The sequence below is a fragment of the Paraburkholderia sp. TE9906 genome, from assembly GCF_056279605.1.
This window is the reverse complement of record NZ_JBWCCT010000014.1, coordinates 113,573-171,243: the sequence shown is the minus strand read 5'-3', so window position 1 is coordinate 171,243 and position 57,671 is coordinate 113,573. Positions and strand designations below refer to the sequence as shown.

The window sequence follows — 57,671 nt, the reverse complement described above, 5'->3', positions numbered from 1 at the left end:
ATTTGCATTACCACGGCTTACACTTACCCACTTCAGAGCCGTTGAATTCGCTATATGCAAGCGCTTTGCTACCCTAGAAAGCTTCTCTCCCTTAGAAATTAACGCTTTGAAACACGCTCTATAACGGCAGCCATATGAGAATGGAGTGAGCTTTCCAACCTCTCCTTTCTCAGTAATCAACATTCGATAGGAAACGCCGCAAGTGCAAACAAGCTTAATAACTCCAGACCGTCTCAAAGACCCCGTGACCTTGACAAAATCAGAGCTCCGATGCAAAAGACCCTTGCAAATATCGGCTTTAGAGATGATGGTGGCTACATCCATATTGCCTGCGGAGCGAGGCGAATTCTCTCGCCCTCCCGGAAAAAACGACCCCGGCAGCGATGCATGATAGTTGAGAGTGCACTCCGCTGCGATATACATAAACGGATGAGGAAATTCTCGTTGGACTGCGCGATCGGTTACGCTTGAAATCCATCCGTGGATCCTCGACGCGCTTATCCCCGTCATATGACAATATCGCGCACCGAAGAAATCGAGCCAAGCTCGTACCACATTATCTTTCTTCAACGTCGAATCGCCCCGAGTGAAACCAGCGTCTCGAAATAGATCGCGATAAGACTCTATTGACCCAAATGCGCTACCACTTACCCTTTGATTAACACTCAACCTAGCAACACTCTCAATCGCCGACCTTTCAGAAGGCGCTTCTCCACCAACAACCTCCTCATCACCAGACCCAATCAATTGCTCAACCGTAAAATCGTTATTATATTCAGAATAATGCTTCCCGACCACCTTCAAAACACAAAAGTGTTTAGTACAAAAGTAAACTCCAGCCAATTGGTGATCAATTTTCCAATATAACAACTCCCCATTACTTCTCCACTCCTGCATACATTCCGGGCAATATCTCAGTTTCTTGGTGCGTTCGCTATCAGACTTTGTAAGTCTAAGCGGAGGGCCTCCACGGGACGGGCAGTCCAGCATTCTTCTCATCAGTCTTTCCCGTGTCGACCGAGAACACATCATTGTCACATATTGAAATTCCGTAAAATTTCGAACAATTTCCTCGCCAGTCAAATTCCAGTAATCGCGAGTCTGATCGGCAAGATAATCAATTGCACTGGGGAGACGAGTATTAGGAAAGCAAAAATAGCCGAAAAGCATTTTCCTCAGCTTAGCCGTACTCGAAAAACCCATTAAATTCGCGTATCGTGCGAAATTACTTCCAAGTCTTTCCCCTTCCCTCAAGGGAAGTAGCGCAATAGCCATGGTCTTACTCCTTTGCAACGTAAATCCGGACTTCATTTACCCCATTGACAACCAATATAGTTTCATTTATCTCCCGGCTTAGCCGCCAAATGACGTGTGCGGTTCCTATTGTTGAATTCCGCAAGCCAATCTCTGTCACACCTATATAGCGTTCGATATAGCTTGGAATCGATCTGATAGGACGACGTGATGCGTCTGTCCGGCCGAGCATTCTTGACGACGGAACACCACCGGTCGCGCAAGCCCTCAATGAGCTCAGCAGGTAGGTCGTTGCTCCTCGAAAAACCACAGAAGCGCGCCCAACGCAGGAGCTGGGCATTTACGGTAGGAACCCGTGAAGCCCGATCGACGATAAAGTTGTCGGCGAATCTATTAGAGACCAAATTTCGGTGACGCTCGCCATAACTCTTCGCGGCATCTAGCATCTCTACCGACTGCAAATCTGCATAACCCGTATAAGCCAGGCCGCATGAGCAGACAAGCCTCCACCCACCCTCATTTTCAATACATTCTTGCCACGTATCACTAGCTCGATGGATATACCCTTTACATCGAATCTTATTTAAGATTAAATACAAATTATCGGAAATGTTGTTTTTCGAATTTTCTTTTTTTGGCGCATCCCACTTTCTACATTGAGGAATGAACGATCCGGGCGAGGCACAGAGATTGTTCAAGAACGATTCTGCCGCGACAAAAATAAATGGATGTGCCGGCTGTTTGGTCGTTCCCTCTTTACTAATGGTTCTCAGCCAGATGCTCAGGCGTTTCAGGCTCAATCCAGCCAGTTTGCAATATTCCCGCCCGAAGTGGTTAATCATCGAAGCAATAAACAATCGAATATCAACCCCACCGGTTGGCCAAACGAAGCCCGCGGCTTCAAGCAACTCACAATACGTCGCCATTGATGGCAGACTTCGCCCCGTCTGCCTGTACTGTGCACTTAGTGTTGCCATGTCCGCGATAGCGGCCAGCTCGGACGATGATGCTAGCTCAAATACAGCTTCATCGTCCGACGACTTCAACGCCGCTACGGTCGCATCAGTCCAATTTTGTGCAAGCCCCCGCTTCGCGACCTTCATCACGCTCGAATGTGCAGGACAAACATACACTCCTGGAAGTTGGTGATCCACCATCCAATGTGCGAGTATCCCCATTGCCGGCCACTCTAACAGACAGTCTTCACAATATCGAAACTTGGACGCACGCTCTCCTGTCCAGCCGCTGGCGCTTCTTCTCAAGCATCTGGTTCCAGGCATCTCGAGCATACTTGCGAACATCGACTCCCTCTGCTTCACCGGAACAGTTGCGGTTGCATAGTAAAACTCAGTGTTGCGCCGAATAATTTCCGCCGGCTCCAGATTCCAGTAGTCTCGAGTTTGCTCAGCAAGATAGTTCAAGCCGCTCGGGAGCCTTGTATCCGGCTTACACGGATACCCGAAGAGACGACGCCTCAGAGGCAACGTACTCTCAGCTCCAATGAATTCGCAATAGCGCGCTAGATTGCTGCCAATCGTTTCACCATCCAAAAGAGGAAACAGCGCGACAGCCATAGCATCTCTCCCTACTTTCGCAGCTCGGATTAGAAGAATTCCAACACGAAGGCTGCTCGGCAGCCTTCGTGTTTTCCGTCGCTCTCAGACCACGGAGTCCTTAACGCCTCTCTTCAACGAATCCGCAGGCGCCTTCTTCTGGTAGAACCGTCGCGCACCTTCGTTACTCAGATCCTGCGAGGATGCTTTCGGATATTCCTTTTGCACTGCGTTCACGAGCGACGAGGCCAGATCTTGCGGGACACCCAAAAGCAACAACCTGGACACCGCGCTGATCGCCGACTCGTTCTTGTCGTGCTCCATCGCCAATTGTTGAAAACCATGGCGCTTCGCTTGGGACTCCATCGAGTCAACGATGTCGCCCAGCGTATCGCCCAACAAATCGTCATATGCGACCATCCGTGCTTTGTTTCCTGACCGGATAGCGCTCATCATTGGCCTCAATGACGCCATCTTTTCATCAAACACATCCCTAAATATCTGTTTGGAAAGTCTTTCGGCACCGGAGGAGATTGCTGCGTACTGTGCTAGCTGGAAAAGCGGTACCGCGACACCAGGCAGGCCTTGGGTCAAGAACGAGAAATAGTTCCGCAAACTGTCAGAGAGAGGGGCCGGGTCAGCAAGCCATTGATACTTCTGCAGCTGATTACAGAATCGCCTCCAGTCATCTTCATTTCTCATCGCATCCCAGGTGATGACACCTTGACTACTGAGACGTCTCGCCGATCGCAGCGTTTTCCGAAAAAGCTGAGCCGCTTTTGGTGTGCCGCTGACAATGACCGGAATGCCAACCACGTTGGTGAGGTTGACGAAGAAGTCAAATAGGGGATCGTTCTTCGCAACCGCGTGCAGTGCGTTCTGCATTTCGTCGATCACGATGAGGCCAGTTTGATGTCGCTTGGAAATACGGTGCAGCTTATTTGCATAATCGGCCAGCGTCGCCCGCGACCCAATTTCGGCCGTGTAATCGGTCCCGAGCAAACGATCGAACTCCAGTATCAGAAGCTTGAGCGTGTCCTTCAAACTGGCACTCTTAGGGCAATCCACCTTTATCCAGACAACCTGATTCAATCCGTATTCCTCGTGATGAATCACCTGCGGCAGTAGCCGGAGCCCCGACTCAATAGCAGTTGTCTTACCGCCGCCCGAAAGTCCAAAGATGCCAGCGCAATATGCGTGCGAACGCTCGTGCGGATAGATAGGCGTGAGCTCCCCATCTTGATTCGCACGATAGCGGTCCTTGATGCCTTGCACGTAATCATCTCCGACATTTACTCCGACGTAGTGCTGCCGCACGATGACCTGCAGCGTGCTCACCACGTCGAGATGCGCAGGGAGCGCCATCACGAATCGTGATAGTCTGCCTATGGCATGCATGCGATACTCTTCGGATCTCGATCGTTCATCCTCAGAAAATGCGATAGGCACGTCGAGCGCTTTGAGGATTGCCCGTTTATCCCAAATGCGCCCCAACGCGGAAATCAGCGGATTTTTACGATACTCGGGCAACAAGTCATTTCCATCGTAGTATCGCGCTTCCACTGACACGATGCATTGCTTAACGGCGTCTGGGTGGTCCGACTTCTTACTCGCGATCATCTTCGCAATCGCTTCCTTGATGTTCATCATATGCTCCTATTCGTCCAGTTCCGCGAGCAACTCTCTTGCACGCTTCTCGCGGAGCTCTTTGGCAGTCATTTGACTCGCTTCACTTGATGGCGCCTTCGCAATATTCACAGATTCCTCATAAGCGTCTCCTTCTTCGTCATAGTTCGGTTCCGGATCTCCAGTTGCCTCCGTGCGAGAGCCTTGCAGAATCTTCTCGATGATCTTCTTGAAGGACCTACCGGCTTTGCACTTCCGCCTATTTTTATTGGTGTCTTTTGATGCATCTTCTGCCGGCAAACTTTCGCTCGCTGACCGCTCGACGTTGCGCGTTTCCTCCATATCCTTGATGTCAGGCCGCGTCATGCCTGCCTCCCGCAAGGCCTTTGCAGTCTTGGATGTCGCATCCTTCGCAATCTTCGAGATGTTGTAGTCCGTCATAGCGCGCTCAGGTTCGCCAGCTTCTTCAGCCATCCCCCGATTGGTCGCGTCAAGATCTTTCGCAAGACTCTGTTCCTGGTATGTCACACCGTGCAAGGCTCCGACGTCATGTTCTGACATCGGGCACGTCATTGGCTCACCCAAACCAAGTATCTGAATACTGCTGTTGTCGGTAGAGTCGAATGTGATTTCGACGTTCGTTTCAGTTCCCTCTGCGCGGAACATCGTTTGGCGCTCAACCAGGTCAAACGTCGGACATGCATAGTGCACATCGTTGTGCAGTATTCCCCCAGCATCGATCGAAGCCATCGTTCTGGGCATAACCTTGGCCCGAAACTCGTCTACATCGACATGCCGTCCGCACCCGTTCACCTCCGTTCCATACTTCCAGAGGTTGAGCGGCGTCGGCGCAAGCTCCCGTTCGATCATTTCTGGAGGTGTGGGATATCCGCGGATGATGCGAGTGTTATAGCTCAGCAATGAGTAGCAAATGACTCGCCGAAGTTGTTTCAGATCGAGCGCGGCGTGGTAGGCAGGATGTGCAACTCCACGGTCGAATGAGCTCTTCTCTACGATCCCCGGAACAAGCGACGTCCAAATTGCTGGGATAACGCCAAATCGCCGCTCCATCACGCTGCGAAGGTCTGGGCGATAAGCTGGCGTATTCGACACGTCCATCCGGTAGTGGGAAATCAACGGATGCGCTTTGTGAACGCTGCTAACTTCGCCCTGGTCGGCGTACACGCCCTCGGAGAGACGACAAGCAGGCCACTGGTCTTCCCGAATATGAATGTCCAACGACCTACAGAACTCGACCTTTGGACTGATCGCGTTGACAAGCGCCATCATTGCCCCATCCCAACACGGTGGATCGAACGTAAGATGAAATCCGACGGCCATTCCCGAGTAATCATCGATCACCAGATACAGAACTGGCCGGCCGATAACTTTCGTTCGCAAAATCTCGCCAACGAGATAGATATCAAGGACCGTTGCGTCGATATGAAACCGCTCTCCGGGTCCCTTTGTTGTCCGCAACCGACCTTTTAGAGGTCGCTCATGGAGTAAGAATCGCCTGAGACCAACCCTACGAATACGACGTTCCTCGTATGTGAAATTTCTCAGTATGTAATATTGAAGCTGCCTGACCGTTATGACGATTCGTTCACTCAACCTAAGCTCGACCATTTCCCCTTTTTCGTTATACAGAGCCCTATCCCGTAGGAAGGTTGCGCGTAGCCAGCTCAAGGCTTGTTCGAGCGTCTTTTGGGATCTCTTCCCCTTTACGTACTGGAATGAGAAGTAGCAGTCTGCAGCCAATGCAATCAGTCGTCGAACCTCTTGATCGCATGCGGATGCACCGAGTTTCCTGCGCCAAGGGGCCTTTCCCGGAGGGCGTTTCCATTCGCGCTGCTGATTTCTCCCCCCGCTTAGATCATAGTCATCGGCCGCAGCTGCAGGAGTCATTCCTCGCTGGCAATAACGACGGAACGTTCGATATACTGTGTCTTCAGAAATCTTTGAAACTTCGCAATAGCGCAAAACTCGTTTTCGACGCGTCTCGGAGTGAAGCAGCGCTTCGAATTCGTCTCCGTAATACGACGGCTCGGGCGCTTTACCCTTTTCATCCAAAGGGAGGTCGAAGGTCAATAGACCCTTGATGAGTTCCCATCCTTTTGACTTAGTCGGATCAAGGACTATCTCCTTATACCTCTCTGACCTGTTCGATAATGCGAAAGGATGTATGCTTCGCCTATCGGATACGTCGGTCGGCAGTTTATTCAATCTTTCAAGCGCATCTTCGTCTTCGTATTCCTCAGAAAGACGATCCATTAGCTCATCCGTTTTCTGCTTTATCGGTAACGCCTTGTGATTTCTGTTCGATTTCTTCTCATGCTCAATATCGATGAGGTGAGTCCAACGCGAGCCCCTCCCCGTCTTCAGAACGATGTAAATTGTCTTTCCGAAACGCTTTTTCAAAACGTCACACACGGCAAGCTGTGTCGGGTATGAGGATTTCATTGACATGACACCCTCCGCATCGCTTCATCGATCGTTAAACAGTTCTTTTCGGCCGCCAAAGTTCACCAAGCGGCAATTGAATAGGATCAGAAACGTCTAGATCGAATGCTAGATGTTTTGCCCCAGCGAGTTGGCGAAAGGCCTGAACACCTGAGCCCGAAGCCAGTTCGAAATTGCTGTCGACGCACCGGCACGCGTCGACAACCCGTATGTCTTTTCGCTTTCTGAAAAGACGAAGAATTTCCCGTCGAGCTATCAACTCGGATTCCGATAGCTGTCTTCCAACGGTATCGTTGTGAGCCCGAAAAATCCAAGCCAGATTTTTCGACCGGCTTGCATGCATGCCGTTAGCCGTCACCAATCGGTAGATCGCTCCTTCGTCCTGCCACATCCGACGTTCAATTAGCTGAGCGCGCGTGAGCGTCTTCTCCCCATTTGAACGTGCCGACTTGACTGAGTTGGGCTCCCGGATGTACGTGCTACCGCGCCGAACGTTGAGTACTAAATCCGTGCTTAGCACCGCGGGCTCTGTTCGACCATCGTATCTGGGATGGTCGATGTTAAGCGCCAGTGCCGCGCGTTGGGTTTTCTCCCTGTCAAGAGGGTACTGGTCAAAAATGGTCACGACATCGTCCCGGTACCATGCCTCCAGAAATACGGCGTGTTCCGCCTCGGACATAAGGTGCAGTTCGTCAGCAGCCGCTTTTTCGCATACCAAGCGGGTCTTTGTCCCTGATCCGGGCATATCCCGCGTGTGGAACCAACGCAGATATATGCCGGCCTTTCTCGCTAGCTCCTGCTCTTTAAGCTTCCGAGCGAGCGTAGTTTTGCGCATCCTCAATGTTCGCGTAGTCATTCGAGACCTCCATTCTTATCAGTTCAGTTCAATCCTTCCATTATCAGAATTTTTGTTTATGTAGTACTACTACATTTAAGTCCGAATCATTTCACTTTTGCACCACACCCGGATGACTATTGGACTGCCTTAATTTTTCGAGTCCTACGAACAGCCACTAGGCATCCTATCCACGTCGAGGCCTGCCCTCAAGAAGCTTGCTCCGACAAGCGTTTCGCTGTATCGCAAGGTAGCCTCCCAGGCCACCAAGGCTCCGGCCTCTGAAAGGCGGAGCCACCCCGGCGACCTCTCGTTCATAATTGTTTCCCCTCACCCAGAAGACGATTCATCGCAAACTCGTTCCGATATGCGCGTGCATATTCCTGTCGTTCGAGTTCGGTGGACGTGAAATGGACGGCATCTTCGCTTCGCCAGCACTGCCTGGCTTCCGACCTCTTCTCAGACTCTTCGCGAGGGGCAAAGCTATTCGTTTCGGTTGGGGCACTGTGTTGTCGAAATTTGGATCCACATGCGGCTAGAGATGGAGTGTGGACCTCGGGAAAGTGCCCAACCGTTACACTCCGCGTCGCGTGGGAGTTGCGCGGATTCTTATGAGCAGCGGACTCTTTCGCGCACCCTTCCGTCGCAAGTTTCTCGAGAATCACCTTGATCCCAAGAGCGCGCAAATGAAACGCCAACAAATTCGAATCACTGTATCTTCCGTCGACCGTGCATATGACTGTCGCGCCGACGTTGATCAACATTTTCAGCTGGAATGCGCGACGACTCGGCGATTCTAGACATTGGTCGATTCCATCGATGCCAACAACGACCGCCCGCCGGGGAGACCGTACGGATCGCGCGGCAGCCTGAACTGCGACGCGGTCGAGCCGCACACTGAGTTCGCCTTGCCTGCTCTGATTCAGAAATATTCGCCCGCGCTTCCCGCATTGTTGGCCAACACGTTCGTGCAGCGCCATTTTTCGCGTAGCTGAGTCCGCCCCATCCACGAATCGGACCAATTCCGGCTCGTGATCGTCGCACGCCACAGGCACCCCCAGTGGCGGTAAGCCCTGATGGCCTGGCTCTTCGGTGGGGGAAGCCGCCGGCTGCACAAAATTCGTCGAATGCGGAGCGTCTTCCCATGAAATCCGCGGTCGAGATGGTGGCCGATGAACGTAAAGCAGATCTATCACCATTTTCGAGCCGAAGTCGGGTCCGCTATCGACGTAGATGGTCTGAATTCCTGCTGGCTTCCCTGAGTACATAGAATGCGTGGACGAGTTCATACCTGCCTCCGTTCATCGGCACTTGACAAGCGGCTCGATCGGGCAGAGTATGAGGCTACGTAACACTCACTCTCTGTCAATCAGGCCGAGATGAAAGGGGCGCCCGGTCTGCAAACTGGGTGTCCCTTTTTCCTTTCTCCTAAGGTCCTTGGCTCATAGCTCAGTCTCCAACCGGAAGGCTCCAAGCGAACGGAAACCAATATCCGCGGGTCGAGTGTATGTCCCGCGACGCGCCGTTCAAAGGTAAACATATGTTGCACGAGCATATGAGAAAGCGCCCCTCGACGTGCCCCTTATATTGCTCGGCCATGACCTTTCGATGCGAGCGAGTATCGAACTGTTAGCCTTCTAGTTGTTCGCGCAACGTTTTTCCGGAACTAGTTAATTTGTACTTTCGCCAAAGGCTAACGGTCGTCTCTCGCAGGTGCAGTTACACAAAAAGTGGCCTATTTCAAATGAACATGTTGGTACCCGACGGTGGTATAACATGGAATAGCTGAGTTCCTTGTGATCGATTCCAGGCAAGGCCTATCGGGAAGCCAACCCACAACTCGACAGTTGACGAACATGGTATTGCGCAATGCAATCGCACGTGCTTCGAAATGTGATTGACGTCTTGCGCCACGTGTGAAGTCGCGGAGAATCTGCATCGTGTGAAGACTTGCGGACGTTCGATTTCATGGTAAATGATCAGGACTTCATAGCTTATTCAGGTGAGGACCTGCCTAAGGCCTGACGATATGTTGGCCGAGCACTGTTCATCGCCAGAAAGGACTTGTCAGATGATCGTTGTTGCGATGCGGAAAGTTCTATTAAAATTTCCTATGGCAGCACTCTCCTTTTCGTTAGTCGCTGAACAATTGCGTTTGGAATCACCTCCAGATGAGCGACGCTCTGCTGCTGAATGGCATTGCCGGCTGACCGGAGAAGGACGAGAACCGCATCGTGAAAGCCACTGTGTTGGTGAGGACAGACAAGATGGAAGGCGGTTGACTGCTTCGGGACGTAGCATTGATGCTAATGGAACGGTGCTGCGAAGGCGTTGTGTAGTTGCCGCCTATTGAGCATCGCTATCGGGGGTACATTGACGTCGTATGAACCCATGGGCCCAAGCTGTCGCGGGTTGTCCGTCCGTTTTACTGCATTCGCCAACGCACAACTGCTTCCCCAACAATGCGAAATGCCGCCACTTTACTGTGAGCGCGGACTGCTCAGGTTAGCGCTGCGTTTCAGTCACTGGTTTCAGCGGGAGGATGGTTGTCGAGCGAGTTCGAGACCGCAATTTGCCCTCCACTGGCGAGCACATGATGATTTGGCGTGCGGCACGGCGACACAGCCGGCATTTGAAGCGTTGGTTCGCTGGAGCGCCGGACGGCACCGCCACGCCCTCAGCGCCGACACGATGGCAAGATCGCGGTGGCGAAGAGCAATCAGCGTTGGTGCTCTGACGGCTTCGAGTTTCGTTGCGACAACGGCGAACCGCTGCGCCTCACGTTCGCTCTGGATTGCTGCGACCGTGAAGCGATGAGCTGGGTGGCGACGACCGGTGGCTACAGTGGCGACGTGGTGCGCGACGTCATGCTGACCGCCGTTGAGGACCGGTTCGGTGACGTCCTGAAGGCGCCGTCGGAAATTGAATGGCTGACCGACAATGGCTCGGGTTACACGGCAGAGAAAACAAGTACCTTTGCTTCAGACATTGGCCTGGAGCCATTGACCACACCCGTGTGCAGCCCGGAAAGTAACGGCATGGCGGAAAGCTTCGTAAAGACGATGAAGCGCGACTATATTGCCTTCATGCCAAAACCCGATGCAGTGACCGCAGCGCGCAATCTCGCCGTCGCGTTCGAGCATTACAACCAGCAGCACCCTCATAGCGCGCAGAAGTGCCGCTCGCCACGCGAGTTCAGGCGCACGACCGATTCATCAACTCAAGTGGGAGGCGGTGTCCGGAGGCGCAGGGGCAAATCCAAGCGCCTTCCGTCCACCCAACCCTCACATGCCTGATGGCTTAATGCGCTAGGTGGTCAGACAGCTTCCGCGGATGCCGTGACGATATCGCTTTATTCAGCTTGCGCGTTGTGGTTTCGTGGACCGACTATGCCTTCGCGAGAGTGGATCATTAAAGGCGTAACCGCGGCCCTGCTTGACCAGGTCGGTGACATCGAATGCACATTCGGTGCAACGGTCCAAAACCGCCAGCATCGCTACCGCGAATGATCCCAGGCTCGTGCAAGGAAATCCAATCCCGTTATGCTGAGGAAGGGCCGGCAACCAGTGCGCCGGCCGAGAGAGGTCGACCTCGGTGATGCACTCTACCAGGCGATGGACGTCAATGAACGGATCTGACCGGGATAGCAGAAACGTGACTCGTAACGCCCAGTTTCTGGCTGCGGAAGAAATTCGGCTATCGCATCAGCACACATACTGCCGCTCCGCTCCAGTTCATCGGCGAGCGCTACGACTCGCGACCAGATTTCCGGCCGGCGCATCGCGTCGCATGTCACACCACACGCATGCTCGAATTCTCTGCGGTACGGTAGAAGCTGAGCCGGTCCCGTAGCCTTCTTGACGTCGCTTTCGGGATCAACCCATCCTTCTACGTTCCAGACGTTGAGCTCCCGATTTTCGTAGTGCGCCTCCGCGAGAGGTCCTACGAGAGCGCCACAAACACGCTGCCGCACCCAACGCCTTACTCGGCGAGGAACCGCCGACCTCGCGCCGCGCCAAGCGACCTCGCCATAGAGCTATGCACGTGATTGAAGTCCCCGGGGAGCATCTCAACGCGGCAAAAGGGAGCGCACCAGCAATCTCTCACCGCGTCGGTAATTCACCACGACTGAAGCCAACACGCGCCGCCTTCAGCAGCCATCTCGAACATGTCACGGACCATCCCGTAATAGAAGTAAAAGTCCTCATCACCGAGAGCCCGCGCCCGTTCGTCCCAAAGAGCGAAGTCTTCAGCGAGCTTCTTCGACACAACAGGACCAAACGTTCCGGAGTCGTTGCGGCCGTACCTGAAGATGTCGCGGAACGCGACTGTGCTGTCTTCCTCTGGCACGTCATCAAGGCCGACCAGTTTCAAAAGCTTGACGACCCAGTCCACGTACGCCCACCACCTATCAGCAACGCGGTACCAATTCGAGTTGTCGAATCGGTACATGGCGCCCTCTTCCATGCCCGCAGTAATGCCCGGGCAGTCCCGATTCGGCTCTGTCACTACATGCATCGTCTCGTCATACTTCGGGTCCGCTTCCGCCACCTCGCGGTCGACCTTCTTCATGTTCTTACACGCGACAAAATAAACGGGACCACTCATGAAAACACCCCTTTAAATAAGACAGATTTTAGAAACACCCTAAAGGTTCATTTGCCGCCACCATTGCCCAATAACGCAAATTCTCGCGCATTCTTCCCATATCGTGCAGCAGACGTCTGGGCAGATTTATATCACTCAGGTTTTCGGATAGACAAGCAATAAAACAACGGTTTTTCTAATTCAAACTTCTGTTTTTAAAGACAGTCTTATTTTCATCACAGATTTTGAGCCATCGAAAAATTCGTCCTCGCGACTATTGTGGCCCCGTTTTATTTGGACGGCTTCCTGGAGTCAACACGCGCCTCCGGCGCCGCTAGCCAAGACGCGAGAACACCGTCGCAGGCGTGCAAGCCCCGATGCTTGCCACGGGTGCGGGGGAGACCCACCGCCCCAAGGTCAGCCGGTCTGCGTGGCAAGCCCGAACAGCGCCCCCGGCGTCAAAACAATTCATGCCAGAAACAGCGCTTATTTATTAAGAGATTTTAATCAGATCGACTGTAAATCGAAAAATAACCGCTTCAGCCTCACAAACTTCGTAATTCTCATGCTATCGTTTATTCAACGAATGAACGGATCTATACTGCTTTGTCGAAACTCAATCTCGGACTCCGGTCCGAAATAACTTACGAAAATCTACTATGGGCTTTCCCTGCGCATTCATCACGATTAACGGCTATGGCCTAAAGACCACGCGGTTTCGTTACCGCAGATGGCGATTCAGGCGCGAAGACCGAGCTATCCGGCCAATGGACCGCCGGGAATACGTGTACGTCACTTCCGCTGCCGTCATGCGCAAACGCCTTGCAGAAGCAGGCTATAACCGCACGGCGTTGGAGTTGGAGTACCTGAGGACGTTACAGAAGATTTCCGTAGAGGGTGCAGAGTCCTACTTCCGCACTCGTTGCTGCATAGGACGGTACACCTCCGCCCAACGGGCTGAGGCCTGCAGGCGCGCGTCGCTTAACGATTGGCTGTTCGCTTTGAAGGAAAACATCACCAATGGCAGGGCGCGCTTTCTCAACCCGACTGAGTTTGTCGATCAGTCGGGTCGGCCTGCCGAAGTCGACGTTCTGATCGACACCGTGGCGTGCAGTGAATCGACCATCTACCCTATCAAAACCGAGCATTTGCAGAACGCATTTCCCTGCGCCAGTTTGGAGTGCATGGCAGTCGCGATGCTCGAAGTTGTGCCGGACAGTGCCGAATGCATTCTCGACGTTACGGACCTCGTCAACCATGAGCTCGTGTATTGCTTCGACGATCTCACATCGGTAGACGAAACGGCCGGCGATGACAGCTGCGATATTTGACCGGTCCTTTCGCACAACAGACCTAAAATTCGACAAGTAAAAAGATCGTTTACTCAACGGTGCAGGTTCTGTCCCGTCTCCCCGATCCCTATAACCTATACGCCCCCGAAAATGACTTTTCGCGCCTACTTCACGTTCGATGGCTATCCGGCTCACTGGGAAGCAGAAAGCTATTCCCGTTGGCTCTTCACTCAAAAAGACCGAGTGATTAGACACCGGACCAAGGGAGAACGCAACGTTCTCATCCACGATCTGCCGGAGCATCGTGCGGAATGGGATGAGCCGGAAACGGACTATCTGTATGTCGTAACCGCCGAGGAGCTCCGACGGCGCCTTAGTCTTATCCCTTGCCTCTGCCCAGTGAGTTCGATCACGTACATCGACGAAGACACAAGTATGGTCAAGACATGGCATCGCTCAGAAGCGAATTTGAGCGTTATAGACGCGCGATGATCGCCGACAAAGCACCCACGTTCTACGCGAGCGTGTCGGACTATTACGCGAACGAAACCGTGCGCGGGGTTAAAAGTCTGATGCGAGCCATAGAAGAGGTGCTGGAAATCAACGCTTTCGACGAAGCTAACGCGGAAATGCTCGGATCCCTGCCGACGCATAAGCGCCCTCCAGACCGGACCTCCGCAACTGATTGGATTTGCGCAGAATATCGTCGCAAAGGAGAAACTACCAGATTGCTGCTCGCGCAAATGGACGGTAAACGATGCGGTGAGGCCGCGCTCGAGGTCCTCAGATGCATAGAAGACGCCCGCGCCGGGAAGCCGTATGAGCGAATGGGAACCACCGTAGCTCGCTGGTATCGCGAATCGGTGGTGAAAGAGCGGACGGAAAGGCCCATCCCCTGATGCATGAAAAATACGACTGTAGCTACCGCGCTGTATCCCGGCTCAGGGTGAACACGGTTCGCTTGCTGCGAGCAGGATGGACGCACCCTGCTCGCCAGGCCGGCGATCGCTCGCCATTGCCAGAGCAATCAAGCGGTAGTCGATTCAGCCGCTGCAGCGTTTGTCGACGCGGACGCTTGCGCCGGTGCTTCAGGCGTCGCGACCGATTTATTCGCGGCCGCCTTCTTCGCCGTCACTTTCTTCGCTGTCACTTTCTTCGTCGCAACTTTCTTCGCAGGCGCCTTCTTGGCCGATGCGACGGTCTTTGTCGCGGCGACCTTCTTCGCAGCAACCTTCTTGGCTACGCCCTGTCTGGCAGCCGCTTTCTTCGCGCCCACTTTCCTAACTGCAGCTTTCTTGGCAGGTGCTTTTGTTGTCGCCTTCGGCTTCGCACCGCCCTCGCCCGCACCGCCCTCAATCAGAAATGCCGTCCGGTCCTTGACGCCGGCAAGCCACGCCGGGGTCCGACCACGCCCGCTCCACGTTGCCCCGGTCTTCGGATCGCGATACCTCGGTGCCTGCGGCCCACGAACGTAATTTCCGGCCTTGGCTGCCGGCTTTGCAGCCCTCGCCGGGGCTTGCAAATCGCCATCTGTCAGAAACTTACTACGGTCCTTTGCATTGGCGATCCACGCGGGCGCACGGCCATGACCGGTCCAGGTAGCGCCAGTCTTCGGATCGCGGTACTTTGCCGCCGACGCAGCCGATTTGGCGGCGACTTTAGGGCTCGGCTTGCGACCACGTTTTTTTGGACCGCCGATGTGCGCTTCGATGTCAGCGGTGGTCAAACCGTGCCTTTCCATGATGTCGCGAATCTTTGCAATTGCACCGGACGACTGTTTTGCAACCAAGGCTTCGGCCTGTGCCTGAAGCTTCGCAATCTGCGCCTGGACCTTCTCGAGTGTTGCCATTTATATCTCTCCCCGTGGTTAGCAATGGCCGCACTATGCCATATAACGCTGCGAATAAGCATGCAGAGGCAACCCTTATCAGCTACATCGAAACCAAAGTCGTATTCTCAACGCACGGCGTTCGCTTAGTTCAGCAGATCGCCTGAATGGCTGGCGTAAATCGTAAGACAAAGAAATTTCATGGATGAGAGAAAGCGCGACAGTATGGTCGCCTATCTGCGTCGCAGAATCGCCGAAGTCGGCATTGAGCTGGATGATCTTGCATCTGCGATTGCAGAAGACCAGATGAGGCAGAAAACTGCCCGACACCGAAGTGCGACCGGAGAAATATGGTCGAGCGAGGAAGAGATCCCTCAATGTGTCAAGCAGCCCATCACAGCAGGGCAATCGATGGAACACTTCGCTGTCAAGCCTGCACCGCTGGGGATGACCGAAGCGCGCCCGAAGGCGCCGGAGTCGAGATCCGTTTTAGGGCAGCTTACTTGCAGCCGTGCATCCTTCGCACCGCGAGATATGAAGGCGCCATTTATCTGACCGAGCAAAACAGCTACGGAAACCTCCGCAACTGGCCTTTATATACTCGGGCGAAAATATACATCAAACACTCTATTCGGTGATGCCCGCAAAGACGCCAAGGCTGTCACTCTTGACGAATTACTTAGCAAACAAAGATTCTACTTATCCGGGTTCAGTTCAACGCATCGCCCCGGCGACGCGATTCGCTCGTCCGCAACGTCGTTGTCTAACCCGACAAGCGTCGGCCTTTCCTCCGCCGTGTTCAAGCGCCCAGCCCTCACCTGCTTGCCGGGGACTAGCACTGCCATACCCAGTCGGCACGTCCCGGCTTCGTGTAGTGACTTGGCGGCAACTGCTGAGCTCCAATATATTTGAAGAAATCTTCATATTTTGCATCGTCGTAGCGCGTGCTGTTCTCGGAAAAAATAATCTGCTTTACACCATAGCGCCACGCTAGTTCGGCACGCAGGGCCATCGCCAATCTCCATCCTACGCCTTTTCGTTCGAGGCCTCGCTCCACAGCAAAGTGGCCGATCGTGGCATCACCTGTGGCTCGATCAATCGCAATCTGGTGGGTATAAGCGATCGATTTGCCATGCGATTTCACGTAAATATCAACACAGCCGTCATCCCGCCATGGGCTGCGGCCGTCGTATCCCTTCAAACATGAAAGTGGGTCACGCAGAAACGCATCAAGAGGACTCTCACCTTTTTCGCGTTTGCTCTGTCTCTCGAGGATCAACGCACGCCCGAACCCCACTCCGACCCAGAACACAGATACCAAACCCGCCGCCCACCACGCATGGACATGGGACTCTGTGACCTTGAGAATAGCCAGGAAGAGGAACGGCGCATGCAGAATCCCCGAAATTACCTCCGTCAGGAATGCTGCTCCGGCTTCCGAGATCCACCGCTTAAGCAAATCCCGAATCTTTGCGAACCCTCTGGTGGGTCCCCACCAATCCTGTTTCCGTTCCGCGCGCTTCGGAATGAACCAACTGAGCAGAAATGCGCACGCATCGATAACAATAACGCAAACCGCGATGCGAAAGGATAGATCCGTATAGTCTGTGATGAGTGTCATTCTTTCTGTTAATCAAAAGATCCGATGTGCTCCCGGCGGGCCCGCCGAGGGCACATAGCGCGCTGTCAGAGAGTCGGAGCGCGGGATACATCGAGCCACATCAGGTGCGGCACGTAAATGATGCTCCACGCGGTCAGTTGGGGAAGCAATCTTTCGTTGCATTAAGACTGACGCTTTACGTCGCCGTACCCGTCGAAAAAAGGGTGCCATCCAGAAGCTGCACCCTTTTCCAATATCAGAGCGGACGTTGCCAATCGCCAGCTTTAACGCACCGTTCTCGTGTTATCGAATTTGAGGTTGTCAGGTCAATCCACCCACGTACGAGCGCGCCGCGAAAAGGAAAGTCCGCAGGTCCACCGAACTTACGAACTGAAGAGATACCGAATAATGAGGATACTCACCGGCATGTGCCGCAGCGTTCATAAGTTGATAGGATTGGTAAAACGCAAGCAAAATGGCGTGCCAGTTCGCGGTCTCCGCATTCATCTTTGCTGCGGGCCTTGACATGACAGCGAATAACGTTGGCTTTAGCGTCACATGGCTTGAATCCTCGAAACAATCTGCCAGTTGGCTCGCCACAAGGCCAAGCTGTTTTGGTGGACTGTGCAGCACGAGCTTGAGCAACCGCGATATGAGTGATTTTGCATCTTTCGCGGCATTCGGACGATACGCGCGAGGATCGACTGTCTTCCTCAGTTCTTGCTGATAATCGTTCACGCTTGCGAGCGCGTCGGGCTCCGCCCCGCCCCCGTGCGCGGCAGCGACGAACTGACGTACTCGCGCAGGTTCTGACGACTGCAGCGAAGCCAGTCGCGCAACCAACTCGGCTTCGAGCTTATACGCGAACTCTGCAATCTGCTCGATCCGCGCTTCCGGACAATCAAGAAGCCCTGCTTCCGCAGTCATGGCGAGGTCCGAGATCTCAAAGAACGTTTCATGCCCCGCTTTCACAGGGAACCACTGCGGCAAGATGACCGGTGAGGCACCTTGTGGCAGTTTGAAATCCTCCTTGGCTAGCAAAACAACGGACACACGATCAACGTGCTTTCCGATGCAGCAATCGAACGCCGTTCGGTTCCCGGCAAATGCCTTTTGTACATCCGACATCACTGCATTGGCGTTCTCAAAACCTTCTCGCACGATAAGCGGAACGATAGCTTCTGTCCCGACCATACGGGAAAGCTCAGCGGCTAGAGCCTGCCGGCTTTCGAGAGAATGCCGAACCCAAAATATCCGTAGCACACGTCCTGGATGCCACGCGATGCTCTCTACCAACTCAACAACTCTGTTTGCAGTGTATTCCATGTTCAGTTGATCTTTGCAGTGACGGATGCAGCAAGCCGCGCCATCAGACGGACCCCCGGTTTCACCTGGCCGCCCTTATCCTGAAGGAAGTTCGACATCGAACCACTTGCCAGGAAGCGTTCTGGTGTCATGCGTATTCCCTGACCATATGGCGCAGCAATCTGATGGAAGGTATTCACAGAGCAGGCAAACGCCTTGGGATGCTTCGTTGCGATCTCCTGAAGTACGTTTGTTATCGCCGAAAGCCAAGGCTCGGAGGTGCGTCCGCGCTCGCTCGAATATTCCGCGAGCATCCCGTGGAAGAACACGTAGTGAGGACTCCGCTGCAGCGCCGCGATGGTGAGTCGATCTTTATTGAACTTGACGAACTGTTCCGAACCGAGAGGCGCCGTACCATGTTTAAATTCCTTGTCGATCAGCCATTCGCAAAAATCAACCATCAGGTTAACCGTCAGATACGGGTGCCCGTTGGTTTCCTCGTAAACTGCATCTGAAAAGGACGTATCGAACGGCAGATGCTCCTGGAGAACTCTGCGTAGAAACTGGGTGAATTCTGTGTCGGTGGCGCCAGCGTAGTGTTCAAAAAGCGGAAAGTTGTATTGCCGGACGAGTGGACTCAACTGATTTTGCGCAGACAGGATGAGGTGCGCATCCGGCCGCTGCCCCATAAAAATTAGCAGGTTCTTTGCAGCAAAAGCTACCATCTGGCTGAGAAGGGGCAACGCGACCGTGAACCGCAACCCCGGATCCCGACTCACGAAAGTATCAATCAGGCCGAACAGCGTCTCATACTCGTCAATAATAAAGACGACCTTCTTACCTTTGGTGTCAACGGCCGTGGTGGCCAAGATGCATTCATCCACGACAGATTTGAAAAAGTCGGGCGCAAGTACATCCTGAGACGATAGTGCTTCCCCTATCTTCCGCGCAAAGATATTCTGTTCAATCTGGTGAGGTTGGTGGTCCATCGTTTGCACGACCACTACCAGCTTCCCGTTCTGGTCTGCGAGACTGCTTGCTGCTGTCGTCTTACCGGAACGGCGCACGCTGCACCACAAATGAACCCCCGTTCCACTTTCAAGGCCTTCCAGCAAGCGCTTGACGCTATATCTCTGCACGAGAAATTGCTTACGAAAATCGGGATCTTCCAGAGGAAACTCGCGAGCGTAGTTTCGATTGAGCAAGCTCGGATCATGCGTTTCCGCATCGTTCGAGATATGACTCTGCAGCACCGATTCGATCATTTCGGCAAAATTGCGCACCTGCTCCGATTTCGCTTTTACTTCGCCAGCGTTGAGCACTCTCGATGACTGGTCCTGCTCGGCAAGCTGGGAGTCAAGTCGCCCGATGACCACCGCAGCGCGCAACGCCAACGCCTCGCCTAGGTGGTACGCCTGTTGAATGGTCCCGCTGTAGTAACTGGAAACAAGCAGCTCACGACTCGCCGCACGTTGGCGTATCGTAAGTGTGATATCAAGCCGTTCCGCGTGACCGACCGCCAAGCGGCTGAGCCGCGGCAGAAAGACGTCTTCGTCGTGAAACCGATGTGCCAAGCGTTCAATGCCCAGCAACGCCGGAATGATCGTTACGTATACGTCGTCATTCCGGTACTCGGCGGGGAACTCTTCTATGAAACTCAACGCCTCTGAACCGCGCGCAAATCCCAATGCCGGTAACCAGGTTTTCTGGTTTCGGGTCAATACGGACCAACCAGACTCTTCGCCATACGTCACCTTGCCGAACCCAGTAAGAATTCCTGTCAACAACGACGAAGTCAAGTTCCATGTGACCTCGGCATCCTTCGCGTTCGTGACACTCTCTCTTTGATCCATGAAGATCAAGATGACGAGGTAAAGGAACTTGAGAAGTCCGCTTACCGACTTGATCTCTGCTACTTCTGCGGAAAGACCGTTCTCAGTCTGAAAGCGAAAACCTCGATCGAAAATGTCCGTAGCGTGGGCCGCAGCAACACGTCCCACGTCTTCAACCTCCTGGTGCCATTCCGTGGATGGCGTCAGTTTTTGCCGGGTATCGCCAAAGATGAACATCAGAGTGTCGCGATAGTAGGTCGCCCACTGGAAGATGTGCCTATCCCGCAACTCGTCAAAGCGCGTTGCGTATAGCTTTGCGAGCATTGGCGGCTGCTTCGCTGAAGTTGGCATACCGTTCGAGACAGCGTCCACGCCTGAGGACTCATTTGGCTGCTCAATGATGCCCAGTTTCGCGTCCAGTATGCCTAGCAGCGCCTTGCGACGCTTTTTCTGAAACCGTAGAGCCAATGCGCTCAAATCGGGTTTCAGAAGCGCCAAGGTGTCTTTTGTCGTCTCCTTGACCAAACTCGAAAACTCGTCCGACGCCTTTGCGACCCGATTGTTATCCACCATCGCTGAAATCTCAGCGATCTTCTGGCGAGTGCTCGCGCCAACTGTTGCCATAACCTTTCTTACCTCCTCGGTAGGCTGTTTTTATTTCTTCGTCGCCGCTACGTCCGTAGACGAATCTCTAGCGCAATAGCCGTCGGCGACCATTGGCCTCCATCGTGACTGTGCGCTTCCATCATGGGATTCAACGCAAGTTCAGTCGCTTCAACTCCTGTACAACCAACGGTGAAAGCCTACTCAACCTCCAATCAGGAAGATTGCGCAATCTCAGACGGACCACGACGGAATTGAGCTCCCGGCCAACGAGCAGGTCCATTACCTCGCGAGCCGCAATTCTGGAGAGACCCAAATCCATGCATGAAACCATTGTTCTTGAACAGGCACCTAATTCAAGGAACAGTGGAATAGGCAGAAATTCGCTTGCTTCTCCCCCTTCCACCACCATCGCGTGCTTCAGCAAATCAAGGTAGCAGGATACGAACTTCACATACTTGAATCGCAACTTTTCTTCGATTTCCTGCAGTACACGCTTGATTACGTCTCCAGCCGATACCGAACGTTTCTGTCCAGCCTTCGCTGCCCGTTCACGGGCATAGCGCAATTGCACGTCAATCATGTCCTTTAGCGAAGTACCCTCCATCCACGATAGCGCAAACCAACCATAGAAACGGTGTGCCTCGTTCCGCCGCCCCTCGAAATGCTCATGAATGAGTTGTAAGATGAATTCAAGCCGGTTTTTGGCTTCGTCGCCACCCATTGGATGCAACGGAATGTAGGCCTCGTGACGCCCCTCTGAAACTGCCGCTCGAAGAACGGTGAACATCTCCTGCTGACGCAGAGGGGAGATCATGCCATGCCGTTTTAGTAGGCTAACAGGCAGCGTCACACTATTGAGATGCTGTTCAACGGCGCGAATCAGTCGAGACATCGACTCCAATTCATGGCCTGGGGCCGCCTGCTTGATCGTCTGCAGAAGCGTTCCACTTTTCGCGTCGATAAACAACCTCGCGAACACGCTTTCCGCAAACGCCGTTCTCTTGTTTCCGGACGCATGTTTTGCGTTCTCTGCGAAAGTGACTATTGGCCGCTGCTCCGAAGTTAGCGCCTTCGCCAGCGCCGGTACAACCCCTAGAGCCGGCGCCTCATTCACAGGTTGGGATTTCCACTGGTCGTAGCTAACCAAGAAGACATTTCCGTGCGTATCTTTACTTAGGCGCCCGGCCCGACCGGCCAAATTCCAGAAGTCGTCCACACTCATGGGCGTATTCCTGCCCTTGTGCGGGTTGAAGATGAAGATGTTGCGCGCCGGGAGGTTCACACCCTGTAACAGAGTGGAGGTGCATACAAGCGTGTCGATCGCTCCCTCCGCGAAACTGTCTTCAAGAGCCTTCGTGATGTTGGTCGGCATGTTTCCGTAGTGGAAGCCAACGCCTCTTTCCACACAGTCGGCAAGGACGAATTCCGGGTGAACGTGGTGTCGAATGAACCTCGCCAGTTCCCGTAGGTCGGCGTCTCCCCCTTCTAGCGGGTCGTCTATCCCCGCGAGCGCCGTTGCCGTGGCTTCCGCCGGCGCTTTCGACGACGCGTAAACCAAGCTCTTGGAGCCGCTACCTACCAGCCTGATAGTTTCTATCAGCCGCTCAAAGTTGTTGAAGCACGGCCTTGCCACGATCCGTCCAAGCTCAAGCCTTCCGCCATCTGGCAACTGAAGCGAGAGCTGAAGATCATCGTCTTTCCTCGCCTGTACGAAGTCCGCATAAATGAGGTTTTGTCGAACAGGACGGAGATGGGTCTGCAAATCGGCAAGTCCATTAAGCTGCAGGAGTTCACCTATTGGCGCTCCACTTTGCCGTCCAGGGGTGATAAACAACACCTTGGTAGATGGTATGCGCCGGATAGCATCTTCCAGGCAACTATGCAAAAGGATCCCTCGCGCGCCATCTCCAATCTGTTGCGCCTCATCTACAATGAGGATATCCAGGTCGAAGTCCTCTTGATCCAGCGCAGTACGCAACCGCTCCTGCGTGAACACAAATACGCGAGTCTGATTGAACGCGTTCTCGATGCGAGCGCGCGGCGTACTCATAACCACAACTTCCGGCAAGGCGTCCGTTAACTTCGTTTGAACCTCGTGGATGAGCGACCTCGACGGGACGATGTAGACGACGTCGAGATTTCGGTCGGATCTGGTGATGAAGTCCTTGAGAAACGTTTGAATGATGAACGACTTGCCAGACGACGTCGGAGCGCTAACGCTGACAAACTGACGCTCGTGCAGTTCACGCCACACCATGAGCTGAAAATCCGTAAGCAAAACCGGTTCATCCCGAACGCTGATTGAGTTCGCGTCGCGTCGGGCTGTTTCGGAACCCGCAAGTTGCCACGGAAGAAAACGTATGGATCCAGATTCACCGGCTATGAAATCGCTTGCGGGGAAGTTTCCAAGCGTCGCCATAACGTGACCACACGCCGCTTTCGCCTCTTCGGAGATCCGCAATGCAGCTAGGCAATACGCGATGTCCTGAGCAACTATATGAAGTTGTTTATCAGTGCTCTGAGCAAAAATGAGCGCCGACTGCAACAGCTTTTGCGCCTTCGTACCGTCGATTTTGCGTCTTTGACGAAGCAACGAAGACAGGCTATGCCATTGCAGCTCGCGGTATGCAGCCTTGAATTCCCTGTCTTTCGCGACCGCCCTTGCGAGCTGTAACCGAAACTCAGACACGAAGAGCGTCCTTAAACATATCGCGAAAGTCCTGAGCGTCCGGCAGCGGGAATACAAACAGATCGACGAACCGAAGGGAAACTTTGTTGCCCTTCAGGTGCTGACGAGCCAGTCTCAGGACTCTCTCGAGATCTTCACGATAGAACTTGACAAATGCGTCTTCTGCGCTATCCACGTCATCAGGGTCTACGTAACCAGAGCTATCATAGGCGATGAGAATCGCAAATCGGTCTTCCCGGTTATTTGCTTCTTCAGTTGCGAAAGGGTGTAGATAACGCAGCAGCGCATCTTTGCTTTCTTCTGGGAAACCATCGAGATCGATATGGTCAGTGGTCAACTGAAGCTCGTAGCTCTTCCGGTCGCCGATGTTGTTGGCGAATTCCCCAACAGACTTTGCTGCTGCCTTGACGGCCGCGGCACAGGATGCATGCACCTTCGACTCGCCAAAAATGATGATGAGCCGGTTCTTTTGGGTGTCCCACCGCGCATGGACGCCATCAGAGCCATGCACGGGCATTTGCGCGCTCGTTTTCAACCGCATTTTGGAAAGAATGATCGGAGCCTGTAGAAAATGCTCGATCAAGGCATACAGCAACAGTTCGCCACCCTCTCCCGACTTCGACATCTCTTTCGCTTTGATAAAGCGACGCTTTGCCTTCGAAATCAGCCTTTGGATTGCAGGACTGCCGTGTCGAATTTTGGCGTCGGCGAACTTTGCCTCGGCAATCTCCGCTTTGGTTATACAGAATCCGAGGATTGAATCGGTCAGCGCCTCGACAAGCGGAGCAACCGCAGGCCTTTCGTTCTGGAAGGCGGGGTAAAGGAAATGAGCGTTGACCTCGGGAGTCCCGCTATCAGCACTCGCCAGCTTCCGGACTCGGGTCTCGATCGAATGAAACCCAAGGAGTGGTTCAAAATATCGCTCGATATCGTCAGGCTGTGCACTTCCGTCTTCCATTTGACGCTTCAGCTCCCGTTCCAATATGCCGGGGTCGTAGTTTTCAAGCACGCCGCCGCCGTGATGATCCCACACCACTGCCATCTGTGCCGTCACGACGGAAAAGCGCAATGCGATCCTCTCAAATCGCGATCTGCCTCATAACAATGCGCTTTTCGGATACAAGACCCTTCGCAAAAACCGGCTTACATCTGTAAATCGGCAGACTATAGAAAAACTTTAGTCCCGACACCATCAAGGCGGCAGAAATGATGCAATTCGCATCGAAATTTCTCCTCACTCGTCATCTTCACCGATATGTCGAGGTCAGTCGCGCTTGCCAGCTGAAAAATCTGCGAGCCGCGCGGTGACCCTGATCATTCCTCACGCGACCGCAACCGTGATGTGTGCATCCGTGCGCCCCGCGCTCCCCGGTACGTCCGATCCGATGCCGAGCGAACGGCCGGATCCTACCCATCTGGTGGCCAGGTGCGTCCGTCCCACGCAAGTGAAAGCACACATCGAGTGTGTCCCCCCTAGCAGGCTACCTTGATCGCCTTCATGGGACGACGCCGTCGGGTATGGTGTCATACGTCCGGGGCCCGCACCCCAGAACTGCAGTCAAACGACAATTCGAATAACCTGTTTCCGTCACCTTCACGCTAAAGAGACACGAAGTGAATCAAGAAGCCGATACCACTGCAATTAACCGTTGCTTCCACGACCCGCAATTGGATCTCGACACGCCCATCCACCGGTTTGTAACCTGGCGTTGGGTCGAAGATTTGCTCGTGGACGGGAACTTGACCTTAGTTCGTCCAGAAAGTTGGGACGATCCCTACGAATTGATCCATCGTCCGATCCAAGTGCGTGTGACCGACAAACACGGGACACAAGCCCAAAAGGTGCTGGATGGCAGTGATTTTCAAGTCTTCTCGCAATCGTGGACCACCAAGTGCATGGCAGACACGATGCTGCGTGCCTACTCCAGACTCACGGCCAAAGCCCCGGAAAATGAAACGGACGATCGCGCCTTCACGCCGATGCTTCATGCCACTGAAGCGATTCAAATTTCGACCACCATCGGTAAGCTGCAGGCAGCCTTACAGTTTGGGCTAGAAAACACTGCATCGTTCGAGTTTCTGTACATTACCAAGGTCGCCTACATGCCAGAAGAGGACCTTGCGCAGCGCGTGGTGTCAACCTACGCGCACGGCCCCGATACGGGAAAAGATCCGGCCTGCGTCGCCTCGTTGCTCTCCGTCAAGCGCGAGGCCTACGAGGCGGAAAACGAGGTTCGGCCCATCGTGCTGCTCGATGACGCAGCGAAAGGCCTTTCACTCTTAAAAATCAAGTTAAAGCCACAGTTCTTGATCGACTCCATCTCCATCGATCCGCGGATAGGCAGCCACAAAATTGCCGGATCCCATATACATGACTACGACCAAAGGTACGCGTTATTAGACAAATGGGGTTTCGCTTCAAAGGTCAAGAAATCGCACTTGTATTCGGTGTCGCCGTTGTTTGATGCCTTGTTAGACCTCGATGCGCCGGATTGCAATCTGTCAGAGCCGTCCAAAGCGCGTTGGCGCGCGTTCCTCGCGCACCATCAGCAGACAGCGTAGGAGCGAGACGGCTCCGTGAGGTGCGGTTGTGTAAGGTGGTACCGCCAGCGAAAGCGCAGGCAACGGAACACTCCGAAGCCGGCTCCCGAACGGACGGGAGGTATCGGGCGGCCCACCGATCACCTTCGGGACGAAGGCCGTCTCCCGATGCTATCCTAAGATCGTGAGTCATTCGAGGTAGAAACGGAAAAAAGAAACTTCGGGAGAGAAGTATGCCGTGGGCCTTACATGGATACAAAGTCGGTGCAAACGAGCAATGGTTCGACGAGCTACCGACCGACGAAGACACATTGGAAGCGATCACAACCGCCGCACGAAGAAATATCGAACCTTGGCTCTCGGCTGTATTCCAGTCGGAGCATCTAAACCTCTTACTCGGTAGCGGGTTTACAGCCGCGGTCAGCTATCAAACGAAGGCCGTCGCGACTGGTATGGGTACGGTCACCTTCGGCTCGAAGTACGACGAGAAAATCGATGCGTACGCTAAGAAGTCGGCTGCAGCAATGGGCCGGGGTAGCGCAAACATCGAAGACCAACTCCGCGGCGCGCTGATGGTGCTGGAAGGGCTGAAGGTAATCGGTGATGACGCCGAGCGGCAGGCTCTCCAAGAGCAGATGGACGCAGTTTTGCTCGATTTCCTTGGCTCTCTCCTCGATACCGAGCGGGCAATCGCGGAAGCAGGCGACGAGGACTGGAAGGCTGGCGTCTCGGCATTGCAATCATTCTTGCTGAGCTTTGCAAGTCGGTCGGCTTCGCGCGAACGACTTCAGGTGTTCACGACAAACTACGACCGCCTGATCGAATACGGTTGTGACCTGGCCGGACTTCGGATAATCGACCGATTCGTAGGTGCACTCAATCCAGTCTTCCGTTCGACCCGCGTTGACGTCGACATGCATTACAACCCTCCGGGAATTCGAGGGGAACCGCGCTTCATGGAAGGTGTCATCAGACTCACGAAGCTGCATGGCTCGCTGGACTGGCACATTAATGCGCGGACGAAGCAGATGCATCGAGTCGGTATTCCTTTTGGTGCGGGGATTGGCCACTCTGACGTGCCGAGGAAACCTATCGACACGGTGATGATCTACCCGAATCCGGCCAAAGATGTCGAGACGACTGCATATCCCTACGCGGAGCTCTTTCGAGACTTCGCCGCTGCTCTTTGCAGGGCGAACTCTGTTCTCGTCATCTATGGCTACGGTTTCGGCGACGATCACGTGAATCGCGTTCTACTCGACATGTTGAGCATTCCGTCGACTCACGTCGTCATTATCGCGTTCGGTACCAGCGAAGAATCATTTGGCCGTGTGAAGTCCTTCTACAGTACCGCAGCCCGGCCTGCACAGATATCTCTGCTTGTAGGAGGGCATTTTGCCCACCTGGAAAACCTGGTGACGCATTACCTCCCGAAGCCGGCCATCGACTTCATCACGAATCGCATGGCGGAGCTTTTGAAGAACCGTCCGTTAGGTTTCTCAAGTGCCGATGGTGCCAGAGAGCCTTCCCAGCATGGCGCTGGGCTCGCTTCTTCGTCAGCCCAAATTGCAGCGGCGTCAACGGCAAAGGAGAATTCATTGCCTGCAGCCGCCCCGACAGCCTCGAACCCGGATGCGACACCATCTCAAACGACAGGCGACGACCCTTTCTGAGGTTCTGATGACGAGCCCTATCGAACAACTTGCGGAACTTGTGATCGGAACGGTTGAGTCCGTTTCGCCAAACGAAATACGCGTAGCGCTGGAGATGAACGCCCCGCAAGCGACCGCGCTGAACGCCGGCGCGCCTGCGTCCTTCCCGCGGCTGAATGGCTACGTACTTGTGCCGAATGAGGCGGGCGCCACTGTTTGCTATATAAATTGGGTGGGCGTCGAGCGGGCAAGCTTCCCGAAGGGCATTGGAAGCAAGGAGGTCGGCTTGATCGACCTCCCCTTTCCCGCGCGAAAAATGGCCGTCTCGCCCGTAGGGACATTGACGACGCTTCGCGATAAGGGTGCCCAAAATATCCGGTTTGAGCTCTCTCGCGGCGTCATCGCGTTCCCCTCGGTAGGCGATCAAGTACTGATGCCAACGCCAGAACAGGTGTCGGCTATAGTCGGATCGAAAGAATCCGACAAACGGGTCAGAATCGGGACATCTCCCATGGCCGCGAATGCGGCGATCATGGTGAATCCGGACAAGATATTTGGTCGACACCTTGCCGTGCTGGGCAACACGGGGAGTGGCAAGTCATGTTCAGTTGCTGGGCTCATTCGATGGTCTCTGGCAGCCGCGCGCAAGGAGCGCGCTAATCGCGGACTCGAGAACCATCGGCCGAACAGTCGATTTATCGTCCTGGATCCTAACGGCGAGTACGCAAAGGCCTTCCGAGACTTCGGCGATGATTTGCGGCTTTTTCGCGTTCCTCCAATCGAAGGCGCCGTCCGTCCGCTCGATGTACCGGCCTGGACGTGGAATGGTCACGAATGGGCCTCGGTAGCCCATGCACAACCTGGCGTTCAGCGCCCCATGCTGTTTCAAGGGATTCGCGAGCTCAAGAGCGGGCAGACCGAGGGAATCCCGCGCGAAGCAGTCATCCGCCGGTACTTGGTCTCCTACGCAGTTCGAGTCGGCGCGTTGCTAGCCCAAGGCACACAGGCCTTCGCTGGCGCTCCTGCGGCAAGGTTTCAGTGTGCGCGAATGCTCGAAACTATTGCTGGAGACGTCACAGAGTTCGCAGCCTCTGTATCCGATGCCCCAGTGAGGGCCTCCTTAGCCGGCATTGCGACGGTGGCTAATAACGTCATAAACAGTCGTAGATCGGGTCAATACTTCAACGATTTCTTGGTCAGCGACCTTGAATCCGTTCGCGACGCTCTGACCCAGACTGCTGACCCACTACCCGACCTTGCAAGCACCGCCCCGGTCGGCGAAGATGCACCGCGCCCGTTCGATGTGACGCTTCTCGCTGACCATCTTGAGCGCGTGGCTATTGAACAAGGCGGCAACGTCGCTGCGTTCGTTTCGACGCTAGGGCTGCGCATCAAGGCAATGCTCGCGGACCAGCGTTTGGGATCCGTGATTGCACGGGATCCCCCCACGACGTTCTCAGCGTGGCTCGAGGATTACGTCGGAACCGATGGTGCCGGCAATGGCCCGCTCGCGATCGTCGATCTGTCCTTGGTACCTTCCGATGTGGTGCACGTCGTCGTCGCGGTGCTCTCGCGACTCGTCTTCGAGTCTTTGCAACGGTATCGTCGTCAACGGGCGGACGGCAAGGCTCTTCCGACGGTCCTGGTTCTGGAGGAAGCGCATACGTTCGTGCGTCGGGGCCGGGACGACGATGCGTCGGTGACGTCACCTGCCCAACTCTGTAGGGAAGTGTTTGAACGCATCGCACGCGAAGGGCGCAAGTTTGGCCTTGGCCTGGTACTCTCGTCGCAGCGTCCTTCAGAGCTATCGCCAACAGTGCTTGCTCAGTGCAACACGTTCATGCTCCACCGCATCGTGAACGACAGCGATCAGGACCTGGTGGGACGTCTGGTTCCAGACAACGTCGGGGGGTTGCTCCGGGAGCTACCGAGCCTGCCTTCGCGTCAAGCGATTCTTTTAGGATGGGCAACGCCCATTCCTGTACTGGTGGAACTGGATGAGTTGCCGGACGAGCACCGTCCGCAATCTGACGATCCAGATTACTGGGACGTATGGACTGGACACTCGGAGCGGACCGTCGACTGGAACGCAATCGCATTCGACTGGAGCGGAGCGCCGGGTGGCAACTCGGATGACCAGGACTCTATCGACGAGTATTTTGCTCGTTAGTAATCGGCTCGCTCTTCACGGTCGCAATGAGGTCGGCGGCGAACCCGGCGGCGAATCTACGGTCTGGATACGACCGGCCTGTCGAGACGCCAACGCTATTTGAGCCCCTCGCACATGCTTTACCGTTAGACTGCTCAGCGCAAAAAAGAACGCGCGACCAACGGGTCGCGCGTCTTCGCCAGAACTCTTGGTATGACCTGTCAGCCGAGGATCACAACGCCGTTACCGTCTGCCCGCTGAACGACGACTGGCTTCTTCACCAATGTCTCCTTCTCAGCGACATCCTCGTATTGCTTCGTCAACAGCGCGCTTGCAAACACGTGCTGCAACGGGATGTGATTGATATCCGTCGTCGCCTGCATCTGGATGTATCCGGTCACCAGTCCTGCCATTTCGTGCCAGTCGTGTGCCGTCGCTTCCCGTTGCGGTGCCGCGCGGTATTTCTCATCCCTCAGTTGCTCATTGAAGAACCGGGTTTCGAGGAACATGGCACCCCAACCGTCTCCGTTGTCGATCATAATTCCAATCGGCAAGCGCTCGTACTTTCGCCACATGTCGATGGCCGCCCAAAGCTCCGGATCGGTCATCTCTGCGATCCAGTAGAGCTGGGTGCTCTCGAGCTGAAGCCGCATCGTCATCAGCATTCGGTCAGAGAGCTGCATATGCCCAAGTCCAAAATTGAAGTTCTGGACGCTCGTCGGCAGGCAGCGCGCTTGATGTGCCTTCAGCGGGAAGGTCAGGAAGGGCATGTCGTCGGGCAGACCTTGCGCCATCTTTGGACGGGCACTCAACGACCGAAGCGCCTGAAGCCGGCCAAGAGCTACTGGGGATTTACCGATAGGACCTGCGTTGTGGGCGTTGCGTGCGTTCATAATATTCTCCACTAAATTAAACCTGATTTTCGTTTTGCCAAAAAATTCGTCGCCTCAAAGGAGTTTGGATTCCGCAAAACGAAATGTTTCTCAACAGGCCAATCAGACCTGCATCCTTGTATAGCGCTGAATCCAGGCATGACGAGGAATTAAAATCTCATAGCAACTCAGCCGACCATGCTTGACTGACCGCACCGACGAGCAGCTGCCTGCCGCTGACTGCGACGCGGCCTACTTTTGACACTGCCGGAGCAATGCGTCTCACGACGCAAGGTGCAATGAGAGGATTTGAGCGCGATGCTCGTTAAATTCTCCGTGCCCCCTTAAACTGGCGGGCGACGGTTATTTATAACACCAATTTTCTTTAGTGGTCTACAGGCAAGCTCGGGAATTTTCTGAAACAAAATGATCACCTGAAAATCCCCGGCTATTAATTACTATATTTTGCAGCACGCCCTTTTGTACATTTTCGCGCTTGCCGGTGAAGTTCCGCTCTCGCGTGTAGGACGACCCCGAAAACGCGGCTGCCGTCCTCCTGCAGCAAGCGCCGGCCAAGCAGGCGTAGCGGACATATGCCCGCCGACGGTAGCGGCAGGTCCATTGAGTGCGCCCATTGACCAGCCGCTGCCTGGAAGCTGCCGCGATAGCGCCGCGTAGCCGGTGCCGATCATCCGTCCGCCGCGTCGCGCGGGCTGGGACGCACGCCACAACGGCCGTACTGGAAGCCGTGAAGCAGCGCTGGCCGGCCCGTCTGACCTGGATCGACCTTTTGCGCGTGGATGACCGGACAGCGCGTTTGCGATAACTCTTCTTATCGCAGATGCTATCTGCATGACCTAAACTGGTTGGATGAGAACTGCCCCTGTCCTGGCCCGCGCGGGCACCCGACCTGGCAGCAGACCATCCGCAAGATCGCCCGCTGCCGTCGCCATCGCACTGCCTGACCTCGCCTCGCTCGCAGCGCTGCGAGCCTGGCACGAGGGGGGCACCGCGCGCGAGGCCGTTGCGCACTACCTCAGCCACGTCCGCGGCGATGGCCAGTCCTCGCGCAGCGTTATCGCCCGCATCCGTCGGCAGCTCGCGGCATGCGCCCGCCTCCGCCAGCGTGACGACCTAATTGCGCTTTTCACGCACCCCGCCGCAGAACGCGTACAGCACGCAGCACAGGTCGTGGCTGCCCTCGATGCTTTGCAGGCCACGGCCATTCCGCAGCCACACCCGACAGACACCGTCGACCAGTGGCTCGCACCACGCGCGGCGCGCGCACTCGCAGCTGCGGGAATCAGGTCTCTAGCTGAACTGATGCTGTTCGTGCTGCGCCGACGCCGCTGGTGGCAGCCGATACCGGGACTTGGAGCAATTGGTGCTCAAAAGGTCACTACGTGGCTCGATACGCATCCGGAACTTGCGCGCCGCGCTGCACAGGTGGCACAGCAGGCTCAAGGTCGAGGCCAGTTGCTCCCGGTCTGGTCTTTGGCTTCACTGCCCGCGGAGCTTGACGGCTCCCAGGGTCGCTATCGCGCACCGCGTGAAACGTGCAGCCTCGCGGCCACAACGGATGCAGGCGCCGTTGCTGCATGGCTCGCGCTCCACGAATCTGCGCATACTGTGCGTGCTTACCGAAGAGAGGCCGAACGCCTGCTGCTATGGGCGGTAGTCGAGCGGCGCGTGCCGCTCTCGTCGCTGTCGACCGAAGACGCAACCGCGTTCCGCGCCTTCCTGCGGCGTCCCGAACCCGCAGCGCGCTGGATTGGGCCACCCTGTCCACGATCCTCACCGTTATGGCGTCCGTTTGCGCGAGCACTGAGCCCTCGCTCCACGGCCTATGCGCTGACGGTTTTAAGGGCGCTCTTTGCGTGGCTTGTCGCCCAGCACTACGTCGTCGTGAATCCGTTCGCCGGCGTTACGGTCCGCATTGCTCGTCCACGTACACCCTTCGATACCGCGCGAGCGCTCAATGACCCCGAGTGGAAAGCCGTACGGACCTTCGCTTGCAAGCTCGAGCGTCACGGCTGGACGACGGCTGCTGCGCAGCGTCTGCGTTTCGTGCTCGATTTCGGCTACGCAACGGGATTGCGGGCGAATGAACTCGTCGCCGCGACGCTCGGCGATGTCGACAGGGACCAGCGCGGCGCCTGGTGGCTGGACGTGACAGGGAAAGGCACGAAGAGCGGACGCGTCGCACTTCCGCCGCTCGCGATGCATGCCTTGCGCCAATATCTGAAAAGCCGGGGCTTGCCGCTTACCCAGCCTCGCTGGCAACCGTCAACGCCAATGGTCGACGCAATTGACAGAAACGAGACGGCAAGCCGCCGGATCGCACGAGCAGCGACGGATGAACATGGCATCAGTGCGGCGCGGTTGCGACAGATGATGGGTGAGCTTTTCCAGGAGGCGGCAGAGTATGTGAAGGCACGCAATCCTGCGCTTGCTGCGAGGCTGAGGCGAGCAAGTCCCCACTGGCTCCGACACACTCACGCCACACATGCGCTCGAGTCTGGCGTAGAGCTCATAGCCGTCCGAGACAATCTCAGGCATTCGTCCATTGCAACAACGTCGACCTATCTACACGGAAACGACAGGCGACGCGCGCATCAAGTCAGCGCCGCGTTCGGCCGTCCCCGCTGACCACTACCGCGAAGCAGCCGGCCAGCCGACCTTAGCCATTTCCATTTCATCGCCGCCCCCCCGCTTACCAGGAAGAGCGCTGGAACACCCATTCTGCATCCCGTCGAAACTCCGAGCGACGAGCGCTCCTCCTGGTCAGCAAGCTTCGACCACATCGCGCTCGCCGCTTCTGCTTGGCACAGTTTTCAGCCCGCGCGAAGCGCGAGTAGCGCCCGACAGCGCTCCAACTCGCTACTAAGCGAATCAATTTCAGCTTGCAGACCTGCTGCGCGCCGTAGAAGCTCGCCAACACGGTGCCAGTATTCGTATCCCACATCGCCGTCCTCCAAGGACAACTCGTGAAGCTTCTTCAACGCAACTTCAAGGTCGAAGCTATTCGTTTGAGCCATATGCTCCCCCGCTCATGCGTGGATGGAAGCGGATTTCAATGGTCGAGCCGCTCATCGTCTTCCGCCTGCGAACGCTGATAGGCCTGTATCGCGACGTCCTGCTCCCGGCGATACGCTTCGACGGAATCAAAATCGATATTGACCAGCCCATTATGGTCTTTTGGCAAAACCTCCACGAGCTTCCGGATGCGAGAAGTTTCCGGATGTGCGTACGACTCACAAACAGATACGCGGCTGCTTCCGCGATAGTCATAAAGGCTCCCGTCAAACAATGCACGCTCCGCGGAGACATTCACGCTCCACCGTCGAAACTAATTTTCATAGATGCCATTTTTCTCAGGGCTGGCTGGCGATCGTCGACAACAGTCTCCACGTTCGCTCCATCACCCATCCGATTTCCTCGGGAGAAAGATCCCACTCGCCGGCGCTGACCTTGTGACTCAAGCTCTCCTTGACCTTGTCGAGCACTTCGTCGATAGACCAACCGAACCGCCTCATCTTCCTCGAAGCGTATTCGACAAGCTGCCGCGCAAGATCTTCGCAGGCGTCATAACGCGTCCGCAATTGTTCCTCGGTAAGCGCGGATTGATATCGCGCGTCCACTCGACGTACAAGAAGCTTCGGCTGGGCGCCAGACACCGCCCCCGGTGCAGGCTGTCTCGGAAAGTCCTCAGGAACGTCATGCTGACTGGTCATCTTCGTCTCCGTCATCATGAGTCGTGCCGTTGTCACTCGCATCCGGGATGCGTTCGCGATGTTGCGGAGGCCCTAGTGAGCTATTCGACCGACTGTCCGTCGCCGCCGCCCAGAGCGTAGGTAATGCTGCGGCAGACACATCGAGGTCTAGCTTGAGGGGGTAATGCCTGAGCAGTCCCTCTGCCACTGCCTGGATCCGGCCACCAATGGTTACCCCATCCGAACGTGCGAGCATCTGCAAAAGCTCTCGCGTGCCCAGTATCGCTTTGGTGCGCTCAGTTGGAGTCGTCATCATCGGCTCCGTTAAACATGCGTTCGGTCACATCGGTGTATGCCTTAACCTCATATAGTTCACACCAGCGCGACCAGACGTAGTCAACGTTTAATGACGAACCATTCGGTCCTATCAGTTCGTAGATGCGCCCTGTCTGCGTTCTACCCTCGCGAGCGACCGGGTCGAACGCAACTATCGGGGAACTGACGCGCCCCGATGAGTCGAACATATCGACACCCACAAAATGTCGGCTGCCGTCTTCCGTCTCGAATACGCGCCATCGAGACAGTGGAATTCTCGGCAATTCAGACGCGGGAAGTGGTTTCCAGATCGGCATCGCAGTCTCCTCAAGGTTGAATGTCACAATCGAAGAGAGGATGCGCGAGTGCTGTCTGACGCAAGCGGGTTGCGTAGATGACCGGAGAGCCTCGGATCGGTGGAGCGGGCAGCCGGATGGAATCGCGAACAAGATTTCCACAGTTGCAGCTCTGTTGCGTGCCCAGATTCGACTCATCACCGGCTCCCAACGTACCCTCTCATAAAATGGGGGCCTGACCTAGCGGACGGTCGATGGGACGAATAGAGGCTCGTTTCTGGTGCTACACGCCGGCATTGCACCGGCTTAAGACTACTAAGTTAGGCAATACACGCAGAACTTTCAAGCTTCCAGACGCCCCTAATCAGAGACGTCACGCGATGAGTTCTTGCCAACGCAGGTGTTCCTGCTAGTCTCCTTGCACGGACAGCTCTGCTGGAGAAACCATGGACCAGTTCGACGACGATGAGTACGAGTGCTACACCTGCAATCGGAGATTCCGCTCAGCCGTGTTCTCTATATCGCGGGAATGGAACCGTGCTCATTATCACGAAGGCGAACCCGAGGTCGAAATCTCCGGGAGCGAAGGCCTTGAGTGTTACTGCAGCGAACCCTGCGCCGTTTTGGGGCGCAACGTGGTGATGGCAAGGGAGCACGTACCGATTTCCTACCCAAGAATTGGGCCGATCGAATCCTGCTCCAAATGCGGAGGTCCAGTCGACATGGCGGAATTCCACGTAACTTATTTGGAAAGTTACGACGTACACAGGAACGGCTTTACGCTGGACACTGTCAGTTTGAACTACCTCGCGGTGCTGTGTCGCAAGTGTGGGCCGCTACTGTCCGACAGGCGGACTACCACAAGAACTGAAGCCGAGAAAGCTGAAACCGAATAGCGCGCCAAACAAGCTCATTCCTACGTGGGCTAACCGTGGCGCGAGGCGCCACACTTACGCTTCACGCGAACTGCTCGCTCGAGAGACGCATCCCGTGACGCGCCAGGGATATGCCTTCTCGAAACGCCTCAGGCGCTGCGGAGAAAGACGATACCGTCGTTAGACGTCCACTCGAACATATTCCGCATGTCTTCGTAGATATTGTAAAACCACTGTTCCGCGAGGATCCTCTCGCTCCCGTCCGCGAACTGCTCCCCAAACGCCTTCGCACGTTCATCCCATTTCGCGAACTGCGCCGCCATCCGCGCTGCCGCCAACGCACCAATCGTACCTTCCTGATGCCAGAGAAAGTATTCGCGAAAGTCAACGGTACTCCCCTCAGCCAGGATTTCGTCGTCGGTATAGCCGACCAGCTTCCGCAACACCTGAACCCAGTCACGGCAGACACGCCAATGAGGAAAGCTGAAAAAGACGGTTTCCTCGCAGCGGTAGGTTGCGTCTGCTGGCTGTAGTCCGCGACGAACCTAAACGTAACCGGTGCATGCTGGCGTTTGCCTATGATGCGGCGCTTCGTCGGGAGGAACTGTGCCAGCTTCATGGCAGCGATCTCGATCCTGCCCACCGGCTGCTGCGTATCCGAGCGGAGACGACCAAGGGTCACCGGGAGCGTGTCGTGCCGTATTCCCAAACTTCCGGCGAACTGCTGCGCGACTACCTTCGGCACCGGCATGTCCTTGCCGGCGATCGGCACGCGCTGTTCCTATCCGAATCGCCCCGCAACCATGGCGCGCCCATCACGCTATGGACGTGGTCCAAGGTAGTCCGATCCATTGCGCTTCGTGCCGATGTGCCGGCGTTCTCGACCCATACGCTGCGCCATCTCTGTCTGACCGATCTCGCCCGCTCGGGCTGGCAACTGCATGAGATTGCCCGGTTTGCCGGTCACCAGAATCTGGAGACGACCAGGCAATACGTGCATTTGTCGGGACATGATCTGGCCGACCGGTTCGCGAAGACCATGCGTCAGATCCACGCGTGGCGTGTCGACGCCCTGGCTTGCGTCGCCGATGCGGAGTAACGATGATGAACTCATCCCGGGCCGCACGCGCCCCGAAGCCTGACGCCCGTCTGTGGACGTGGCCGATTCAGATCACGGACTATGATCGCAGAAACCAACTGACGGCTGCCGAGCAGAAGGTGTTGAGGTTCGAGCTCCCTCTTGCTATGGCCAGTGAACGCACGGTAAAGGCGGTCCTTAGCAGGCTGTCCGGTCTTGAACGTCTACTCGCTCCAATCGACGACGCGCTCGCCGTTGTCGACAGCAAGCGTGTTTACAACGATCGTGTAAGGCTGATGCTTCTTCAGTATTGCGAGATGCAAAGGGCAACGTTCTGGGCGTGGGACGCGACGGTATGGCGAACTGTCCTGGGAACCACGCAACAAGCGTTCTTCACCGCACACCGCCCGACGCCCCGTGCGGGCGGTGAACGCCAGGCGTTGATGGCTGTTGCCTACCTGCTGCACTGTTTCCACGACATTCCCAGCCTGGGCGAGGTAAAACGGGTCGCGCTGGCCGAGAAGGTCTTCGGCAAGGAGCGAATCGCAGATACGCTGCTGCGCGTTACCGAGATATCGGCAGCGTGGGGATATCATGGTCCCTGCAAACCGTTGATGAGTCTGGTCGCAGAACTCCTGCTCATCAACCAGCGCCCCGAACTTGAGTTGTTGACGACCGAGTTCATTGAATCGATCCGCAGGCGCTGGCAGGACTCGAACTATCGCAGTTCACTGTACTTCCAGCTCTTACGCGTACTCGCAGCGCTCGGGATTATCTCTGCAGAACCAAAGATCCGAAACCGGGTTGACTGCGAACGTATTTATCGAGCGAGAACCGCTGGCCTGTCCGGGGATTGGGTTCTTGCAGTAGAGCGGTGGGAGGCAACCAGCACGTTGACAGCATCCAGTCGCAGGCATCTCCGCGACACGGTGCTCAAGGCTGGCCGTGAGTCAGAGTCAAAGTGATCACTTTGACTCGACGAATTCCATTTGGACCGCGCGAGTGTTCAGCACAGGTGTTTTTTCCGGGAGTGCTCAAACGGGCCTCGATCATTCTGACAGGGATATTTTTTTCCGCCGCAGCCCCCGGAATTGGGACTGAAATCGGTCCTCTCTGCGCTTGCAGCAATAATTTTGCACCGGCGTCTGCGACAATTCCAAACTTCAGTAGTCGACGGTCGCCTCATTATCGGACCACATCTTTTTTGCGTCTTCTCTCAAAGTTTCTAATTGTCGTTACCGCAACCCTCACGGACTATTGATGTAGCGGCCAAGTCGGGGCAAAATGCCGACCGATCGGTTCTCAATCCGATCGAACAACAGGCTGCTTGACTACGCACCCAAGCCGGCGCGTGTGTAATTCTATGCGAATGTGCAACTCCAAACACCTCGCAACAAATAGAACTCTGCGCGGCGGTGGCCCTGCTGGACAACTAGAAGTTTAAGACAACTTCACCGTGGGTCGGTTTCCGGGCATTAAAAATAGCTGCCGGTCGGTTTCGGCAATCTACCAGCCACAGCTAGGGCGATCATTTATAAAACTATCGTTGGCGCATACGCGCACCCTATCCCGTTCCAATGTTGCAACTTCATCGTCAAGCAAGGGGCGGACGCAACGCGGCATAGAAAGCCGATTGCGCGTCAGTGTACGGAACACACATTGGCAGACCGTTGACTCAATTGCGCAGCGGTCTCAAGCTATCAATGTGAAGCTGATTCAACGAATCGCGGGTGTAACTGCCACTTTAAAAATGGAGGCTCAATTTTGCCCGAAACATTCCAGCATCATCGATGGGTCGACCGCCGCGAGGAGACGATTTTGGGCGGCGTAACCCGCCGCTACATCACTTCCGAACGCGTCATGATTGGGCAAGTCACCTTGCGATGTGGCGATGTTGTGCCAGAACACGTTCATCCGAATGAACAGTTTACTTTTGTCGTCGAGGGCGCAATGCATTTCTGGATGGGAGATGATATCAGCGGCGTGATCGTCCGCGCAGGCGAGGTGATTATTATTCCGTCGGGCATGTCACACCGGGCCGAAGTGTTAGAAGACACAGTAGAATATGACATTTTCAATCCGCCACGTGCTGATTGGATAAACGAGGGAGATCCATTGCTCCGTACGTGAACACGAAAGACACGAACGCGCACTCTGAGTTCCGGTTCCCGGCTATCGCGCTCGCGCTTGTCCCGAATCACATGTTTGGATAGTTTGGACCACCGCCGCCTTCCGGCGTGGCCCAGACGATGTTCTGCGTCGGGTCCTTGATATCGCATGTCTTGCAATGCACGCAGTTCTGCGCGTTGATCACAAGGCGCTCGCCGCCGTCGTCGTTCTTCACGAACTCGTACACTTGTGCCGGGCAGTAACGCGACTCCGGGCCGGCGTAGGTTTGCCAGTTCACGTTCACCGGCACCGAAGGATCTTTCAGCGTCAGGTGTGCGGGCTGGTTTTCCCCATGGTTCGTGTTCGAGATGAACACTGAAGAGAGCCGGTCGAATGTCAGTTTGCCATCCGGCTTCGGATACGTGATTGGCTTGCACTGTGACGCGGGCTTGAGCATCTCGTGGTCCGAATACTGGTGATGCAGCGTCCAGGGCACATTGCCGCCCAGCAGCTTCTGCTCGATACCGACCATCAGCGTGCCAAGGTACAGGCCCTTGCTCATCCACTGCTTGAAGTTGCGCGCGCGATGCAGTTCGGTGTGCAGCCACGAAGTCTTGAAGGACTCCGGATAGGAGGTGAGTTCATCGCTGGTGCGTCCAGCCTGTACGGCTTCAAAAGCCGCTTCAGCAGCCAGCATGCCGGTCTTGATCGCGGCGTGCGAGCCCTTGATCCGCGATGCGTTCAGGAAGCCCGCGTCGTCGCCGACCAGCGCGCCGCCGGGGAACACCAGTTTCGGCAGCGACATCAGACCGCCAGCGGTGATCGCCCGCGCGCCATACGACACGCGTTTGCCGCCTTCCAGAATCGCGCGGATCTCCGGATGCGTCTTGTAGCGCTGGAATTCCTCGAAAGGCGACAGGTACGGATTCGTGTAGCCGAGACCGACCACGAAGCCCACCACCACCTGGTTGTTATCCATGTGATAGAGGAACGAGCCGCCGTAGGTGTCGTTCTCCAGCGGCCAGCCGGCGGTGTGCATCACCAGACCCTGCTTGTGCTTCGACGGATCGATTTCCCACAGTTCCTTGATGCCGATACCGTAGACCTGCGGATCGGCGCCTTCGCGCAGCTTGAATTTGTCGTTCAGTTGACGGCCCAGATGCCCCCGCGCGCCTTCGCAGAAGAGCGTGTATTTCGCGTGCAGTTCCATGCCGAGCTGGAAGTTCTCGGTCGGCTCGCCGTCCTTGCCGATGCCCAGATTGCCGGTCGCGACGCCTTTTACCGAACCGTCGTCGTTGTAGAGAATCTCGGCAGCCGGAAAACCGGGGAAGATTTCCACGCCCAGCGCCTCAGCCTGCTGACCCAGCCAGCGTGTTACGTTCGCGAGGCTGATCACGTAGTGACCACGATTCCTGAAGTTGTCCGGCAGCGCCCAAGTCGGCACCGCCTTCGCGCCCGTTTCGGAGAGAAACAGAAAACGATCCTCGCTGACCTCGACGTCCAGCGGCGCGCCTTTTTCCTTCCAGTCGGGAATCAGCTCGTTCAAGGCTCGCGGATCCATCACCGCGCCCGACAGGATATGAGCCCCGATTTCCGAGCCTTTCTCGAGCACGCACACACCGATTTCGATGCCCTTTTCAGACGCACGCTGCTTCAGGCGGATCGCCGCAGACAGCCCAGCTGGGCCGCCACCGACAACTACAACGTCATACTCTATCGACTCTCTCATCACCACGCATCCATCTCCCTGCAATTGTCCTGCGGCCTGCAGCAGAGCTGCACGTCGGTCGCCTCACACGTCAAAGATATTTAATGACAGGCCTCAAAGGCTCCTGCGGAAATACGCGCCACATTCCGTCTTCATGTCGGAAAAAAAGTATCTCGACGACATCGGTCGCTCGCGATGCCTCGACGCGCACCGCGCTACCGTGCCTGGCATCACCAGTTCGGAAAGGCGTGATACGCGTTGGTATGGCGCCATTCGAGATCAGCCAAATGTTCACTATTGATAGTAATGAATTCGTCGATTCATCCATTAACCCCTCCGTGCACGCACTCTCAGAATGAGCGAGGCAGCCCAAGAATGTGCTCCGCGACGTACGAGAGAATCAGGTTGGTCGAAATCGGAGCAACCTGGTACAGACGTGTTTCCCTGAACTTCCGCTCGACATCGTATTCGCAGGCAAAACCGAACCCGCCAAACGTCTGAAGGCACGTATTCGCGGCCTCCCATGACGCCTTGGCCGCGAGGTACTTCGCCATGTTCGCTTCGGCACCGCATGACGCATGTGCATCGAAGAGTTCGCACGCGCGAAAGCGCATCAGGTTGGCAGCGCTCACCTCGATATAATTTTCCGCGATCGGGAACTGCACGCCTTGGTTCTGCCCGATAGGCCGGTCAAACACGATTCGATCTCCGGCGTATTGCGAAGCCCGGTTCAAAAACCACCAACCATCGCCAATGCACTCAGCAGCAATCAGCGTCCGTTCGGCATTCAGGCCATCAAGGATGTAGCGGAACCCCTTGCCTTCCTCTCCGATGAGGGTTTCCGCGGGAATCTCGAGATTGTCAAAAAACAGTTCGTTGGTCTCGTGATTGACCATATTGGGAATGGGCCGCACGGTGAGACCGTGACCGACAGCTTCTCGCAGGTCGACAAGAAAGATTGACAACCCATCAGACTTCCGTTTGACCTCGTCGGCCGGAGTCGTGCGCGCCAGCAGGATCATGAGCTCCGAGTGCTGCACGCGCGAAATCCACACCTTTTGGCCATTGATGACGTAGCGGTCGCCCTTCTTCACGGCGACCGTCTTAATCTTGGTGGTGTCGGTACCAGTGGTGGGTTCCGTCACCCCCATCGACTGAAGCCGCAATTCACCGCTGGCAATCTTGGGTAGATAGCGACGCTTTTGTTCCTCCGAGCCGTGTCGCAGCAATGTGTTCATGTTGTACATCTGCCCGTGACAGGAGCCAGAGTTTCCACCGTTCCGGTTGATTTCCTCCATGATGACAGACGCTTCAGTCAACCCTAGTCCCGAGCCACCGTATTCCTGCGGGATCAGCGCGGCGAGCCATCCCGCACTCGTCAGGGCATCAACAAATGCCTCGGGATAAGCGCGCGCTTCATCAATCTTGCGCCAGTATTCATCCGGATAGTCTGCGCATAAGCCCCGCAAGGCGTCGCGGATTTCCTGGTACTTGTCTTGGATGGGAAATTTCATGGGTTCTTTCTCTTGTAAAGGGTAAGCAGGCCTAAGGCGATCACTGCGCCGCTTCACGAATCATGTTGCGTGCAATCACGAGCTGCTGAATCTGGCTAGTGCCTTCGTAGATGCGGAAAAGACGCACATCGCGATAGAACCGTTCAATACCGTAGTCGCTGATGTAACCGGCTCCGCCATGAATCTGTACGGCGCGGTCCGCCACCCGGCCGCACATTTCTGAAGCAAAGAGCTTTGCGCAGGACGCCTCGGTGCTCACGTTCTCCTTGTTGTCGCGACGACGTGCAGCGTCGACAACCATGCAACGCGCTGCATACAGTTCGGCCCGGCTATCCGCGAGCATCGCTTGAACGAGCTGGAAGTCTGCAATTGGTTTTCCGAACTGCTTACGTTCCATTGCATAGCGCAGCGTGTCGTCGAGCATGCGCTGCGCTACCGCGACGCAAATAGCAGCAATGTGGATACGTCCCTTATCGAGCACCTTCATTGCAGTCTTAAACCCCTTGCCCTCTACTCCACCTATTAGGTTTTCCGCCGGCACCCTGCAGTTCTCGAAAATCACGTCGCAGGTATGGGCGCCCTTCTGGCCCATTTTCTTGTCGCGCTTGCCGAAGCTCAGACCAGGCGTGCCCGCGTCGACGATAAAAGCAGAGATGCCGCCAGAGCTTTTGTCATCGGGATTGGTGCGGGCCATAAGCGTAAAGATGCCCGCTTGCGGCGCGTTCGTGATGAAACGCTTTGTGCCGTTGATGACGTAGAAGTCACCGTCGCGCTTAGCAGTCGTTCGCAGCGATGCTGCGTCAGAGCCAGATTCCGGTTCGGTCAATGCAAACGATGCGATCAGCTCGCCCGTTGCAAGACGCGGCAAATAACGCGCCTTCTGTTCCTCCGTGCCGTCGAACAGAATGCCCTGAGAGCCGATGCCCACGGTTGTGCCTATCAACGAACGAAATGCGGGCGATGCACGCCCCAGTTCGAACATCGTGAGCACCTCCTCTTCCATCGTTAACTCGAGGCCGCCGTAGGACTCGGGGATAGTGAGCCCAAACAGGCCCATGGTCTTCATGTCGTCGACGATATCCTGTGGAATTTCGTCGGTATCGGCCACAGTTTCCTCATTGGGAATGAGGCGCTCAAGGACGAAACGCGCGATGTTATCGCGCAGTACGTTCATTGTTTCGTGATCGCGGATCATTTCGTCGCGTCTCCAATTGCTTTGTCAGGCACTCATGCTGCGTTTGTGCAATCACCACGTCAACGGGATCAGTGGAATCGTTCCGTACATTGGCGAAGCAGTTCTGCTCGAAATAACTCCTTGAAACGCAGATGCACAACAACACCGGCGAGGCGTCGGCTCAGCCGGAAATTTCAGAGTACGGAAGAAAACTAGCGAGTGCGTTGACAGTCACCGTGCCGGGGGCCATTGTGGGCACACAGCGAGCATGCTTGCGCACGCCGCGGCGATACCTCCGAAGGGCATGGTGCCGCGCGCAAATTGAGTTCATTGAAACGGAGACGGAAGTGAAAGACAAAGACATGATGTCCGGCAAGGTGGTGATTGTTACCGGTGCTGGCGGTGGAATCGGCCGTGACATCGCATTGCTAATGGCGCGTTATGGCGCTCGTGTGCTGGTCAACGATATCGGAGCATCACTCGACGGCTCGGGCCGCGACACGACACCGTGCCAGCGTGTCGTCGAAGAAATTCGCGAAGCCGGCGGGGAAGCCGCCGTGAACGCGGACAGCGTTGCGGAAACGGGCGCCGGCGAGCGCATCGTTTCTCAAGCGCTGGATGAATTCGGCCGGATCGACTGCGTGGTAAACAATGCCGGAGTGTTGCGCGATCGCTTCTTTCACAAAATGTCCGACGAAGAATGGGACGCTGTTCTAAAGGTCCATCTCTACGGCACTTTCGGCTTGAGCCGTGCCGCCGCGCCGCACTTCAAGGAACAGGGTGGTGGCACGTTTGTCCACATGACTTCGACCTCTGGCTTGATCGGAAACTATGCGCAGGCCAATTACAACGCAGCCAAAATGGGCATTGCAGGCCTGTCTAAGTCAATCGCGCTCGACCTCGAAAAATTTAATGTTCGTTCGAACTGTATTGCACCTTTCGCATGGAGTCGCATGGTCAGCTCGATTCCGACCGACACGCCCGAACAGGCCGCTCGCGTGGAAAAGATCAAACAAATGACGCCAGCCAAGATTGCGCCACTCGCAGTATTTCTCGCGGGAGATGCGGCGGAAGATGTCAACGGCCAGATTTTCACCGTACGTAACAACGAGATTTTTCTGATGAGCCAGCCGCGCCCGGTGCGCTCGGTCCACCGCAGCGAAGGCTGGAGTCCAGAATCGATTGCTGCCCACGGTATGCCCGCGCTTAAGGCTTCGTTCGTGCCGATGGAACGTTCCGGCGACGTCTTCAGTTGGGATCCGATGTGAACGTCGCAACGAGCAAGATTTCGCTTTTCCATGGCGTTTTTCGGACAGAGTTACGATGACTATCGATTACCATGCGTTAAAGGCTTGGCCATTCAAAGACGTCGAGCACACCTACACCGAACGCGAAACAGTCCTGTACGCGTTGAGCGTCGGTTTTGGTAACAATCCACTCGACCCGGATGCGCTCAATTACACCTATGGGCCGACCCTTTCGGCCGCTCCGACAATGGCCGCGGTACTGGGCTTTCCCGGTCAGTGGATGAAGAATCCGGAGAGCGGCATCAACTGGGTCAAGGTCGTGCACGGGGAGCAGCTTATCCGACTGCATCAGCCGCTTCCCTCCGCTGGCACGGTGATAGGCCGCTCCCGTATCAAGGCCATTGTCGATAAAGGTCGAGGTAAAGGCGCACAGGTACTCATCCAGCGCGATGTGCTCGACAAACAGAGCGGCGCACTCCTCGCAAGCGTTGAACAGTTAAATTTCTGCCGCGGCGACGGCGGCTTCACGGAAAACGGGCAACCCGGTGACGCCCCCCTACCCTCTGCGCCGAACGTGCCACAAACGCCCCCGGAACTGGTGTGCGATATCAGCACACGTCCCGAGTCGGCGTTGCTGTACCGGCTTAACGGCGACCCCAATCCATTGCATGCGGACCCCGAAGTTGCAAGAGCCGCGGGATTCGACCGTCCCATTCTGCACGGACTGGCGACCTATGGGATAGCCGGTCATGCAATCCTCCGGAGTATGTGCGGCTACGACTCACGACGCCTGAGAATGCTGCATGTCCGCTTTTCCGCTCCAGTAGTCCCGGGGGAAACCATTCGCACGGAGATGTGGACACATCCCGAGGACTCCACACGCGTATCGTTCCGTTCGAGGTCTTTAGAACGGGACACTGTAGTCCTCAACAACGGCATTGCAGAACTTGCGTAGCACCAGGGTGCTAATGCTCACCTGACAAATCCAGTCAGGTGAGCGTTTCGCGCATTCCGCTAGTTATACGAGAGTGTTGCGCCGGGCGCCGTCTACTCGGTCGATACCTGACTCGGTGATGCGGGGCGCCGTAATCGGGTCAAAACTGAAAGCGCCGAGGTGCCCCCAGGCCGAGTTGTATTGCACGGGCATGCGCGCGGCTTCACTGCGTTGCAACTCCACTGCGGCGCGTAGCGGCCAGTACGGGTCGCGGAGCATCTCGCGAGCAAGCATGACGACATCGGCATTCCCTTCACGAATAATCAACTCGGCTTGTTCCGCCTTGTCGATAAGTCCGACTGCCGCCACAGAGATGGCGGCACCCTGCCGTACCGACGCGGCGCCCGGCACCTGGTAGCCAGGCCCCACTGGAATGCGCGGGCGAGGCACGCCGCCGCCCGAACTGACATCAATAAGGTCGACGCCGTCCTCCTTGAGCCAGCGCGCCAGTTGCACCGTGTCTCCGGTGCTCCATCCGCCTTCAACCCAGTCAGTAAATGAGAGCCTGAAAGCGAGCACGCGATTGTCCGGCCAAACCCGGCGGATAGCCTGTGCGACCTCGCGCGTAATTCTGCATCGCCCCTCAAGAGAGCCACCATAGGCATCGGTGCGTGTGTTCGAGACGGGCGAATTGAATGAATGGAGCAGATAGCCGTGAGCCCCGTGGACCTCTATCCACTCGTACCCGGCCTCAGCGGCACGTTGTGCTGCCAATGCGAAAGACTCGACAACATGCGCAATACCGCCCACCGACAGTTCGTTCGGTACGGTGTAGCCTGCATCGAACGCGAGACTGCTGGCCCCGTCGGGCTGCCAGCCCCCCTCGTCCACCGTCAATGGCCGGCCTTGCGTTTGCCCCGGGTCTGACTCCCAAGGCGGCACACGCGATGCCTTCCGCCCCGCATGGGCAAGCTGGATTGCAGGAACAGCGCCCTGAGCCGCAATGAAGCGAACGAGCTCCCGATGTCCCGCAGTGTGTGCATCTTCCCACAGCCCAAGGTCTGACGGCGTGATGCGTCCTTCAGGCACAACGGCTGTCCCTTCCGTCACCACCAGGCCAGCGCCGCCTACAGCGCGCGAGCCCAGATGCACCAGATGCCAGCTATTGACGAATCCGTCCACCGAACTGTACTGGCACATTGGCGAGACGCCAATCCTGTTCCGCAGTGTTACACCCCGTAGCTTCAGGGTATCAAAAAGACCTGGCATTTCGACTTTCCTTGCAGGCGGACGCCCGTTGGTGTTAGCCCCAGCTCAGCTGTGGTCGGGCAGAAAGTACTGCACTTCAAAAAGCACGCAACCTCGCTGCGACCGGAACGGACCGTGAGGTGTACCAGGCGGCCTGCACGAATACCGATATTCGTTCCCTCCGGGCGCAGATGCGTCGTTTTCACCGTCTATCGCGCCGTCAAGCGGAAGGAGGTCACCGGAGAGCACAAACACTTCCTCCCAGTATTCGTGCACGAGCGCGTGACTGGTAGAAGCGCCGGGTGCAAAACGTACAAGCCGCGAGCGCCCACCCCGTTTCCTTATTTCATCAAGGTCATCGGCCAGCGGCTGGACCTCAAGTCCGTCAGGGAACCCTTCCAGCGCAAGCCATCCCTCGTCAGGCACCGTCGCCATTTCGATGTGGGCCCGCGCCCGTCGTGTTTCCCCTCGCGGGCCCTCATGGTCGTGGGATGCATTCATTCAAACAACTCCTATCTCACGAAACACGTCAATCTGTGCCAGGTCGTAGCCCGCCTCCAAGAGGATTTCATCGGTATGCTCGCCAATCGTCGGGGAGCGCCTGTCGATGGTTGGAGGTGTACGCGAGAGCATTGCAGGCGGAGACACGAGGGGCGCCTCGCCGGCAAGCCCGGGATAGCCCATCCATGTAAATGCACCGGAGGCGCGAATGGCCGTATCGTCGAGCGCCTCGCGCGGAGAGTAGACCGGGCCAGCGGGAATGCGCGCTTCTTCAAGCTCTTCAAGCGCCAACTCCCGTGTACGGGATTCGCACCACTTGGCCATCATGGCACTCAGCAGTTCTCCGTTTTCGCCACGTCGAAGGTCATCGGAAAACCGTGAGTCCTCAAGGAGTTCAGGTGCCCCAATGAGCCGTGCCCAGCGCTTAAAGAGCGGCTGCCCGATGACCTGAACGATAATCCAGCCGTCCGCAACACGGAAAATGTCAGACGGTCCCGCAATGGGGCTGCGATTGCCCGTCGCCTGCCGATTGATCCCCAGTGCAGATTCTTCGATGAGCGCACCGCTCGCGAGATTGAGTGCCGTCTGCAGCAACGACGCCTCGACAACCTGCCCTCGGCCACTGGTGCGCCGCTCGTAGAGCGCCATCAAAGTGCCGAGCGCACAGGAAAGCGCCGTTGAGAAATCCACCGTTGGCACCATGGCTTTGGTTGGGCTATCCGGCAGACCCGACATGTACACCGCGCCGCTCATCGCCTGCCCCACGCCGTCGAAGCCGACACGGTGGCTCGCGTCCTCGTGAGAGCCAAACGCCGATGATGCTGTCAGGATAATGTCCGGCTTGATTGCGCTGAGTGTCTCGTAGTCGAGTCCGAGATTCGCGAGTGTTCGCGGCGGCATATTGGCCACCACCACATCGGTCTCGAGCAGCAGGCGGCGCACGACTTCGCGGCCTTCCGGTCGGTCGATGTCAAGTGTCAGCGAGCGCTTGTTGCGGTTCACCTGCAGGAAGAACGCGCCTTCACCCGTCTCGGTAACCGGCATCACAAAGCGGTCTTCACTACCGCCGACGCGGTCGATACGAATAACGTCCGCGCCAAAATCGGCCAGCAAGGCCGCGCAAAATGGGCCGGCGATGTAGCGTCCGAAATCCAGGACGCGAATCCCTTCAAGAACCTTGGGCATTGTTGGGGTATCCATGCTGTGTCTTCAGAGCGGCGTGTCTTGCGAGAACACTGGTGGTCGCTTTTCGCGGAATGACGCGACGCCTTCGCGCACTTCCGGTCCCCCAAAGCCAAACATTTCCAGTGCAAGCGACGCGTCGAACGTCGGGCCCGCCTGGCGCAGCCAGTTGTTCAACGCATACTTGGTCCAGCGTATGGCCGACGGAGCGCCGTTTGCCAGGCGCGTGGCTATCGAGAGCGCGGATTCCTGCAGCTCGGCTTCGTCAACTGCCAACGACACCAGGCCCATCTGCTCCGCCTTCTCGCCGGTTACCGGCTCGCAGAGCATCAGGTGGTATTTCGCCTTTGCCATGCCGCACAGAAGCGGCCACACGATGGCGGCGTGGTCGCCGGCCGCCACGCCCAGCCGCGTGTGGCCGTCGACTAGCCGTGCAGTGCGTGCGGCCACGGAAATGTCGGCAAGCAACGCGGCTACAAGGCCTGCACCAACCGCTGAGCCTTGAATCGCAGAGACGATAGGTTTGGAGCAGTTGATGATGTTGTAGACCAGGTCTTTGGCCTCGCGCCATACCCGGGCGCGCGCATCGAATGAATCAATCATCTCTTCGACCATCTCGAAGTCGCCACCTGCCGAAAAAGCGCGGCCCGCGCCACACAGCAGCACCGCGCTGACTGAGGGGTCGGTATCGACGTCACGCCACACGCGCGCGATTTCGTCGTGCCCACGCGCATCGAGCGCATTGAGCTTCTCGGGACGATTGAGCGTAATGCGCAAGACGCCGGACGCCGGGCGGTCAAACGCCAGGCTTGTGTACGATGCGTAGGCCTTCAGGCCGGGTTCAGATGTTTCTGCCATGTCTTCTCCGCGTGGGCCGCCCGTGCTGGGCCGCTCCTGTTCAACTGACCAACTAACCGATAGACCGGCGCGAGGTAATGCCACCGTCAACGGTCACAATCGTTCCGGACGTGTAGGCAGACTTGCTCGACGCAAGGAACACGAACAGTTCGGCGATTTCGTCCACCGTGGCGGCACGCCCGAGCGGATAGCCTTCGAGCAGCTCGGTATAACGTGACGCATCGCCCAACACCCGTTGGGCACGCACCTTGAGAACCTTGTTGATGCGGTCGGTATCTACCGGCCCGGGATTGACACCCACGACACGCACGCCGTCGGCAAGGCTCGGTCCGCCGAGTGCGCGTGTAAGGGCCATCAAAGCTGCGTTGCCGGTGGTGCCAGCGATGTAGTTGAAATCGAAGTTCTCGCCGCCATTGCCGATATTGTTGAGAATCACGCCGCTTCCACGCGCCTTCATCATTGGGTAGAGCGCACGCGTCAGATTGATGTAGCCGAACACCTTTAGCTCCCAACCTGCCCGCCATTTCGCCTCATCGACGTCCCACAGGTTGCCGCCTGGAATGCTCCCCGCGTTGTTCACCAGAATGTCCACGCCCTCGCCAAATTCGGTGACCCGCGACATCGCGCCGGGAAGAGACATATCAATCGGGAGGATGTCGGCCCGCACGCCGCATTCGGCTTTAGCGCGCTCTGCGACCGCAAGAAGCTTCTCTCCTGAGCGCGCAACGAGGCGCACGTCACACCCCTCCCGCGCGAATGCAAGTGCCAACCCTTCACCGATGCCCTGCGAAGCTCCCGTAATCAGAACTTGCTTGCCCTTCAGATTAAGTTCCATCTCTGTTTCCGTATGCGGCAGGCTGGCCGCTCGTTAAAATAAAGGCGCTCGCTCAATGGGCCGCAGCAAGACGTATCTCGTCGAGCGCGGCCGGATTGTCCAGCGCCGACAGGTCACCACTCGGCACCCCGCTATAGACGCTGCGAATAGCGCGTCTCATGATTTTTGAGCTTCGGGTCTTGGGCAACTGCGTAACGAGGTGAATCGCGGACGGCCTGAAAGGACGTCCCAGCCGCACGTCGACATGGGCGGACACCGCCCGCTCCAAGTCGGATGCTGCGCCTCGCCATTCGGGTGTCGGAATCATGAAGACGACGAGCTTCTGACCTTTGACGGCGTCGTCAACACCAATTGCTGCGACCTCGGCCACTTCCGGCAGCTCAAGGAGCACCTCCTCTATCTCCGCCGGCCCAACCCGCTTGCCCGCGAGCTTGATTGTGTCGTCCGAACGACCGAGCAGAAACCACGTTCCGTCCTCCCGGCGCGTTGCAAGGTCGCCATGTACCCACGTGCCGGGGACGGTACGCCAGTACGAGTCGAGATACCGGTTATCGTCCTGCCAGAAGGAGTGCGTCATGCCGACAAACGGTTGGCGGATAGCGAGCTCGCCGATTTCACCCACGAGTGACGCTCCCTCCAGGTTGATAACGTCGGCCGCGACTGATGGCGACGCAGTATTGAATCCCGCAGGACTGATAGGTTTGACCACGACACTCGAAAGCAGCGCACCAGACACTTCCGTGCCGCCGGTGTAATTGATGACTGGCGCGAGGCCGCTGCCAAAAGCCTTCTGGAACCAGACAAAATGCTCGGGGTCGATACCCTCGCCGGCAGTAATAAGCAGTCGCACCGTCGACACATCGCCCTGTGTGGACAGCGGCCCGTTCGCGGCCAATCCGCGAATCAGGGTCGGTGCCGAGCCGAAGTGCGTGATACGGTGACGCTCGACCAGACGAGACATCCGCGACCAGTCAGGGAAGTCCGGCGCACCGTCATAACAGACGAGCGTCGCGCCGCGCAGCAGCGCGCTCGACATGACCAGCGAGCCGGCAATCCAGCCCATATCGGCGGGCCAACAGAAGACGTCTCCACGCCGTACGTCAAAATGCACGGCTGCATCGTGAGCGATTTTCAGAGGGAAGCCGCCATGCGTATGGACTGCCCCTTTGGGTTTGCCCGTTGTCCCCGAGGTATAAATAATCATGAACGGGTCGTCGGCAGCCATCGATTCGGGTATCCCGACGGCATCTGAGGCAGCTAGCGCCCACCAGTGAAGCGACTGGAATGCCGCAGACTCTGCTGCCAATGGCACGGCTACCCCGGCCGGCTGCTTCCAGACGACGGTCTTGAGTTCCGGCAAGCGGACCAGCGCTTCATCCACCAGCTTGCGCGTGTCGACCCACTTGCCGCGCCGGTTAAAGCCGATGGTCGCGACAAGCGCACTTGCGGAACATGATGACAACCTCGATGTAATCGCGTCTACGCCGAAGCCACTGAACAGTGGCACCACGATGCCGCCGTTCCAGACGATGGCGAGCAGCGTGACCGTTGCCTCAATGCCGTTTTCCATCAACAGGCCGACCCGGTCGCCGCGCCGCACGCCCCTTTCGCGCAACCCTGCTGCGAAGGACGCCACTCGGGTAGCGAGTTCGGCAAACGTCACCCGCTCAGTCGCTCCATCTTCACGTTCTGCCACGACGGCATCGCGCGTCGCCATCTCCGGGTCGTCTGCCCACTTAAGAATCGATTTGACCCAGTTGAGCCTTCCACCGGGGAACCACGTCGGGAACTCCTGCCCACGGGAAGCGTCGACGTATTGCGTGTAATCCACGTCCCAGACGATGCCGCAGTAGTCCAGCACTTCTTTCCAGTATTCACCCGGCTGCGCGTTGGAGAACGCGAGCAGCGCGTCGTAGCTGGAAAGACCCAGGCGTTGTCGCAGCGCATCTACGTTCGACGCGGCGATGTAATCGGCGCTCGGTTGCCATGCATCTCTCAGGTAATCACTCATCGAATTTCCACGTAGAGGAAGTTAATTGGTTTGATGCAGAGAAGACAGGAGCGACTTTGCCCGTCGGAAAACAGGCAGGTCGACCATCTCTCCATCGACCGCAACAGCACCACCATGAGCCGCCTCGTACGCGGCAACAACCTTCTGTGCCCATTCAATTTTCTGACTGGTGGGGCTGAATGCGTCGTTGATGGCGTTGACCTGCTTCGGGTGGATGCACAACTTGCCGGAAAATCCGAACTGTAATGCCCGCGTGCTCTCGTAAAGGAGACGCGAGGCATCGGAAACTGCACGGCAAACACCGTCTATTGGACCCTCGAGCCCCGCCGCACGCGACGCGATGACGATGCGTGTGCGAACGTAATCGAGCGGCTCGTCCTCTTCCGCATTCAGTTCATGCGTCAGGTCGACCGTACCAAAGACCAGACGCTCAACGCCCACCGCCTGCGCAATCTGGTCAACATTCTGTACGCCTCTCGCGGTCTCAATCAGCGGCAATAAGGCGACGGCTGGCATGCGCGACGCGACGGCACCGACTATCACGCTATCGGCAGCCTTCGGCAGCACCACCCCGTCAGGGTGCAATGTATTGCAAAGCGCAAGGTCCTCCTCGAGCCACCCGGAATCGGCGCTATTGATACGGATGAGGATTCGCGTACCACTCGTCTGCGCCTGAGCGGATACGCTCGCCCAGCTGCTCCGAAGCTGCCGCCTTGCTTCATCTTTGGCGGATGTGACGACGGCATCCTCAAGGTCGACAATGACCGCATCAGCACCGGCCGCAATTGCCTTGCTATAGCGCTCCGGCCGGTCGGCGGGAACAAAAAGGTATGAGCGTTGAGACATCTGTTACTCCACAAGCTGTGAACGACTATCATCGCGTGTGGCCGCCGGTGCCTGCCCGTCAGACGGCTCGCCGAGTATCGCCACGCCCTCCATGGCAATCCGCCCTGCGTCTGTGCTGGTGCTGAGCAATACCTCCGCGCTTGCCCGCCGCCGCTCCGCCTGCACAGCGAATGCATTGGTATCGAGTAGCGGTGCGCGCCCCCGGAACGAGAACGATGCGACGCGCGCGTCAGGGAGCGAAGCGGCTAGCAGGTCAAGCATCAGGGTCGCCTGAAGTGGCCCATGTACAACCAGACCGGGATAGCCTTCGACGCCCGTTGCATATTCGCGGTCGTAGTGAATGCGGTGTGAGTTGAAGGTGAGCGCTGAGTACCGGAAGAGCAGCGTTGCTGATGGGTCGACGAGACGCTCCCATTGCGAGTCGCCCGCATCGTTGAGTATGCCGCGCGGCCCCGCGGACGCCACGCCTGTCTGTATCGAAGATGTCTTGACCTGTGCAGGCAGCGCCAGATTGTCACGGATTGGTGCAGCTTCCCGATATACGATGTCCTGCTCTTCCTCAAGCAGCAAGTTGCCGTCGTTTCGCACAATCGCGTGGTGGACCGTGACAAAAACGAGTCCGCCCGTGCTACCGGACTTTGCCTCGATATTCTTGATTGTGCTGGTGCGCGTCAGCGCATCACCCACACGCAACGGTTCGTGAAAGCGCAGACGCCCACCTGCCCACATGCGTCGAGGCAATGTAACGGGAGGAAGGAAATCACCGCGGCGGGGATGCCCATCGTCGCCCAGTGCCGCCTGTGCAGCGAATTCACCGAAGAGCATCCAGTGCGCTAGCAATGGCGCCATGTCGCCGGGCAGCCATTCCTTTGCAGGACGGTTAAGCGTTGCGTACAAACCCTGAAGAGGGGCAATGGACACGGTGTCCTTGGTGCGCCGTTGCCGCCCTACCCACTCATCAAACACCTTGCCCATCTGATTGTCTCCGTATCGCTTCGTCGCTAGCTAGGGCCGCGAATTGCGGCCGCTGTGCCGCGACTGTTTATGGAGTTCATGGTGCGTCGTATGAGGTGCCGAAGTCAACGCGGATATGCCAGACGTTCCGTACAGTGAAGAAGGTGTTTCTCAGACCACTCCCCGTGTGGCGCTCGCTCATCAACTTACCCTGCTTTTGACGGAATCGCGGTTTTCTCGTTGTACGGAACATATCTCGAGACCGCGTTGACTGCGTGAACAACGGCATTCATTGTGACTACGCGAATTCGACAAGACGAAAGGAGACACATCATGAGCATTTCGGCCATCGCGGTTCTCGCGCTTCTTCCTTGTCCGCTCGATACAACGGTGTTCTGACCATCCCCTACCGGCTCAACAATGACTCGTCTGATAGACCTCGAACAACTCCATTTCCCAGCATGGGTAAGGCCAGGCGATACCGTGGCCTGGGGCCAGTGCTCCGCGGAACCGGTCTCGCTGACAGGCCGTTTGATGGCACAACGCCATGCGATTGGCGGACGCTTCGCTGTGTTCATTGGCGCGACATGGGCTGACACGCTCGGGCCGCATCACGCCGATGTGGTCGACTTCAGGTCTTATTGTGGCGCAGCAAATAATCGTCGTCTCGCTGAGGCGGGGGTGCTCGATATTCTGCCCGCGCATTACTCGTCGTTTGAACAGCTCTTCGCAAGCGGACCGAGCCGTGTAGATGTTCTTCTGCTTCAGGTTGCGCCTGCTGACAACGATGGCAACTACAGCTTATCGGCAAGTCATGAATATCTTGTGCCGCTACTCGGTACCGCGCGCATTGTTATCGCTGAAGTGAACGACCAGGCTCCCTGGACCTTCGGTTCACGAACAATCCGCGCGGAAGACTTTGACGTGATGGTCAATACCTCGCGAGCGCTTCCCAATGCTCCCGTGTCAAAAGCAGGAGAAGCCGAGCGCGCGATTGCGGCTCGCGTCGCGGAACTCGTTGACGACGGCTCCACGTTGCAGTGCGGCATAGGCGCGCTACCCGAGACAGTCCTCTCGGCGCTCGCGAATCATCGCGCGCTGGGCATACATAGCGGCGCTATTGGTGACGCTGTCGCCTGCCTGATGCAGCAGGGCGCGGTAACCAACTCACGCAAAGGAATTGATACAGGTTTCACCGTGGCGGGAACAATCATGGGCTCCGACACGATTCACCGCTTTGCCCACCGGAATCGCCTGGTTCAGTTCCGACCTACCAGCTACACCCACGACATCCGGGTCCTCGAATCCCTGAACCAGTTTGTCGCGATCAATGGCGCGATCGAGATTGACCTTACAGGACAGATAAACGCGGAAACAGCGGGCGACCGCTATCTCGGCGCGGTCGGCGGGGCAATGGACTTCATGCGTGGTGCACGACGCTCGCGCGGCGGAATTCCCATCATCGTCCTGCCGTCGCGAGCCGGCGCGCGCGCTCGCATCGTTCCCCGCATCGAAGGACCCGTGAGCACGCCGCGCAGCGACGCCGCGGTCATCGTCACCGAGCATGGCGTTGCGGACCTGCGCGCGCTGCCGCTGTCAAAAAGAGTCGATTCCCTCATCGCGATCGCCCATCCGGACGACCGCGACGAACTTGAACGTGCAGTGTCCGTATCCGGGCGCCCGAACAGACAAAAGGAGATTTCATGAGACGCGCCGCGATTGTCGCGCCGGTTCGCACCCCCGTTGGCACCTTTGGGGGCAGTCTGCGCAATGTACCCGTTGAATCCCTGACCAATGCAGTGATTCAGGCCATCCTGCAACGCACGGGAATCGACCCGAATCGTATCGATGACGTGGTATTCGCCCAGTCTTACGCGAACAGCGAAACGCCTTGCATCGGACGGTGGGCCGCGCTGAATGCAGGCTTGCCCGTCAGCGTACCCGGTCTCCAGACGGACCGTCGCTGTGGCGGCGGCCTGCAGTCCATCGTGACGGCCGCGATGATGGTGCAGTCGGGTGCGGCAGACGTTGTGCTGGCAGGCGGCGTCGAGAGCATGAGCAACATCGAGTATTACTCGACCGACATGCGCTGGGGCAAACGCTCAGGTTCGACCCGTTTTCATGACCGGCTCGAACGGGGTCGCGAGCGCTCACAACCGGAGGAACGCTTCGGATACATCTCCGGGATGATTGAAACCGCTGAAAACCTCGCTGGAGAATTCAACATTTCGCGCGCACAGGCTGACGAGTTTGCAGCACGCAGCCACCAGCGCGCCGCCGCGGCCTGGGAGAACGGTCGATTCGACGAAGAAATCGTCCCGGTCTCCGTGCCTCAGAAGAAAGGCGAGCCGACGCTCTTCAATCGCGACGAAGGTTTTCGTGCTGACGCGACAGTTGAAAGTCTCTCGAAGCTGCGACCGCTCATCAAGGACGGCACCGTGACGGCCGGCAATGCAAGCCAACAGAACGACGCCGCTGCCGCGTGCCTCATCGTCGCAGAGGACAAGCTCGATGAGCTTGAGCTTTCTCCGATGGGGTACCTGGTGGGCTGGGCAGCGGCGGGTTGCGAACCGTCGAAGATGGGCATAGGCCCGGTACCTGCGGTCGAGCGGCTCTTCGCCAGTACCGGGTTCTCTTTCGACAGGATTGACCTCGTCGAACTCAATGAGGCCTTTGCCACCCAGGTGCTCGCAGTCCTCAAGGGTTGGCAGTGGAATGACCCGGAGCGGCTGAACGTCAATGGCTCGGGTATCTCACTTGGCCATCCGATTGGTGCAACCGGCGTTCGCATGCTCACCACCCTGCTGCACGAGCTGCGCAGACGCGACGCGCGCTACGGACTCGAGTCGATGTGTATCGGCGGCGGTCAGGGCATGGCAGCAATCTTCGAGGCTGCCTAAGCGCGTTTTTAGCAAAAAAAGAGGAGTTTTATCGTGAAGATTATTGTCCCCGTCAAGCGGGTTGTTGATTACAACGTGAAGGTCCGGGTGAAGTCAGACGGTAGCGGTATCGACATCGCGAACGTGAAGATGTCCATGAACCCGTTCGACGAGATTGCGGTGGAAGAAGCCGTACGGTTGAAGGAAGCGGGTATCGCAACCGAGGTGATTGCAGTGTCGTGCGGCGTCTCACAAGCGCAGGAGACGCTACGCACAGCGCTAGCGATTGGCGCGGACCGCGCAATCCTTGTCGAATCTTCCGAAGACCTGCAGCCCCTCGCGGTCGCGAAACTGTTGAAGGCGCTCGTCGACAAGGAACAGCCGCAGCTCGTCATTCTCGGCAAACAGGCCATCGACGATGACTCAAATCAGACCGGTCAGATGCTCGCAGCGCTTGCAAATCTGCCGCAGGCGACGTTCGCCTCGAACGTTGTCATCGCTGACGGCAAAGCCATTGTCTCGCGCGAATTAGACGGTGGGGCTGAAACACTTTCGCTGACACTGCCCGCTGTCATCACGACGGACCTGCGCCTGAACGAGCCGCGGTACGTGACGCTGCCCAACATCTTGAAGGCGAAGAAGAAGCCGCTCGAAACCATCAATCCCGAAGACCTCGGGGTTGACGTGACACCGCGCCTGAAGATGCTGAA

At 56.7% G+C, this 57,671-nt stretch carries 48 protein-coding genes and 1 pseudogene (2 of these 49 running past the window's edge); 20 read left to right on the top strand and 29 right to left on the bottom strand.

The window, feature by feature from the left end; translation table 11 throughout:
• From ACZ9H4_RS29710 to ACZ9H4_RS29690, 5 genes are all read right to left on the bottom strand, one after another.
• A protein-coding gene (locus ACZ9H4_RS29710; RefSeq protein WP_476122282.1) for a TnsD family Tn7-like transposition protein crosses the window boundary here: on the bottom strand, nucleotides 1–1,275 show its 5' portion. It extends 546 nt beyond the left edge of the window; 1,275 of the gene's 1,821 nt are visible here — the first part of the coding sequence; it begins with the start codon at nucleotides 1,273–1,275; its stop codon lies off the left edge, out of view.
• A gap of 62 nt (nucleotides 1,276–1,337) precedes the next feature.
• Nucleotides 1,338–2,828 (bottom strand): TnsD family Tn7-like transposition protein, encoded by a 1,491-nt coding sequence (locus tag ACZ9H4_RS29705; RefSeq protein WP_476122280.1) that lies wholly within the window; start codon nucleotides 2,826–2,828, stop codon nucleotides 1,338–1,340.
• Between the two features lie 84 nt (nucleotides 2,829–2,912).
• On the bottom strand, nucleotides 2,913–4,454 hold the full coding sequence (locus ACZ9H4_RS29700) for an ATP-binding protein (RefSeq protein ID WP_476122278.1): 1,542 nt from the start codon (nucleotides 4,452–4,454) through the stop codon (nucleotides 2,913–2,915).
• A gap of 9 nt (nucleotides 4,455–4,463) precedes the next feature.
• On the bottom strand, nucleotides 4,464–6,902 hold the full coding sequence (locus ACZ9H4_RS29695; RefSeq protein ID WP_476122276.1) for an integrase: 2,439 nt from the start codon (nucleotides 6,900–6,902) through the stop codon (nucleotides 4,464–4,466).
• A 28-nt stretch (nucleotides 6,903–6,930) separates the two neighbouring features.
• On the bottom strand, nucleotides 6,931–7,752 hold the full coding sequence (locus ACZ9H4_RS29690; RefSeq protein ID WP_476122274.1) for a TnsA endonuclease C-terminal domain-containing protein: 822 nt from the start codon (nucleotides 7,750–7,752) through the stop codon (nucleotides 6,931–6,933).
• Nucleotides 7,753–8,534: 782 nt separating this feature from the next.
• Here ACZ9H4_RS29690 and ACZ9H4_RS29685 point away from each other — a divergent pair.
• The 3 genes and pseudogenes from ACZ9H4_RS29685 to ACZ9H4_RS29675 all read left to right on the top strand — a co-directional run.
• Nucleotides 8,535–8,726, top strand: a complete 192-nt coding sequence (locus ACZ9H4_RS29685; RefSeq protein WP_476122272.1) for a hypothetical protein — start codon at nucleotides 8,535–8,537, stop codon at nucleotides 8,724–8,726.
• A 1,076-nt stretch (nucleotides 8,727–9,802) separates the two neighbouring features.
• Nucleotides 9,803–10,084 (top strand): hypothetical protein, encoded by a 282-nt coding sequence (locus tag ACZ9H4_RS29680; protein ID WP_476122270.1) that lies wholly within the window; start codon nucleotides 9,803–9,805, stop codon nucleotides 10,082–10,084.
• Nucleotides 10,085–10,379: 295 nt separating this feature from the next.
• Nucleotides 10,380–10,952 (top strand): annotated as a pseudogene (locus ACZ9H4_RS29675) (DDE-type integrase/transposase/recombinase); the annotation flags it as partial.
• Nucleotides 10,953–11,850: 898 nt separating this feature from the next.
• Here the strand turns inward: ACZ9H4_RS29675 and ACZ9H4_RS29670 are convergent.
• Nucleotides 11,851–12,303 carry a hypothetical protein gene (locus ACZ9H4_RS29670; protein ID WP_476122268.1) on the bottom strand — a complete coding sequence of 151 codons (453 nt, stop codon included), beginning with the start codon at nucleotides 12,301–12,303 and terminating at the stop codon, nucleotides 11,851–11,853.
• Nucleotides 12,304–12,977: 674 nt separating this feature from the next.
• Between ACZ9H4_RS29670 and ACZ9H4_RS29665 the strand changes: the two genes are divergently transcribed.
• The 3 genes from ACZ9H4_RS29665 (at nucleotide 12,978) to ACZ9H4_RS29655 (ending at nucleotide 14,509) form a co-directional block, all read left to right on the top strand.
• Nucleotides 12,978–13,649, top strand: a complete 672-nt coding sequence (locus ACZ9H4_RS29665; protein WP_476122266.1) for a HEPN/Toprim-associated domain-containing protein — start codon at nucleotides 12,978–12,980, stop codon at nucleotides 13,647–13,649.
• A 111-nt stretch (nucleotides 13,650–13,760) separates the two neighbouring features.
• On the top strand, nucleotides 13,761–14,102 hold the full coding sequence (locus ACZ9H4_RS29660; protein WP_476122264.1) for a HEPN/Toprim-associated domain-containing protein: 342 nt from the start codon (nucleotides 13,761–13,763) through the stop codon (nucleotides 14,100–14,102).
• Nucleotides 14,057–14,509 (top strand): hypothetical protein, encoded by a 453-nt coding sequence (locus ACZ9H4_RS29655; RefSeq protein ID WP_476122262.1) that lies wholly within the window; start codon nucleotides 14,057–14,059, stop codon nucleotides 14,507–14,509. The genes ACZ9H4_RS29660 and ACZ9H4_RS29655 overlap by 46 nt, the downstream gene beginning before the upstream one ends.
• Nucleotides 14,510–14,637: 128 nt before the next feature.
• On the opposite strand, the gene ACZ9H4_RS29650 is transcribed toward ACZ9H4_RS29655, so the two are convergent.
• Nucleotides 14,638–15,459 (bottom strand): H-NS family nucleoid-associated regulatory protein, encoded by an 822-nt coding sequence (locus ACZ9H4_RS29650; RefSeq protein ID WP_476122260.1) that lies wholly within the window; start codon nucleotides 15,457–15,459, stop codon nucleotides 14,638–14,640.
• Between the two features lie 180 nt (nucleotides 15,460–15,639).
• On the opposite strand from ACZ9H4_RS29650, the gene ACZ9H4_RS29645 reads away from it, so the two are divergent.
• On the top strand, nucleotides 15,640–15,993 hold the full coding sequence (locus tag ACZ9H4_RS29645) for an H-NS histone family protein (RefSeq protein ID WP_476122258.1): 354 nt from the start codon (nucleotides 15,640–15,642) through the stop codon (nucleotides 15,991–15,993).
• Nucleotides 15,994–16,270: 277 nt separating this feature from the next.
• On the opposite strand, the gene ACZ9H4_RS29640 is transcribed toward ACZ9H4_RS29645, so the two are convergent.
• The 5 genes from ACZ9H4_RS29640 to ACZ9H4_RS29620 form a co-directional block, all read right to left on the bottom strand.
• Nucleotides 16,271–17,059, bottom strand: coding sequence for a hypothetical protein (locus ACZ9H4_RS29640; RefSeq protein ID WP_476122256.1), 789 nt, complete (start codon nucleotides 17,057–17,059; stop codon nucleotides 16,271–16,273).
• A 300-nt stretch (nucleotides 17,060–17,359) separates the two neighbouring features.
• Complete coding sequence (locus tag ACZ9H4_RS29635) at nucleotides 17,360–18,364, bottom strand: hypothetical protein (protein WP_476122254.1); 1,005 nt, start codon at nucleotides 18,362–18,364, stop codon at nucleotides 17,360–17,362.
• A 2-nt stretch (nucleotides 18,365–18,366) separates the two neighbouring features.
• Complete coding sequence (locus ACZ9H4_RS29630; RefSeq protein WP_476122252.1) at nucleotides 18,367–20,799, bottom strand: ATP-binding protein; 2,433 nt, start codon at nucleotides 20,797–20,799, stop codon at nucleotides 18,367–18,369.
• A gap of 130 nt (nucleotides 20,800–20,929) precedes the next feature.
• Nucleotides 20,930–23,470, bottom strand: coding sequence for a DEAD/DEAH box helicase (locus ACZ9H4_RS29625; RefSeq protein WP_476122250.1), 2,541 nt, complete (start codon nucleotides 23,468–23,470; stop codon nucleotides 20,930–20,932).
• Nucleotides 23,463–24,539 carry a HamA C-terminal domain-containing protein gene (locus ACZ9H4_RS29620; RefSeq protein WP_476122248.1) on the bottom strand — a complete coding sequence of 359 codons (1,077 nt, stop codon included), beginning with the start codon at nucleotides 24,537–24,539 and terminating at the stop codon, nucleotides 23,463–23,465. The genes ACZ9H4_RS29625 and ACZ9H4_RS29620 overlap by 8 nt, the downstream gene beginning before the upstream one ends.
• A gap of 545 nt (nucleotides 24,540–25,084) precedes the next feature.
• Here ACZ9H4_RS29620 and ACZ9H4_RS29615 point away from each other — a divergent pair.
• The 3 genes from ACZ9H4_RS29615 to ACZ9H4_RS29605 all read left to right on the top strand — a co-directional run bounded on the left by ACZ9H4_RS29615 (nucleotide 25,085) and on the right by ACZ9H4_RS29605 (nucleotide 29,833).
• The gene (locus tag ACZ9H4_RS29615; RefSeq protein WP_476122246.1) at nucleotides 25,085–26,032 is read left to right on the top strand and encodes a hypothetical protein; all 948 of its coding nucleotides are present in this window, start codon (nucleotides 25,085–25,087) and stop codon (nucleotides 26,030–26,032) included.
• Between the two features lie 212 nt (nucleotides 26,033–26,244).
• Nucleotides 26,245–27,684 carry an SIR2 family protein gene (locus ACZ9H4_RS29610; RefSeq protein WP_476122244.1) on the top strand — a complete coding sequence of 480 codons (1,440 nt, stop codon included), beginning with the start codon at nucleotides 26,245–26,247 and terminating at the stop codon, nucleotides 27,682–27,684.
• Nucleotides 27,644–29,833, top strand: a complete 2,190-nt coding sequence (locus ACZ9H4_RS29605; protein WP_476122242.1) for an ATP-binding protein — start codon at nucleotides 27,644–27,646, stop codon at nucleotides 29,831–29,833. The genes ACZ9H4_RS29610 and ACZ9H4_RS29605 overlap by 41 nt, the downstream gene beginning before the upstream one ends.
• Before the next feature lie 200 nt (nucleotides 29,834–30,033).
• Here ACZ9H4_RS29605 and ACZ9H4_RS29600 read toward each other — a convergent pair whose 3' ends face one another.
• Complete coding sequence (locus ACZ9H4_RS29600; protein WP_408258539.1) at nucleotides 30,034–30,705, bottom strand: hypothetical protein; 672 nt, start codon at nucleotides 30,703–30,705, stop codon at nucleotides 30,034–30,036.
• Nucleotides 30,706–31,554: 849 nt separating this feature from the next.
• Between ACZ9H4_RS29600 and ACZ9H4_RS29595 the strand changes: the two genes are divergently transcribed.
• Nucleotides 31,555–33,333 (top strand): phage integrase family protein, encoded by a 1,779-nt coding sequence (locus tag ACZ9H4_RS29595; protein WP_476122240.1) that lies wholly within the window; start codon nucleotides 31,555–31,557, stop codon nucleotides 33,331–33,333.
• 424 nt (nucleotides 33,334–33,757) lie between these two features.
• On the opposite strand, the gene ACZ9H4_RS29590 is transcribed toward ACZ9H4_RS29595, so the two are convergent.
• The 4 genes from ACZ9H4_RS29590 to ACZ9H4_RS29575 are packed head-to-tail and all read right to left on the bottom strand — an operon-like array spanning nucleotide 33,758 to nucleotide 35,029.
• A complete protein-coding gene (locus ACZ9H4_RS29590) occupies nucleotides 33,758–34,018 on the bottom strand; it encodes a hypothetical protein (protein WP_476122238.1) in 261 nt (86 codons plus the stop codon).
• A 40-nt stretch (nucleotides 34,019–34,058) separates the two neighbouring features.
• Complete coding sequence (locus ACZ9H4_RS29585) at nucleotides 34,059–34,418, bottom strand: hypothetical protein (RefSeq protein WP_476122236.1); 360 nt, start codon at nucleotides 34,416–34,418, stop codon at nucleotides 34,059–34,061.
• Entirely contained in the window at nucleotides 34,402–34,653 is a 252-nt protein-coding gene (locus tag ACZ9H4_RS29580) for a hypothetical protein (protein ID WP_476122310.1), read from the bottom strand. Before ACZ9H4_RS29580 ends, ACZ9H4_RS29585 begins: the two co-directional genes overlap by 17 nt.
• A gap of 40 nt (nucleotides 34,654–34,693) precedes the next feature.
• Entirely contained in the window at nucleotides 34,694–35,029 is a 336-nt protein-coding gene (locus ACZ9H4_RS29575; RefSeq protein ID WP_476122234.1) for a hypothetical protein, read from the bottom strand.
• Between the two features lie 425 nt (nucleotides 35,030–35,454).
• Between ACZ9H4_RS29575 and ACZ9H4_RS29570 the strand changes: the two genes are divergently transcribed.
• Complete coding sequence (locus tag ACZ9H4_RS29570) at nucleotides 35,455–35,904, top strand: hypothetical protein (protein WP_476122232.1); 450 nt, start codon at nucleotides 35,455–35,457, stop codon at nucleotides 35,902–35,904.
• Nucleotides 35,905–36,032: 128 nt separating this feature from the next.
• Here ACZ9H4_RS29570 and ACZ9H4_RS29565 read toward each other — a convergent pair whose 3' ends face one another.
• Nucleotides 36,033–36,329: a hypothetical protein gene (locus ACZ9H4_RS29565; RefSeq protein ID WP_476122230.1), complete on the bottom strand. Its 297-nt coding sequence runs from the start codon at nucleotides 36,327–36,329 to the stop codon at nucleotides 36,033–36,035.
• 68 nt (nucleotides 36,330–36,397) lie between these two features.
• On the opposite strand from ACZ9H4_RS29565, the gene ACZ9H4_RS29560 reads away from it, so the two are divergent.
• From ACZ9H4_RS29560 to ACZ9H4_RS29550, 3 genes are all read left to right on the top strand, one after another.
• A complete protein-coding gene (locus ACZ9H4_RS29560; protein WP_476122228.1) occupies nucleotides 36,398–36,982 on the top strand; it encodes a tyrosine-type recombinase/integrase in 585 nt (194 codons plus the stop codon).
• 2 nt (nucleotides 36,983–36,984) lie between these two features.
• Entirely contained in the window at nucleotides 36,985–37,926 is a 942-nt protein-coding gene (locus tag ACZ9H4_RS29555; protein WP_476122226.1) for a hypothetical protein, read from the top strand.
• Between the two features lie 799 nt (nucleotides 37,927–38,725).
• Nucleotides 38,726–39,091 carry a cupin domain-containing protein gene (locus tag ACZ9H4_RS29550; protein ID WP_476122224.1) on the top strand — a complete coding sequence of 122 codons (366 nt, stop codon included), beginning with the start codon at nucleotides 38,726–38,728 and terminating at the stop codon, nucleotides 39,089–39,091.
• Between the two features lie 67 nt (nucleotides 39,092–39,158).
• Here the strand turns inward: ACZ9H4_RS29550 and ACZ9H4_RS29545 are convergent, their stop codons facing one another.
• The 3 genes from ACZ9H4_RS29545 to ACZ9H4_RS29535 all read right to left on the bottom strand — a co-directional run bounded on the left by ACZ9H4_RS29545 (nucleotide 39,159) and on the right by ACZ9H4_RS29535 (nucleotide 43,487).
• Nucleotides 39,159–40,799, bottom strand: coding sequence for an electron transfer flavoprotein-ubiquinone oxidoreductase (locus tag ACZ9H4_RS29545; RefSeq protein WP_476122222.1), 1,641 nt, complete (start codon nucleotides 40,797–40,799; stop codon nucleotides 39,159–39,161).
• A gap of 329 nt (nucleotides 40,800–41,128) precedes the next feature.
• Complete coding sequence (locus ACZ9H4_RS29540; protein WP_476122220.1) at nucleotides 41,129–42,292, bottom strand: acyl-CoA dehydrogenase family protein; 1,164 nt, start codon at nucleotides 42,290–42,292, stop codon at nucleotides 41,129–41,131.
• 40 nt (nucleotides 42,293–42,332) lie between these two features.
• Nucleotides 42,333–43,487 carry an acyl-CoA dehydrogenase family protein gene (locus ACZ9H4_RS29535; RefSeq protein WP_476122218.1) on the bottom strand — a complete coding sequence of 385 codons (1,155 nt, stop codon included), beginning with the start codon at nucleotides 43,485–43,487 and terminating at the stop codon, nucleotides 42,333–42,335.
• A gap of 341 nt (nucleotides 43,488–43,828) precedes the next feature.
• Here ACZ9H4_RS29535 and ACZ9H4_RS29530 point away from each other — a divergent pair, with 341 nt between their 5' ends.
• Both ACZ9H4_RS29530 and ACZ9H4_RS29525 read left to right on the top strand, forming a co-directional pair.
• Nucleotides 43,829–44,734, top strand: coding sequence for an SDR family NAD(P)-dependent oxidoreductase (locus ACZ9H4_RS29530; RefSeq protein ID WP_476122308.1), 906 nt, complete (start codon nucleotides 43,829–43,831; stop codon nucleotides 44,732–44,734).
• A gap of 55 nt (nucleotides 44,735–44,789) precedes the next feature.
• Nucleotides 44,790–45,668, top strand: coding sequence for a MaoC/PaaZ C-terminal domain-containing protein (locus ACZ9H4_RS29525; protein WP_476122216.1), 879 nt, complete (start codon nucleotides 44,790–44,792; stop codon nucleotides 45,666–45,668).
• 63 nt (nucleotides 45,669–45,731) lie between these two features.
• On the opposite strand, the gene ACZ9H4_RS29520 is transcribed toward ACZ9H4_RS29525, so the two are convergent.
• The 8 genes from ACZ9H4_RS29520 to ACZ9H4_RS29485 are packed head-to-tail and all read right to left on the bottom strand — an operon-like array spanning nucleotide 45,732 to nucleotide 54,103.
• Nucleotides 45,732–46,916, bottom strand: a complete 1,185-nt coding sequence (locus ACZ9H4_RS29520; RefSeq protein WP_476122214.1) for an NADH:flavin oxidoreductase/NADH oxidase — start codon at nucleotides 46,914–46,916, stop codon at nucleotides 45,732–45,734.
• Between the two features lie 45 nt (nucleotides 46,917–46,961).
• Nucleotides 46,962–47,396, bottom strand: coding sequence for a cupin domain-containing protein (locus ACZ9H4_RS29515; RefSeq protein WP_476122212.1), 435 nt, complete (start codon nucleotides 47,394–47,396; stop codon nucleotides 46,962–46,964).
• A complete protein-coding gene (locus ACZ9H4_RS29510; RefSeq protein WP_476122210.1) occupies nucleotides 47,397–48,596 on the bottom strand; it encodes a CaiB/BaiF CoA transferase family protein in 1,200 nt (399 codons plus the stop codon). It lies immediately after the preceding gene.
• A 9-nt stretch (nucleotides 48,597–48,605) separates the two neighbouring features.
• Nucleotides 48,606–49,436 carry an enoyl-CoA hydratase/isomerase family protein gene (locus tag ACZ9H4_RS29505; protein WP_476122306.1) on the bottom strand — a complete coding sequence of 277 codons (831 nt, stop codon included), beginning with the start codon at nucleotides 49,434–49,436 and terminating at the stop codon, nucleotides 48,606–48,608.
• Between the two features lie 52 nt (nucleotides 49,437–49,488).
• Nucleotides 49,489–50,271 (bottom strand): SDR family oxidoreductase, encoded by a 783-nt coding sequence (locus ACZ9H4_RS29500; protein ID WP_476122208.1) that lies wholly within the window; start codon nucleotides 50,269–50,271, stop codon nucleotides 49,489–49,491.
• A 52-nt stretch (nucleotides 50,272–50,323) separates the two neighbouring features.
• A complete protein-coding gene (locus tag ACZ9H4_RS29495) occupies nucleotides 50,324–52,282 on the bottom strand; it encodes an AMP-binding protein (RefSeq protein ID WP_476122206.1) in 1,959 nt (652 codons plus the stop codon).
• 21 nt (nucleotides 52,283–52,303) lie between these two features.
• Complete coding sequence (locus tag ACZ9H4_RS29490) at nucleotides 52,304–53,128, bottom strand: HpcH/HpaI aldolase/citrate lyase family protein (RefSeq protein WP_476122204.1); 825 nt, start codon at nucleotides 53,126–53,128, stop codon at nucleotides 52,304–52,306.
• A 3-nt stretch (nucleotides 53,129–53,131) separates the two neighbouring features.
• Nucleotides 53,132–54,103, bottom strand: coding sequence for an HTD2 family dehydratase (locus ACZ9H4_RS29485; RefSeq protein WP_476122202.1), 972 nt, complete (start codon nucleotides 54,101–54,103; stop codon nucleotides 53,132–53,134).
• 399 nt (nucleotides 54,104–54,502) lie between these two features.
• Here ACZ9H4_RS29485 and ACZ9H4_RS29480 point away from each other — a divergent pair, with 399 nt between their 5' ends.
• The 3 genes in view from ACZ9H4_RS29480 to ACZ9H4_RS29470 are tightly spaced (at most 33 nt apart) and all read left to right on the top strand, a layout consistent with a single transcriptional unit that may run on beyond the window.
• Complete coding sequence (locus ACZ9H4_RS29480; RefSeq protein ID WP_476122200.1) at nucleotides 54,503–55,789, top strand: acetyl-CoA hydrolase/transferase family protein; 1,287 nt, start codon at nucleotides 54,503–54,505, stop codon at nucleotides 55,787–55,789.
• On the top strand, nucleotides 55,786–56,982 hold the full coding sequence (locus tag ACZ9H4_RS29475) for an acetyl-CoA C-acetyltransferase (RefSeq protein WP_476122198.1): 1,197 nt from the start codon (nucleotides 55,786–55,788) through the stop codon (nucleotides 56,980–56,982). The genes ACZ9H4_RS29480 and ACZ9H4_RS29475 overlap by 4 nt, the downstream gene beginning before the upstream one ends.
• A 33-nt stretch (nucleotides 56,983–57,015) precedes the next feature.
• On the top strand, nucleotides 57,016–57,671 hold the 5' portion of the coding sequence (locus ACZ9H4_RS29470) for an electron transfer flavoprotein subunit beta/FixA family protein (protein WP_476122196.1). Its footprint extends 94 nt past the window's final position; the window shows 656 of its 750 coding nt (coding positions 1–656); the start codon lies at nucleotides 57,016–57,018; its stop codon lies off the right edge, out of view.

What these genes read in the sequence shown, in the direction of transcription:
- ACZ9H4_RS29705 (WP_476122280.1), bottom strand. Translation starts at nt 2,828, where the DNA reads ATGGCTGTCGCGCTGTTTCCTCTTTTGGATGGTGAAACGATTGGCAGC.
- ACZ9H4_RS29700 (WP_476122278.1), bottom strand. Translation starts at nt 4,454, where the DNA reads ATGAACATCAAGGAAGCGATTGCGAAGATGATCGCGAGTAAGAAGTCG.
- ACZ9H4_RS29695 (WP_476122276.1), bottom strand. Translation starts at nt 6,902, where the DNA reads ATGTCAATGAAATCCTCATACCCGACACAGCTTGCCGTGTGTGACGTT.
- ACZ9H4_RS29690 (WP_476122274.1), bottom strand. Translation starts at nt 7,752, where the DNA reads ATGACTACGCGAACATTGAGGATGCGCAAAACTACGCTCGCTCGGAAG.
- ACZ9H4_RS29680 (WP_476122270.1), top strand. Translation starts at nt 9,803, where the DNA reads ATGATCGTTGTTGCGATGCGGAAAGTTCTATTAAAATTTCCTATGGCA.
- ACZ9H4_RS29670 (WP_476122268.1), bottom strand. Translation starts at nt 12,303, where the DNA reads ATGAAGAAGGTCGACCGCGAGGTGGCGGAAGCGGACCCGAAGTATGAC.
- ACZ9H4_RS29665 (WP_476122266.1), top strand. Translation starts at nt 12,978, where the DNA reads ATGGGCTTTCCCTGCGCATTCATCACGATTAACGGCTATGGCCTAAAG.
- ACZ9H4_RS29660 (WP_476122264.1), top strand. Translation starts at nt 13,761, where the DNA reads ATGACTTTTCGCGCCTACTTCACGTTCGATGGCTATCCGGCTCACTGG.
- ACZ9H4_RS29655 (WP_476122262.1), top strand. Translation starts at nt 14,057, where the DNA reads ATGGCATCGCTCAGAAGCGAATTTGAGCGTTATAGACGCGCGATGATC.
- ACZ9H4_RS29650 (WP_476122260.1), bottom strand. Translation starts at nt 15,459, where the DNA reads ATGGCAACACTCGAGAAGGTCCAGGCGCAGATTGCGAAGCTTCAGGCA.
- ACZ9H4_RS29645 (WP_476122258.1), top strand. Translation starts at nt 15,640, where the DNA reads ATGGATGAGAGAAAGCGCGACAGTATGGTCGCCTATCTGCGTCGCAGA.
- ACZ9H4_RS29640 (WP_476122256.1), bottom strand. Translation starts at nt 17,059, where the DNA reads ATGACACTCATCACAGACTATACGGATCTATCCTTTCGCATCGCGGTT.
- ACZ9H4_RS29635 (WP_476122254.1), bottom strand. Translation starts at nt 18,364, where the DNA reads ATGGAATACACTGCAAACAGAGTTGTTGAGTTGGTAGAGAGCATCGCG.
- ACZ9H4_RS29630 (WP_476122252.1), bottom strand. Translation starts at nt 20,799, where the DNA reads ATGGCAACAGTTGGCGCGAGCACTCGCCAGAAGATCGCTGAGATTTCA.
- ACZ9H4_RS29610 (WP_476122244.1), top strand. Translation starts at nt 26,245, where the DNA reads ATGCCGTGGGCCTTACATGGATACAAAGTCGGTGCAAACGAGCAATGG.
- ACZ9H4_RS29605 (WP_476122242.1), top strand. Translation starts at nt 27,644, where the DNA reads ATGCGACACCATCTCAAACGACAGGCGACGACCCTTTCTGAGGTTCTG.
- ACZ9H4_RS29600 (WP_408258539.1), bottom strand. Translation starts at nt 30,705, where the DNA reads ATGAACGCACGCAACGCCCACAACGCAGGTCCTATCGGTAAATCCCCA.
- ACZ9H4_RS29595 (WP_476122240.1), top strand. Translation starts at nt 31,555, where the DNA reads ATGAGAACTGCCCCTGTCCTGGCCCGCGCGGGCACCCGACCTGGCAGC.
- ACZ9H4_RS29585 (WP_476122236.1), bottom strand. Translation starts at nt 34,418, where the DNA reads ATGACCAGTCAGCATGACGTTCCTGAGGACTTTCCGAGACAGCCTGCA.
- ACZ9H4_RS29580 (WP_476122310.1), bottom strand. Translation starts at nt 34,653, where the DNA reads ATGCTCGCACGTTCGGATGGGGTAACCATTGGTGGCCGGATCCAGGCA.
- ACZ9H4_RS29575 (WP_476122234.1), bottom strand. Translation starts at nt 35,029, where the DNA reads ATGCCGATCTGGAAACCACTTCCCGCGTCTGAATTGCCGAGAATTCCA.
- ACZ9H4_RS29570 (WP_476122232.1), top strand. Translation starts at nt 35,455, where the DNA reads ATGGACCAGTTCGACGACGATGAGTACGAGTGCTACACCTGCAATCGG.
- ACZ9H4_RS29555 (WP_476122226.1), top strand. Translation starts at nt 36,985, where the DNA reads ATGATGAACTCATCCCGGGCCGCACGCGCCCCGAAGCCTGACGCCCGT.
- ACZ9H4_RS29545 (WP_476122222.1), bottom strand. Translation starts at nt 40,799, where the DNA reads ATGAGAGAGTCGATAGAGTATGACGTTGTAGTTGTCGGTGGCGGCCCA.
- ACZ9H4_RS29540 (WP_476122220.1), bottom strand. Translation starts at nt 42,292, where the DNA reads ATGAAATTTCCCATCCAAGACAAGTACCAGGAAATCCGCGACGCCTTG.
- ACZ9H4_RS29535 (WP_476122218.1), bottom strand. Translation starts at nt 43,487, where the DNA reads ATGATCCGCGATCACGAAACAATGAACGTACTGCGCGATAACATCGCG.
- ACZ9H4_RS29530 (WP_476122308.1), top strand. Translation starts at nt 43,829, where the DNA reads ATGATGTCCGGCAAGGTGGTGATTGTTACCGGTGCTGGCGGTGGAATC.
- ACZ9H4_RS29525 (WP_476122216.1), top strand. Translation starts at nt 44,790, where the DNA reads ATGACTATCGATTACCATGCGTTAAAGGCTTGGCCATTCAAAGACGTC.
- ACZ9H4_RS29520 (WP_476122214.1), bottom strand. Translation starts at nt 46,916, where the DNA reads ATGCCAGGTCTTTTTGATACCCTGAAGCTACGGGGTGTAACACTGCGG.
- ACZ9H4_RS29515 (WP_476122212.1), bottom strand. Translation starts at nt 47,396, where the DNA reads ATGAATGCATCCCACGACCATGAGGGCCCGCGAGGGGAAACACGACGG.
- ACZ9H4_RS29510 (WP_476122210.1), bottom strand. Translation starts at nt 48,596, where the DNA reads ATGGATACCCCAACAATGCCCAAGGTTCTTGAAGGGATTCGCGTCCTG.
- ACZ9H4_RS29505 (WP_476122306.1), bottom strand. Translation starts at nt 49,436, where the DNA reads ATGGCAGAAACATCTGAACCCGGCCTGAAGGCCTACGCATCGTACACA.
- ACZ9H4_RS29500 (WP_476122208.1), bottom strand. Translation starts at nt 50,271, where the DNA reads ATGGAACTTAATCTGAAGGGCAAGCAAGTTCTGATTACGGGAGCTTCG.
- ACZ9H4_RS29495 (WP_476122206.1), bottom strand. Translation starts at nt 52,282, where the DNA reads ATGAGTGATTACCTGAGAGATGCATGGCAACCGAGCGCCGATTACATC.
- ACZ9H4_RS29490 (WP_476122204.1), bottom strand. Translation starts at nt 53,128, where the DNA reads ATGTCTCAACGCTCATACCTTTTTGTTCCCGCCGACCGGCCGGAGCGC.
- ACZ9H4_RS29485 (WP_476122202.1), bottom strand. Translation starts at nt 54,103, where the DNA reads ATGGGCAAGGTGTTTGATGAGTGGGTAGGGCGGCAACGGCGCACCAAG.
- ACZ9H4_RS29480 (WP_476122200.1), top strand. Translation starts at nt 54,503, where the DNA reads ATGACTCGTCTGATAGACCTCGAACAACTCCATTTCCCAGCATGGGTA.
- ACZ9H4_RS29475 (WP_476122198.1), top strand. Translation starts at nt 55,786, where the DNA reads ATGAGACGCGCCGCGATTGTCGCGCCGGTTCGCACCCCCGTTGGCACC.